The organism is Mucilaginibacter sp. NFR10 (assembly GCF_900100445.1).
GTDB lineage: Bacteria > Bacteroidota > Bacteroidia > Sphingobacteriales > Sphingobacteriaceae > Mucilaginibacter > Mucilaginibacter rubeus.
Genome location: NZ_FMTV01000005.1, coordinates 115,343 through 170,320, shown reverse-complemented (window position 1 = coordinate 170,320; position 54,978 = coordinate 115,343). Strand labels below are relative to the sequence as shown.

The window sequence follows — 54,978 nt, the reverse complement described above, 5'->3', positions numbered from 1 at the left end:
ACCTTTCACCTTTCACCTTTCACCTTTCACCTTTCACCTTTCACCTTTCACCTTTCACCTTTCACCTTTCACCTTTCACCTTTCACCTTTCACCTGTATTCCAGAATATCCCCCGGCTGGCAGTCAAGCGCCTTACATATGGCTTCGAGTGTTTCAAAACGGATGGCTTTCGCCTTGCCTGTTTTTAGGATAGAAAGGTTTGATATGGTGATCCCTACCCTGTCGCTCAGTTCATTTAATGACATTTTTCGTTTTGCCATCATCACATCAAGATTTACTATTATCGGCATGACTTAAATAGTTAAAGCTTGCTCCTCTTTAAGCCTCGCCCCTTGCTTAAATGCTTCGGCCAGGATAAATATCAAGATAGCAAATACCAGCGTGCCAAAATTAAATGCCGATGTATTGATGATTTTTAGCGGCACATGCAATTTAGCTATTAACACCTGATAGGATACCTGCTGCCCTATATAATCAGTCAATGTAAACAGCAATAACAGCATCCCTGTGCTTTTGATCAGCCTAATACATCGCTGCTCAAATAAAGTACCCTCTACAATATTTACAATAACCTTATTAATAAGATAGGCTATTCTTATTACTATCAGAGTTGTAATAAGTATCAGCCCAGTTTCAATCGCGTTTAATGGCCAGCTTACAGATATATTATCATTATTAACTACTATATCACTGTTTATAATTATATTCTTTAAAGTATAGTTTTCACCTATCTTCATTTCGCCCCCATTTTTTTGCGAAATGAAGCTTCCGTCAATAGTGGCTTGCAATGTTGGCCCGTATCTTTTAGCGCCATCTATTGTACCCATTCCATCATTGTATCCATCCTTAAACCCCTGCCAGAAATCGGCAGCCATATTCTGAAAAACAAACAAACCAAACACTATATAAACAAGTATTTGCAGGGCACGTACCTTTTTCATTACACTACAATATTAATTCAATTCAAATAAAAACAATATTTATTAAATAACAAAATAAATTCATTGTTTTACAATAAATTTTATGCGATATACATAAATTTAAAATTTTGAATATAAAATTTTACACTGGTATTGCTATTTCTGATTTATATGTTTTATTTTAGAAACAAAATATTAGCTTTGCACGTTCTATTCAGAATATAACGAATAGAGAGGTTTATTAAATAGATGAGACAACTCAAAATAACGCAATCCATTACCAATCGCGAGTCGCAATCGCTTGATAAATATCTGCACGAGATTGGTAAGGTAGACCTAATAACCGCCGAAGAAGAAGTAATTTTAGCGCAAAAGATCCGCGAGGGCGACCAGGCGGCATTGGAGCGTTTAACCAAAACTAACCTTCGCTTTGTTGTATCTGTTGCTAAACAATACCAAAACCAGGGCCTCACACTGGGCGATTTAATTAACGAGGGCAACCTCGGCCTGATTAAAGCCGCCAAGCGTTTTGATGAAACCAAAGGCTTTAAATTTATATCATATGCTGTATGGTGGATCCGCCAGTCGATATTGCAGGCTATTGCCGAGCAATCGCGTATTGTGCGTTTACCACTTAACCAGGTAGGTTCATTAAGTAAGATCAGCAAGGCTTTTTCAAAGCTCGAACAGGAGTACGAGCGCGAACCATCGCCCGAAGAACTTGCTGATATATTGGAGACCACCGTTGATAAGATCTCCGACACACTGAGTAACTCGGGCCGCCACGTATCAATGGATGCACCGTTTGTACAAGGTGAAGAGAATACATTGCTTGATGTACTGGAAAACCAGGAACCAAACACCGATTCGATCCTGATCAATGAGTCATTATCTGAAGAGATCAAACGTTCATTATCAACCTTAACTGAGCGCGAGCGCGAGATCATTGTATTGTTCTTTGGTTTAGGAACTAACCACCCTCTTTCATTAGAGGAAATTGGCGAGAAATTTAACCTAACCCGCGAGCGCGTGCGTCAGATCAAAGACAAAGCCTTGCAACGCTTGCGCCATACTTCAAGGAGCAAGATCCTTAAATCATATTTAGGTTAATCACAAGCTAAAAAGACATATTAAAAGCCATTGGTTATATAACCGGTGGCTTTTTTCTTTGGCATGGTTAGCCGCGATGTAATGACTGCCCCTCAACGACTAATGACGATTTATCAAAATGACTTAATGGCTAAATAAGCCGCCTGTCAAAACTAAAAGGTTCTTTTTTTAAAAGTTTCACTCCAAAAGAATCGGGATGCAAGGGGTTAAGCAGGTAGTTATATTCGGCAGTGACAATTGACGATGGTACTTTCATTAATAAATATTCCTGTTTTTTAAGAAAGGCATCGCCAAGTTGGCGCAAAATTACCGGACCGGATATATCACGCCAATCTTCAGGTAATTGCGCAGCCTCCACAGTGATTATTTTACTATCCGGCACTTCTATTTCAGTAAGGCAATAATTACCTGGAATTACCAGCGGATCCAAATGCACCAACACCTCAAGCACCGCTAATGATCTGGAGGAAGCAAGGTAAAGCATCGGTTTACCTTCGCTATTCCAGCGACCGCCATATAATCGTGCTCCGGTGCCGCTCAGGTCGGTAGCGTAATTGCATTTGGTAATACGGAAAAGTATCATCAGGCAAAAATACCGTGTTCAATGCGGCCAAGCTCTTTAAAAACCATGTCGAAACCGGCAGATGTATCCAGAATAGTAACAGGTGCCTCACCTCTGAAAACTACCGACGGCGTTTTGATCCAGATCTTGAATTTATCCATCGATTCAAAAACCTCCTCGCCACGGGTATAAAGCCGTGCAAGTTCAATAGCCTTTTCGGCATACTCGGTTTTGATGATAACATCATCCTCGTAGCGCTGTAAGGTGCGCTCGGAGATATGCAGTATATTGGCAAGCTCCTGGATATTAAGGGAGATTTTTTTTGCCAGGGAAAGTAAGGCACTTTTAGGGAAGCCCTTACGCGCCAGGCTGATGATATCAAAATCAGAGGATGCTTTTAACTGTTTTGAGCCGTTCAATAAACTATAAAACGAAGGCATAGCTCCCTGAACAACATACGCTGCCATGGGCTCATTAACCTCATTTTTAGTATCTGGTTTTGATTTATACGACATATATACAAATATAATTACCATTTGTCGTATTTACAAATATTAAGCCAACAAAAAAAGCGATAGGTTTTAACCTGTCGCTTTTCTATATCGTTTGGTCATTTTGTCATTAAGTCATTGACCTTACCAACGATTTAATGAGACAAGAGTCCAATGACTTAATGACGATTCATCGAATGACTCACTGACCTAACTTATTCTGCTATTATCAAAAAATAGTTCTTCTTACCTTTTTGAGCCACGATGAATTTATCGCCAATCAAAGCATTTGCATTATAAACATCATCGGCAGTACCTATTTTAACTTTATTGATAGCAACACCACCGCCTTGTATCATCTTTTTAGCTTCACCTTTTGATGCAAAAACAGCCGTTTTCGCCGCTAAAAGATCGGCAGCGTTAATTCCCTGCTCTAATTCGCTTAACGCTATGGTATAGTTAGGCACACCGGCAAACAAACCCAAAACCTCAGCTTCATTCAGTTCGCTCAAAAATTCGATGCCTATATTACCAAACAAAAACTCCGAAGATTTTATTGCTTTTTCGTATTCAGCTTCGCCATGTACGCGAATCGTAATATCTTTAGCCAATGCTTTTTGCAATACACGTGTATGTGGTGCGGCATCATGCTCAATTTCCATCGCTTCAATAACATCACGACCAAGCAGAGTAAAAATGCGGATATATGATTTGGCGTCAACATCGGTAGTATTTAACCAAAACTGGTAAAACTGGTATGGCGAGGTACGCTCGGCATCAAGCCAAACAGCACCGCTTTCGGTTTTTCCAAATTTTGTACCATCTGCTTTTTTGATCAGGTTGGTAGTTAAGGCAAAAGCCTCACCGCTGTCTTTACGACGGATAAGCTCAGTACCGGTAACGATATTTCCCCATTGATCGCTGCCACCCATTTGCAATGAGCAGTTATGATACTTCCACAGGTAGTAAAAATCGTAGCCCTGTACCAACTGATATGTAAATTCGGTGAATGACATACCGGTATCGCCCTCCAAACGTTTCTTCACCGAATCTTTGGCCATCATATAATTAACCGTAATGTGTTTGCCTACATCGCGGATAAAATCAAGAAAAGTAAAGTTTTTGAACCAATCGTAATTGTTCACCATTTCGGCGCTGTTGGCACCGGTGTTAAAATCAAGGAAACGGGTAAGCTGTTTTTTTACAGCTTCCAGGTTATGCTGTAGCACATCCTCTGATAATAAATTACGCTCGGCAGATTTGCCCGACGGATCGCCTACCATGCCGGTAGCCCCACCAACCAAAGCATATGGTTTATGACCTGAACGCTGAAAGTGGATCAGGGTCATGATCTGGGTAAGGTGACCAACATGCAATGAATCGGCAGTTGGATCAAACCCGATATACCCCGAAGCCATACCTTTATTTAACATATCCTCGGTTCCGGGCATTTCGGTATGCAGCATGCCGCGCCAGCGTAATTCTTCAACAAAGTTCATATCAAGTTCTGTTTCAAAAAGGTGCAAATATAAATGAAATTGATACACTAATTTTCACTAATTGCAGATACCCCCTTTGAAAAATTCGTGTAATTCGATTTAATTATCTATTCGTGAAAAAATCCGTGCTTATATAGGTTAACTACAGGTAAAATCTGTTTCAAATAATTACTTATATTTTGTATCTTGAGCAAAACCGGGTATTTTGCAAGGCAAGGCTTATGAATTTTTTATCGCATTTTTATTTCGACAGGGATACGACCAACTGTTACCACGTGCTGGGAACGGTGCTGCCCGACCTGCTGAAAAACGCCGATAAAAACATCATCCTTCATCCCGAAAAACTGCACCACACTGATAACAAGGTTAATTCGATCATAGCAGGATGGAACAAACACCTTGATGTCGACCGGTATTTTCACTCATCTGCTTTTTTCACCACCCGTTCGCATGAGCTTAAAAAGTTGTTAGCCCCGGCCTTAATAAACTCGCCGGTAAAACCATTTTTTTTAGGGCACATCGCACTTGAGTTAATTATTGATAACCTGCTGCTGACCACTGGCAAAATAAGTGTCACTGAATTTTACGACCATTTAGAAGGTTGTCAGGACGATAAAATAAAAAGCTTTTTAACCTTTGCCGGGCTTGAGGATACTGCCGTTTTCTTTAAATTTTATGAAGGTTTTAAAAAAAGCCAGTATCTGCATACTTATGCCGAAACGCACCAGATTGCCTATGCATTAAAACGGATCTGTATGCGCGTTTGGAAAAACCCTTTCACACCAGAGCAGGAGGTGATCATGGATGAAATATTGAGCAGTTACCGCGAGGAAATGCTGAATGATTTTATGCAGATTTTTCAAGAGATAGAAAATAAACTCAACGCAAATTAAAGTTTGTCTTTATATTTACTGGTTAAAAAACCTTATCTCAATGAAAAAAACAATCTGCATACTGTTATCGGTATATTCAATTTTAACCTACTCCTGTAAAAAAGACAAGAAGGAGACCGCATCGATAATAGGAAAATGGTATTGGGTTGAGCAAACCTATGATGATTACACTAATGATAAATTGACTGATCATCGTGATTATACCACTACGCTTGACCCGCTTAGTTATTTTGAATTTAAAGTCGATGGCACATTCATTGAAAACCCCCAAGATCGTAATGGGCTTTTTGAATATGGCAAATATCAAATTGCTGGCGATAGCTTATTTGTAAAAAGGGATATTGACCAAAAGGCCACTCGGTATGCTATAAAAAAAATTACAAGCTCAAGCCTGGTCATACATTTTTCTGGCAGTTCCTCTATATACCGGGGAGAAGTAGAATACACTATGAAAAGGCAATAATTATTTGTTAACTGGCCTTAATATTAAGACTTACAAGAGTGGCAATTAGTATCAAAAGTTATTCTAACTCGTTTCTGACCTAAAATTGCCTGAATATAAGCAATTAACATTAAAAAATTTCTTTTTTCAATAAAATATATCCGTACCTTTGCAGTCCCAATTAACAAATTGGGAAAAGGAGAAAAATTATTTAATGGCAAAAAAACAAGAAGCAGAAAAAGAATTAAAAGCGAAAGAAGCTGAACTGGGTACAGTTAAAGCGGCTGGCGAAAAAGAAACTATTGAATCAGAAGCTGATTCAATATCAATTGAAGAGATCAAATCAAAAATCGCGGCTACACCAAGCGAAGATTTCGACTGGGATGCTGACGACAAAAAATTTGGTAACTACAGCGATGACGACCGTGAGAAATTTGAGAAATTGTATGATGGAACTTTCAGCTCTATCACCAAAGGCGAAATCATCACCGGTACTGTTGTTAACGTTAACAACAAAGATGTTGTACTTAACGTAGGTTTCAAATCAGACGGTTTAGTATCAGTATCAGAATTCCGTGACACACCTGATCTGAAGATCGGTGACAAAGTTGACGTTTTTGTTGAATCGCAGGAAGATGCTAACGGTCAGTTAGTACTTTCACGCAAACGTGCAAAAACTCAAAAATCATGGGAGCGCATTAATTCAGCCCTTGATAACGATGAAATCATCACCGGTTTTGTTAAGAGCCGTACTAAAGGTGGTTTAATTGTTGACATTATGGGCGTTGAAGCCTTCTTACCTGGCTCACAGATCGATATCAAACCTATCAGGGATTACGATGTGTATGTAGGTAAAACTATGGAATTCAAAGTTGTTAAAATCAACCACGAATTCAAGAACGTTGTGGTATCGCACAAAGTGCTTATCGAAGACGATCTGGAAAACCAAAAAACTGAAATTGTTGCTCGCCTTGAAAAAGGTCAGGTATTGGAAGGTACCGTTAAAAACATTACCGACTTTGGTGTATTCATTGACCTTGGTGGTGTTGACGGCTTACTGCACATTACAGATATTTCATGGGGCCGTATTGAGCATCCACGCGAAATTTTATCATTGGATCAAAAAATCAACGTTGTTGTGCTTGACTTTGATGACGAGAAAAAACGTATCGCTCTTGGCTTGAAACAATTAACCCCTCACCCTTGGCAAAGCCTTTCTGAAGACATTCAGGTTGGTTCAAAAGTGAAAGGTAAAATCGTTACCGTTGCTGATTACGGTGCATTCCTTGAAATCATCCCTGGTGTTGAAGGTTTGATCCACGTATCAGAAATGTCATGGTCACAAAACCTGCGCAACCCTCAGGAATTCCTGAAAGTTGGTGACGAGATCGAAGCTCAGGTATTGACTTTAGACCGCGAAGAGCGCAAAATGTCATTAGGTGTTAAACAATTAACTCCTGATCCATGGCAAAACGCTGCTGAAAGGTACGCAGTTGGTACTCAGCACGTAGCTACAGTTAAAAACATGACCAACTTTGGTGTATTTGTTGAACTGGAAGACGGCATCGACGGCTTAATCCACATCTCTGACCTTTCTTGGTCTAAAAAAGTTAACCACCCTAACGAATTCACTAAAGTTGGTGAAAAACTGAATGTGGTTGTACTTGAACTTGATGTTGAAAACCGCAAATTGAGCTTAGGCCACAAACAGCTTGAAGAAAACCCTTGGGATACTTTTGAAACCATCTTCACTATCGACTCGATCCATGAAGGTACTGTTATCAAAGTAACTGACAAAGGTGCTATCGTAGCTTTACCTTACGGTGTTGAAGGCTTTGCGCCAACCAAACACCTGGTTAAAGAAGACGGTAAGAGCTTAAAAGCTGAAGAAGCTGCTGAATTCAAAATCATTGAATTTAACAAAGAAAACAAACGTATCGTTATTTCACACTCACGTATTTGGGAAGAAGCCCGCGCTGATGCCCGCGTACAGGAATTTGAAAATCGCAAAAAAGAAGCAAAAGCTGCTACTAACGCGGTGAAAAAAGTGAAAGATTCTGTTGAAAAATCAACTTTAGGCGATCTTAGCGTATTAGCTCAGTTAAAAGAGCAAATGGAAGGTGCTGAAAACAAAGCCCGCAAGGCTGCACCTGCTGCTAACAGCTCTGAAGAAGAAGCATAATTTTAGCTTAAGCAATTATATAAGCCCCTCCGGTTTCCGAAGGGGCTTTTTCATTTCGCTTCATTTATTGCACTCGTTTTTAGCCACAAATGTTCGGAAGATGAAAGTTGCCTTGAAAAAACAACCAAAAACTGTCATTGAAGCGTAGCGTGGCAATCGCACGGAAGCATGACCGCTCTGTATAGCATGCGGTTGCCACGCTACGCTTCAATGATATATTTAGAATTGTCTTTCGTATTATCTTTGCCACATGACAACCGGCGAAACCAACCTCAACACACTGCTAAAAAACATGACGCCTGTACTTAATGACGGTGATTATGTTTATTGCACAACATCATCATTAAGTAACATTAACACTGACGCTATCATAGCTTTTTTTAAAGAACAGGAAGCCGTAACCCTCATTCTAAAAAAAGAAACAGCCGATAGGCTAAATCTTGAATACAGCTATATTGCCGCCTGGATCACTTTAACCATCCATTCATCACTGGAAGCGCCTGGTTTAACCGCTGCATTTGCAACTGCGCTGGCCAATGAAAATATCAGCTGCAACGTAGTAGCTGCTTATTATCATGATCATATTTTTGTGGCGAAAAAAGATGCAGAAAGGGCGATGTTGACTTTAAGAAAACTTGCCGAATAACTGAATTGTAAAAAGTCTCCCCTATCGGGGGAGATTTAGAGGGGGCTTTTGAAAACAAATTATTACTTTTGCCCAAATCCACCCATACGATGCAAAATCTAACACTGCTCGACGGACAAAAGTTTCAAATTACCATACAACGTTTATGTCGCCAGTTAATTGAAAATCATAACGACTTTTCAAATACAGTATTAATTGGTATTCAGCCGCGTGGCATTTATTTAGCCAAACGCGTTGCAGAAGAACTTAGAAAAATCCTTCCCGATAAAAACATACTGCAAGGCGATCTTGATATCACCTTTTACCGCGACGATTTCCGCCGCCGCGAATCACAACTGGTACCTAATCAAACCAAAATAGATTTTATTATTGAAGGTAAAAAAGTGATCATGATGGATGATGTGCTGTGGACAGGCCGTACTATTCGCGCCGCTATGGATGCCATGCAGGCATTCGGCAGGCCTGAAAAAATAGAGCTACTGGCTTTGGTTGATCGCCGTTACTCGCGCCACATCCCGGTATCTGCCGATTATGTGGGTATCGAGGTCGATTCTATCGCATCGCAAAAAGTAGTAGTAAGCTGGAAGGACACTGATGGTGAGGACAAGATCGTTCTTGTTTCAGAGGTACAGGAATAAAATATAATATACACAAAGCGTCATTGCGAGGTACGAAGCAATCCCAAATTGTACAGAGCTATCATGCAAGAAGTCTCTGCTAATCGGGGATTGCTTCGTACCTCGCAATGACGGAATAAAAATAAAAATTCAGAAATCGAACATCCGAAATCCGAAATCAAAATAACATGGCAGGACTGAGCACACGACACTTATTGGGTATAAAAGATTTGAACCAAGCAGATATTGAGCTGATATTTGAAACTGCGGATACCTTTAAATCTGTTTTAAACCGACCGATCAAGAAAGTGCCGTCGTTAAGGGATGTTACCATCGCTAATATTTTCTTTGAAAACTCAACCCGTACCCGTTTATCATTTGAACTGGCCGAAAAAAGGCTTTCGGCTGATGTGATCAACTTCGCGGCCTCATCATCCTCTGTAAGCAAAGGCGAAACGCTGATCGATACAGTAAACAACATCCTGGCTATGAAGGTTGATATGGTAGTAATGCGTCATCCGTACGCAGGCGCCGGGATCTTCCTGTCAAAACATGTTAAAGCACAAATCGTAAACGCAGGAGACGGTGCACATGAGCACCCTACCCAGGCCTTGCTTGATGCTTTCTCTATCCGTGAAAAATACGGCGATGTAGCTGGAAAAAAAGTGGTGATTGTGGGCGATATCCTGCACTCACGCGTGGCACTTTCCAACATCCTTTGCCTTAAACAACTGGGGGCCGAAGTAATGGTTTGCGGCCCAACCACGCTTATTCCAAAATACATAGGCTCGTTAGGTGTAAAGGTTGAACACAACCTTATTAAAGCCCTTAATTGGTGCGATGTTGCCAATATGCTCCGCATTCAGCTGGAACGTCAGGATATTAAATATTTCCCTTCACTAAGGGAATACACCATGCTTTTCGGGCTTAACAAAACCATTCTGGATTCGCTGGATAAAGAAATCACTGTGATGCACCCCGGCCCTATTAACCGTGGTGTGGAGATCACCAGCGATGTGGCCGACAGCAAACAGTCTATCATCCTCGACCAGGTAGAAAATGGTGTTGCCGTACGCATGGCTGTACTTTACCTGCTGGCCGGACAAACACCAACCATATAAGCGCATGTTTCAGATATGAAATTCAATTTTAAAACATATCTGAAACATACTTACAAAACCGAACTGGTTTATCTTGCCGTTATTGTTGCACTGTATTTTTACGACCACAACAATATCATCTTTCTTTTATTTTTCCCGTTCTCGTTTGTACAGGGTTACTATCGTTATCAGTATAAATTAACCCAGGCCGAAAAACTTAAGGCCAAAGGCCTCACCGAAGAGGACATCGACAACATTAGCTTTGTAAAAAAGTGGGAGCACTCGCGCCAACGCGGTATGTGGAACTATTGTATCATCGACGGCGGGTTTATTTTCGGATTGGCAATATCCCTTATCACAAGTGTAGCCTGGCTAATTTTCAAAGGCAAAGACATGCACACATTACTTGCCGAACCCGGCGATATGTTTGCTTTTATCGGTTTTAATTATATCATCGGAGCCGGTATTGCCGTTATCATATTCCGTATGAAATGGAAATACAATGAGAAACGTTTTGTGCGCCTAACCGATCCTTTGGCCGATAATTACTTTGCCAAAGATTACCAGGATATTTAAGTCAGTAGTCGTAAGTCAACTTTTCCCTTCAGGATAAAGACTAAACGACATTAATTAAACACGAATTATTTCATGAAACTCAGGTTCTGCTTTATCTTACTTTTGTTTATCCCGGGCATAGCCTTCGCCCAAAGTCATCAGCAATTTAAAACCGATTCGGTATTTGTACTGGTGAAAAAATTCTTCAACGCCAAGCAGGCCGACTCCATTTATGCTTTAACCGGGCCGAACTTCAGGCATGCCGTAAGCGCGGGCCAGTTCCGTAGTCTTACCGAGCAACAATTGTTCCCCTTAAATGAAATTAAAGGTTCAACAGTAATCAGCTTTGTTAACAATAAAGTAAGTACCTACAAACTGGTATTTCAGTCGGCAACATTGCAACTGCTTATGAGCCTCGATGCAGGTAATAAAATTGAACTTTTTCTGTTTCAGCCATTTAAAGATGTCACAGCCGATAAAACCACACAGGTACCTACCTCCAACAAACTGCTCAACCCAATGGATAAACAGGTTGATGAAATTGCCCGCCCGTATATTCAAAAAGTAAATACAGTAGGTTTGAGCATAGGCATATTAAAAGACGGACAGATCAGCACTTATAATTACGGAGAAACCGCCCGCGGCAATAACCAGCTACCAACGGGCAATACAATCTTCGAAATTGGTTCTATTACCAAAACATTTACCGCTACTTTACTGGCTTATTACGCCAACGAGGGCAAAGTAAAGTTAACTGATCCCATAACCCAATACCTGCCCGATTCAGTAAAAACCAATGTCGCACTGAATGATATAACTTTGCAAACGCTAAGCAATCATACTTCGGGGTTGGCAAGGATCCCGGAAAACCTTCAGTTTGATTCTGCCAGTGCAGCAAATCCCTATAAAAGTTATAATAAAAGGCTACTGTTTAGTTATCTAAAAACCTGCAAACTCAACAGTGAGCCAGGAGAACAATACGCATACTCCAATTTGGGAGTTGGTTTATTAGGAATGATACTATCACAGGTAAGCGGCAAAACATTTGATCAGATGGTGCAGGAAGTGATCTGCAGTCCCTTGGGGATGAAAAATACAGTACAGCATTTAAGCGCTTTACAACTGCCCCATTTTACCAAAGTATACAGTCAATACGGTAATGCAACAGTAGCCTGGGATTTTAACGCCCTTGCCGCCTGCGGGGCCCTCCATTCAACGGTAAATGATTTGCTGATATATGCAAAGGCAAACATGGCAAATGGTACAGACAAGCTATCAAAGGCTTTTGAGCTAACCCACCAAATCACCTACAGCAAAGATGCCAAAATAGCCCTCGGCTGGCACATTATTTTGGTTGATGGTGTAGAATACATTTTCCATAACGGTGGCACTTACGGCAGCAGTAGCTTCCTGGCTTTTAATGCTGATAAGAAACTGGCAGTGGTTATACTATCCAATGCTGCTGAAAGTACGGATGCTGTGGGGACGGGGATTATTAAGAAGTTGCAGGCGGAGGGGAAATAGAACAAAAGAAACAGGGATTATGCGATTTCCCTCTCGAGAGTAATGGCCCATGAATTGACAGTTCCCTCCCTTGGGAGGGGTGCGTTAGGATTCTGTGTTGGCAGGGAGGGGTTTCTACGCCTTGATAACGATTAGGTATCTCGCTTAAACCCCTCCCTACACCCTCCCAGGGGAGGGAATCGCTCAATCCCCGCCCTTAAATTTCTCTAATTGTCTAATGCTGGTCTATTACTCTCAAGGGGGGAATTTAATCACTCGCATAAAAAGAGCCCGAAAACTTTTCAGTTTTCGGGCTCTTTTCTCTTCGCACTATCCAAAAGGCTGAATCTAATCGAACTTCAATTTATTAATATTTCAAGGTCGATCCGTTCCTGATCTCGTCTGAAGCTACTTTTACCAGCTTGTCATCAGGTTTCAGGTCGCCACCGAAGATCTCGATACTATCGCCATTACTCAGGCCTTTTTTAACATCAACCCAAACGGCCTTATGATCAACAACTTTTATCACAAACACCTTTTCGGTCGAAGTTGCTACGGCTGTTTTAGGTACAACATAAGTACTGTCGCCGGCAGGCAATGGTACACTTACTTCGGCAAACATGTGCGGGATCAGCTTTTTGTCTTTATTGTAAACGTCCATTTCTAAACGTTCGGCACGTAATTTTTCATCAAGCGCACCTGCTATACGTTTTACCTGGGCGGTAAATTTTTGGCTTGGCAAGGCTCTTACGGTAAAATTAACTTCACTTTTGTTGCTCAATGCGCCTGTGTAAATTTCAGGCACTGATACCACTAAACGTAAACGGCCCTGATCCTGAACTGTAAACAATGGATCGGTACTTTTTCCTCCTGGACCAACATAGGCACCCAAGTTAACGTTACGACTGGTGATCACGCCATCAAAAGGGGCGCGGATCTCCAGGTAAGCCAAATTAGCTGATACTTCTTTTAAGCCGGATTTAGCGGCATCAATATTGGCCTGATCGGCGTTCTTTTTAGCTTCGGCTTGCTCCAGGTCGTTTTGTGAAACAGTACCCGGCGTTTTGCTGGTGCTTACCAACCTGTCATAGGTGGCTTTGCTGGCAAAGTAAACCGCTTCAAATTGTTTAATGCGAGATTGCGCCGCAGCCAATTGCGAGTTAATTTCCGGCGCTTCAAGCACAGCCAATAACTGGCCCTGCTTAACTTCTGAACCGATATCAACCAAAAGCTTTTTAACATAGCTGTTGGTTTTGGCATACAGGTCAACTTGTTGGTAAGGGATCAGCTCACCAGGTATGGTGATGTTGCTGCTTAACCTGCCTTTGGTTACCGGCACAATTTGTACAGTGGGCGTTTCAACAACTTCCTGTTGCTCCTGCTCTTCCTGTTGTTCTTTCTTTTCTTTATCATCCGAGTGGCAGGCACTCAATGAGCCTATTGCCATTGCTAAAACGGCAAGCAGCAGTATTGATTTATTTTTTAGCTTATTCATGGTGGTGCAAAGGGACATAAAATTTACTTTCTTTATCTTCCGGGTCTAATGAAACAGATTGAGTTGTGGCATTACCTTGTACCCAGGCAAAAACCAATGGTAATATCAGGAGCGCTGCAAAAGTTGAAGCGATAAGTCCGCCAATAACGGCGCGACCTAATGGTGATGTTTGATCACCACCTTCACCTAAGCCGGAAGCCATCGGGATCATACCTACAATCATGGCCAAACTGGTCATCAGGATAGGACGAAGACGTAACGCTACAGCTTCACGGGCCGACTTCAGTGCATCGCCGTTGTGTTTGCGCAACTCTTCGGCATTGGTGATCAGTAGCACTGCGTTGGAAATAGATACACCCACCGACATGATCATACCCATGTATGATTGAAGGTTAAGCGTAGCGCCGGTGATTTTTACCAGCAGCAATGAACCAAACAAAACAGCCGGCACAGTTGATAATACCACCATCGACATTTTGAACGACTGGAAGTTTGCAGCCAGCATCAAAAAGATCACCAATACGGCTACCAATAAGCCCGATTGTAAGCTATTAAGCGTATCGGTAAGGGTTTGGCTCATGCCATGCATCTCAACTGTTAAACCGCGCGGTGGTTTGCCTAATTCGTCAATGGCTTTCTGCACATCATTGGTTGCAGTACCCAAATCCTTTTTGTTGATGTTTGCCGTTACTGATAATGTTGGCACAGCGCCTACGTTATCGTTTTCGCCAAAGGTGGTACCTGTTTTAACATCAGCTACATCACCCAAAACCGGGCGGGCCTGGTTTGCCAGTACAGGGATCTCCTTAACATCATTCAAACTGGCCATCTGGTATTCTGGTACCTGTACCTGCACAAGGTAGCTTAAGTTTGATTTTTCATCAATCCAGTTATTCTTTTCGGTAAATCTTGATGATGAGGTTGAAGCTACCAATGAACGTGATATATCATTTAAACCTACCCCAAGCTGTGCGGCCCGTTGCCTGTCGATATTAATATCGATAGTTGGATAATTAAATGATTGACCTATCTGCACATCGCGCAGGTATTTGATATCTTTAAGTTTATTGATAACCTTAAAGGCATACTCAATATTTTGCTTTTTGTTTTTACCGGTAATAGCTACTTCAATAGGCGTTGGCGAACCCTGGCTCAGGATCTTATCAGTCAACTCAATCGGCTCAAATGATAGTTTAACGTTGGGTAACTGTTTTGCCATCTCGTGCCTGAATTTTTCCTTCAGGTCATCAAGATTAACCTTATAATCCTCCGTTAAACTCACCTGCATCACAGACTCCTGCGGACCAGCCATAAACAGATAGATAGGGTTGGTTGAGAATGATGAAGGGTGCGAGCCAACAAATGTCGAAGTTATAGCTATGTGGTTTTTACCCACAATATCGCCCAATATATGTTGCGCCTTAACAGCTATTAATTCCGTACGCTCTAAACGCGTACCATCAGCAGCCCGCAAACGTACCTGGAAGGTACCTGAGTTTACCTTAGGCAACACGTCACGGCCTATGATATTGAATAACAGGAAAGCAAGGCCAAAGGCAACGATTACATAAATCGTTACCAGTATCTTGCGGTTAGGCAACATGCGGTCCATCAGGCGCATGAAGCTATCCCTGAATTTGTCAAAGCGGGTTACCTCGCCGCCTGTATGTTCAAGTGCAGCCTTCATGGCTTTTTCTTTTTGTTCCCATGGCTCACCTTCATCCTCCGTTGCAAAACCATCTTTATGGCTGTGGTCTTCATGTTTGTTTACCATGATCCAGTTGGCCATGATTGGTACAAAGGTTTGCGCCAGGAAGTAAGATACGATCATCGAGAAACCGATAGCGAGCGCCAGCGGCAGGAACAATGCTCCCGGAATCCCGTTCATGGTAAATGCAGGTGCAAACACCGCCAGGATACAGAACAGGATCAACAATTTAGGGAACGCGATCTCCTTACAGGCATCCCAGATAGCCAAAGCTTTCGGCTTGCCCATATCAAAATGCTGGTGAATATTCTCAATTGTCACCGTCGACTCATCCACCAAAATACCTATCGCCAGCGAAAGCCCGCTAAGCGTCATGATATTGATGGTTTGGTGTGCCAGCGACAGGAAGAAAATAGCCGAGATAATACAGGTGGGGATAGTAAGGATCACGATAAGCGCCCCGCGTTTATCACCTAAAAACAACAATACCATAAGCCCGGTAAGTACCGCCCCTATCGCGCCCTCTTCGGCCAAACTTTTTACCGCGTTAATTACATAAACCGACTGGTCAAACACGAACGACAGCTTCACATCATCGGGTAGTAAGGCCTGGAATTTTGGCAATGCTTTTTTCAGGTTTTGCACTACTTCCCAGGTTGAGGCCGTGGCCGATTTGGTGATTGGCAGGTAAACCGAACGCTTACCATTAATAAGTGCATAGCCGTTGGTGATATCGGCGCCATCTTCTATAGTGGCAACATCCTTCATAAATACGGTTTGGATCCCATTTTTATAAAGCGGGATATCTCCAAAATCCGGGATTTTCTTTATCGTGGTGTTTGAAGGTGCAAGGTAGTTGTAATCGCCTATACGCACGTTACCTGCCGGGGTATTCTGGTTATTCTCGCGCAGGGCGGCCACGATCTGGTCGGGTGTTAAATTGTGCGAGCGTAACAGGTTTGGATCGACCTTAATCAGGATAGTACGCTGGTTACCACCAAAAGGAGCCGGCGCAACAAGGCCGGGGATTGAGGTAAATGACGAACGTACGTAAACCAAAGCATAATCGAGCAATTCGTTATTGCTTCGGGTAGCGCTGCTCAACACCAGCTGACCAACCGGCAGCGTTGAGGCATCAAAGCGCAAAATGAAGGGTGGCTGCGAGCCCTGCGGGAATGCGGCCTGCGCCCGGTTGGTGTAACTCGTGACCTCCGCCGCGGCCTGAGCCATGTTTGTGCCCTCGTAAAAAGTAACTTTTATTAACGTTAAGCCTTGTATGTTTTTTGTTTCGATGCTTTTTACGCCCGATACGAAAAGCAACAGGTTAACATATTGCTTACCAAAGTAAGCTTCCATTTGGTTTGGGGTGAAACCGCCGTATGGGTGCGATACATATATAACCGGCAGGTTCAGATCGGGAAATATATCGATCTTGATAGTCCGTACCGCATTTATACCGAAGAAGAACAGCCCGGCTACTATAACCAATATGGTAATTGGTTTTTGCAGCGCCCCTTTTATCATTCCCATTGTATATGTGTGTAACTGTTAAAAATTATTGATAAAAATCCCGAAATCGCCGGTAGCTGCTGATTTGAACAGCAGCGCCTGCCATACATTGTTCAGAGCTATGTATTTGTCAACCTCGGCCCGGTTAAGGGTATAAAGCGCCTGTGTAAAATCAACTATATTTGATAGTCCGTTTTTGTACAGTGTATATTTTTGAATGTAAGCGTTGTTAGCGGCCGAAACTTCAACCGGTACCTCGTTTACGTTTTTAAGGGCATTGCTTATGCGTGTTTCGGCCAGGGTGCGCTGCGCTTCCAGTTGCTTATCAACCAGTTCGTAGTCGTTTTTCAATTGCTCCGAAGTGAACTTTTGCGATTGAACCTGGTAGTGGGTCCTGAAAACGCTTGTAAAGTTCCAAATCATGCCAATACCAAACAGATAGTTATAACGGGTTGGATCAACACCTGCACCATAGCTGCCGGTATAGCTTGATTGATCAACGCCATAATCCGACTTAAAGCCCGATCCCCTGCCTTGGTAAACACCAAACAAGCTAAAGGTTGGCAAGGCGAAAGTGCGGAGATATTTAGCCTGCTGATCGCTCACGTTTACCCTTTTTTGATAGAATTTCAAAGTTGGGTGATCGGTCGCGGCAACAGCACTTAACGCCTCCAGGTTATTGGGCTGCCTGGTAATGAAAGCGCTATCCAATTGAAATTCCTGCGCGGGTATCCCTAAATAAATAGATAGCTGATTACTTTGGTCCTGCACGGCTTGCTGTGAGTTGGTAAGCGCTATTTTGGCATTAGATACCTCGGCATTGGCCAATGATGAATCCACGCCCGGATTTAAACCGTTCTTTACGCGGGCAACTACTACCTTTTGCAGTTCCATCGCACGGTTGAGGTTATCCTGCTGTGCTTTGGCAAGTTGCTGAGCCGCAAGGAGGTTTAAGTAAGTAGCAGCAACACGTACCTGGTGCTGAAATTGCTCCTGTGCAAGATCTGTTTCATCGCGCGATACGATGGTTTTCTGTACGCCGATCCTTTGCTTTGATCTGCCGAAGGCGAAAAAGTCCCAGCTAACGTTGGTTAAATAGAGGGCCCCAAAAGCGGCATTCCAGTTCTGTTTGGCCAAAGCTGGCCCCGATGAGGATACCGACAAGCCACGGTAACCATACGATGGTCCGTTTTGGCCATTCACTGTTCCGTAGTCCTGCTGCGCGGAGAAATTTACATCCGGCAGATACTCCGTTTTTGTTTCTTTGAGGTATGCCTTAGAGGCGTTAAGCTGGTTTGCCTTCGACTTGATGGAAGCATAGTTAGCAAGGGCCATTTGTTCAGCATCCTTAATGGAAAGGACTTTTTGCTGAGCTTGTACGTGTAAGACATATGAAACACTCAAAAAAAACAGGAGTAATTTTTTTGAATTTGTGTTTAACATGAGGTGTATTTTATACACGGCAAATGTATATCTATATGATTCATGAAAAAAATGAATTAATTTTGTGTAAATCATTAGCAAAACTAATAATGAATATTGCACTACATCATTTCAGGTTAGTTGATACTATTTCAAAAGAGGGTTCGCTGACCAAAGCAGCAAGCGCTTTACACCTAACTCAATCGGCCCTGAGCCACCAGTTAAAAGAGCTGGAAAAGGAACTGGATATAGAGGTGTTCCATCGCCAGGGAAAGAAGCTTCAGCTTACCGAAGTGGGTTATCGTTTTCTACGAAGTTCGGAAAAAATATTGGCCGAAATACGCACCCTTGAAGAAGATATTAACAACTATAAAAATGGCAAAACAGGCAAGCTCAATATCAGTATGCAGTGCTATACAGCGTACCACTGGCTGCCTGGTGTAATTAAGGATTTCAAGAGCCAATGGCCTGATATTAACATAAATATAGTTTCGGATGCCAGCCGCCGACCGCTCGAATACCTCATGCGTGGCGACCTTGACCTGGGTATTGTGCGCACCCAAATGGTGAACACACAAATCGTTTATGAACCCATTTTTGAAGACCGCCTGATATGCATTTTACCGGCCGATCATCCGCTTGCAAAAAAGGCCGTTATTGACATCTGCGACTTCCAGGATCAGGAGTTAATTCTGGCCCTTTATGACCCCTCTTACCAGGAGACTCCGGTCATCGAAACGCTGATCCAGGAGCAGCATGTAAAGCCCAAAACACTTAACCGGATCCACTATACTGATGCCACTATTGAGATGGTAAATGCAGGCCTCGGAATAAGCGTTATGGCCGACTGGATAGTGAAACCATACCTCCCCGGTAAACACATTGTTACAAAACCATTACATCACAGTATAGCAAAACGCACGTGGTATGCCGCTACTTGTAAGGATACACCGGTAATTCAAAACTTTTTGAGCTGTCTTAAGAACCATTTCTGCAAAACTGAGTTATTGTGCAATGATGTTGAAAAGGTTGCTGCTTACCCCGAATTGCGTGCGATATAGCCTGCTGTTATTTATAATATTTATTGTAAACGGCCTTCATGCACAAGTTGTATTAAGGCCGTTTCCGCAACATTGTAAGTATACTTCCGGTACAATCAAGCCCAATCACCTCAATCAGCAACAGTTGGATAGGCAGGTAACCAGTTTTTACGATCAATGGAAACACAGGTATATAAAACCGGGCTGCGATAAAGAACAGTTTTATGTTTGGTTTGAAAAGCCCGGGAAAGAGTGCGTATCCGAAGGGCAGGGTTACGGTATGGTGATTACCGCGCTAATGGCCGGGTATGATAAACAGGCAAAAACCGTTTACGACGGCTTGTATAATTATTACAAAGCTCATCCGGCCAAAGCATCCCCTTATTTAATGGCCTGGGCCCAGCTAAAGAACTGTAAAAACCACGACCGGGATGCCGCCACCGATGGTGATATAGATATCGCATATTCCCTTCTGTTAGCTGATAAGCAATGGGGAAGCAAAGGCCATATCAACTACCTGCAGGAAGCCAGGATCGCGATGGCGGCAATTATGCACTATGAAATCAATCCTAAAACGTTTTCTGTTTTATTAAGCGATGGCAGCGACGGAGATAGCGAAGATTATTATGATATGCGCGCTTCTGATTTTATGCCTGCCAATTTCAAAGCATTTGAAAGTGCCTCAAAAACCGGTAAATGGCAGAAAGTCATTGATAACAACTACCTCTTATTCAGCTATCTGCAAAAAAACTACAGCCCGGATGCAGGCCTGGTGCCCGATTTTATCAGAGGAATAAAGGCTAAAGCCCGGCCTGCTCAGCCCAACTACATGGAGTCAAAGTATGATGGTTATTATAATTACAATGCATGTCGTGTTCCATGGCGCATAACAACTGATTATTTATTATATGGCGATAAGCGCGCAAAAGCTTTTGTAAACCCGATAAACCGATGGATCAAAGAAACTACCAACGGCGACCCTGATAATATTTCGGCAGGGTATACGCTTGAAGGAAATGATATTAAAGGGCGATACTTTGAAGCATTGAGTTTTATTGCTCCCTTTACGGTATCTGCCATGGTCGACAAAAGTAATCAGCAGTGGCTTAACAAGGTATGGGACTATCTCGTGGCTTTTAAACTGAAGGATTATGATTATTACGATAATACTATCAAAATGTTGGATATGATTATTGTGAGTGGGAATTATTGGAAGGTGGAATAGCGCCTCCAACTGTTCATGTCATTGCGAGCGTAGTGTGGCAATCGCACGGAGGCAAGGCCGCTCTGTATAGTATACGATTGCCACACTACGCTCGCAATGACATGGTTTTAATTACTCATAATCCAACAACATTTCCGCCGCCCTTAAACCACTGGTAAGCGCAGCCTCAACGGTCCCCATAGCTATACCCTCATATAAATATTCGCCTGCAAAAAACAAGGTATCGCCTATTGGATGACTCAAAATCTTCCTTGCTTCAGCCGTTTCTGTGGTATCGTAGCTGTATGATCCGCGCGAAAATGGATCGGCTGTCCAGTTGATTACATTCCAGGTAAGGAGTTTTTCTTTCAGCTTCGCGATATCTATCTTAAAGATATTCGAGATAGAACCAAGGGCTTCTATCAGCATATCTTCATCGCTTGTATTTATACGGGCTGCAGCGGGTGGCCCGCCAAGCCAACCGGTAAGCAGCGGGCGATGTACAGGCATCTGGGTCCACCAAACGGGTATGACCTCGTTTGAAAACAGAAAGCCCATATCTTCGAGATCGGCACCGGTCATTTTCCGGGTTTCATCGCTGTACCAAAACGCTTCGTCAAATTCAAGCAAAACTTTGATCACCGCACCAAAGCCGAGCGATTTCAACGCATTAATATAATAATCAACCGGGGGATCAAAACTCAGGGTGCCTTTCAGTCCCGCTTCGGCCTGTAAAATTCCAAGCGGTACAGCAATCAGCAATTGTCGGGCCTGATAGGTTATCCCTATGTCTGTGCTTACCGTAACATGATGTTGGCCCCAGTCAATGTCTTTTGCAACGGCATTTAGGTAGATATGCCCACCTCCCTGTTTAAATTCATCTGCCAGGTGGCTGATCAACCGGCAATAACCACCTTCCACACGGTATTGCGCATCTTCGTGCTCATTTTGCCATTCTTTACGGATAGAAAAGGCGCTGGCTTTTTTTGGATCGGCGTTGTCATAGCCAGATACATATCCTCTCACTGATTCACGGAGACCTGCATACTTTTCGCCCGAAAATTCCTGTTGCAGGAACGCTTCAATACTCATGTCATGCTTCAGCTGCATAATGCTTTCCAGAAATTCGTCCCAATGTTCAATAACGTGCCCTTCGGCTATAAACTTCCCATCTTCATATTTCCACATAGAGGCCGAGGCCGGATTATATTTAATGCCGGCTTCATTAAGCAAGCTTTGGGTTATGGGTAAATCACCATGAATAAATTCGGCGCCCAGCTCTGCAGGTTCTAAAGATGTACCATGTTCCAGCGTATGGATCCGACCTCCAAGTCGGTTACGCCCTTCAAGCAATACAATATTCTTCCCAGCTTTGGCAAGCGTACGGGCGGCCATCAAGCCGGCTGCTCCTCCTCCAATGATAATTACATCTGTATTTTCCATATGTAAAATGCGTTGAGCAAGATAAGCAGATTTTTAAAGCTCCGCCTGTATGACAAGTCATTCTTAAACAAAATTTAACTTTGAAAACAGAACGCGGCACAAGTCCCCCCCAACCACTATCCAAACACACAAGACTTGCGCCAAAGACAAAAAGCAAAGGCTCAAAGCCGCTAAGAAAAAATCTTTGCGTCTTCGCGCCTTTGCGAGAATATTAAGTTTAAAAAGTTTTACGGTAGCGTTATCACCTGCTTATCCAAATTCCAGCCTTCAAGTAATATCGTTGGTTTTACCATGCCCAATTTGGCTACAGGAGCGCTAACGGATACCGTGATGCTTTCACGCGGCGCCAAGCTAAAGTAATTGCCTGTCCAGTAGCTTGGCATTACCTCCTCACCGTTTTTCATCAATTGCGGGCGGACAAAAAATGCCAGTTGATTGGAGTTATTGGTGAACTGCATAGTCCATTTATTTTCACTTACTCCTTTTTCAGCTTTGATCACTTTGCCTTGTACCTGCGCATGTTTCATATCATTCAATGATGTAAAGTCATCAGTGGCCGATAACCAGTAAACATTATGTGATACAGTTTTGCCTGTGGCATTAGTTAAGTTTAATACAACAAAGCTTACACCTTTGGTATTGGCAAGTGCATCTTTGAGCTGGATCACTTCCTTAACTCCGGTTTGTGCTAATCCTACATTGCCAACCTTTTCTGATTTTATCAGTTTACTGTTGATATCATAAATATCGGCCGTTGCAGTTAAGCTGCCTGTTGCATGGTGCGTACGGTTGATGACAGCTATCGATGAATTATCATAATTATATTGAATGTGAACAGGTTCGCAAGCATTTTGCATTGTATAGTAGCCTGCGTTAGGTTCAAGGTACCAATCGTAGATCTGCCATATTACACTTGGCAAGGCCGCATTTAACTTCCAGAGCATTACGCCGCCGGTTTCGTTCAGTTTATGACCATCGGCTTCAAAAATACCCTGGTAGCCTACGGCGTTCATGAGCTGCATCTTGTCCGAAAAATTAACGATGCTACTTGGTTTGCCATACCTTTTGGTCATTTCTTCATAATACTTATCATATTTACCGGCTCCGGTTGCCGCGTCATGGTAGCCCCATGAATTATTAAGCGGGAATGGCAAATTTGTATCCCAAACCAAATTAGGGATGATCTTTGGCAGGGTAGTATAAGGCGGCTGCGACGGTAAGCCTGTTTCATCCTTAAATACCCAATCCTTAGCATCATCGGCCAGCTTATAATAGTCTTTAGGATCCTTCCACTCGTACGGGCCACCGCTGTAAACACCCGATGGCATCTCATCAGGCCACGAGCCCTTCCAGCCGGCAGGCAGTTTGGCAAAACCCGATGAACTTGGAATGAACGGACGCGTACCATCTAAAGTGATGATATCATTACGCATTACATCATATAGCTCTTTACGGGCATGGCCTTCGTTCCCTCCTGTCCATACCAATAAACTCGGATGGTTACGGATGCGATAGATGGTACTTTCTACGTTTTTGATGAATACGTTACCTGCCAGCGGCCAATCAGGCGAACCTTTAAATTCGCCCTGGGTATCGCCGGTGATCCAAAAATCCGACCATACCATCTGCCCGTATTTATCGGCAGCATTCCAGAAAGCGTCCGGCTCAGTAACGCCACCGCCCCAAATACGTACCAGGTTAACATTAGCATTGCGGCACAGGTGCATCTCATAATCATAACGGGCCGAATCGCGGTTCACCATCATATCCGGTACCCAGGCGCCACCTACCAAATGCACTTCCTTCCCATTAACATAAAACTTACGGCGTACAAAACCATTGGCTGTAGTTTCGGCTTTTGAGGCCACCTTGCGGATGCCAAATACAAAAGTGGTATCGTCACTTACAGTATTCCCTTCAGCGTACTGCATACGGATCCGGTATAAGTTTGCTTTACCATAACCGTTAGGCCACCATAATTTAGGCTGATGGATTATCAGCTGGCTAATCTTATCGGCATTTAAGTCGACCGCTTTTTCGGCACCGGCTGGTACAACCACAGACTGGCTAAACTGAACCGGTACGCCTGCAAAATTTTCGGGCTTTATACTGATGGTGAGTTTACCACCACGCGTTGCAGTTGTATTGTTTGTTAATGTCAGGTTTAATGAAAGCTTTGCTATGCCGGTATCGGGCAGGTTTGGCAGATCAGTAACCAGTTTTGGCCTGCTAATAGTCACGGCACCGCTTGTACGCAGAAAAACCGGCTGCCAGATCCCCATATTACGGTCGCGCACGGGCGGGATCCAATCCCATCCTGATGAGCAAAGCATAGTTACGTTTTTGCCGATATCACCCGTTGGCCCCCCATTTTCATAAAACGGACCGAGGGCTTTCAACTGCTCCTTTGCAGGATATCCCGGATAATCAAGCGGATAAATTTTTACGGCAAGGGCATTTTCAGCACCAGCTTTAACTATATTGCTTACATCAAGGTTATGTTCAGCAAACATACCAGCCATCTGGGTACTGTCGGCAATTTGCTTGCCGTTAAGCCATACAGCTGCCCGGTAGTTGATACCTTTAAAGATCAATTGGAAACGACGGCCTTTATCTGCGGCAGGCACTTTAAAAGTAGTGCGGTACCAGTATGGTTTTTTCCAGGGATTAGGGTCATTGGGTAAATGACTGTATTGTTCCAGGTTATATTCTTTATTAAACTGATCGGAGGCATCAGGGATCAGCATATTATTAAGGCCCTGGTATGGGTCTGGATAAATGTGATTGGCCACCAGTCCGGTGAGTACTGTAGATGGTACTTTTACAGGAAACCAGTATACCGGCGAGTGGTATTGTGTATTGGAAAGTTCAGTGCCTGGTGCACTTACCAAAGCCGATGATTGCAGATCGAAATTGCTTAATTTAACTTGTTTTACAACTCCTGATTGTGCCGAAACAATGGCAGGCAAAACACAGGCTGCCATAACACTTAAAGCAGAGCGGATACTTTTGTTCATTTAGTATATCAATAAATAAGTATGGCAAAACTACTTAACATACAACCAGATACAGCGGTACTTATTTATCAATTTATTGTACAAATGATACGTTTTGGGGCTTTAGTAATCAATTTACCAGTTTCTTATCAAGACAACCTCTGTCCTTGTTAAAACGGTTAATGAAACCCTACTTCTTGATTGTTTTATTCTGCAGTACAATAATTGGCTCGTACATATCCCAATTAGGTTTATAATCCTTTTGGTTCATGAGGCCCTGCGCTCCTACCGAAAAATTGCCCAAAACCAGATCGGTATCGCCATCGCCATCAATATCACCGGCTTCCATCGAAATCCAACGGCCTAATAAATTAACGGGAACCTCGTGTACTTTAAACTTGCCCGGGCTAACCTGCTCGTGATAGGTAAAACCTTCGGTAGGATGATATTTATAATCAGGAAAGAAAGCTATTACAGCAAGATCAAGATCTCCGTCCTTATCAAAATCGGCGGCTATGGCTTTGGAGCAGCCGTTGATATGGTAAAAGTAGGTTTGTATAAATTTCCAGTTGCCCTGATTGGTAAATATATAAACTCCATGATAGGGCTTAAATATAGGCGAGTAATCATTGTTATCGCCGCAGGTATATACAATATCGAGTTTGCCGTCATTGTTAACATCCACCAACTGGAAGCTACTTGACCCATATACAGATGGAAAACGTATGATATTTTGGGTAGTAAATCCTCCCTTTTTATCGTTCAGAAACAGCCAGATCCCTTCATCGGCCTGGGCAAACAGGCAGGCAATATCAGGCCAGCCATCGCTGTTAAAATCGCCGGTATAAACTATTTCAGGACCAGGAACTGCACGGATGATCTTTCTTTTGAATGTATGATTAGTTTGTTGCTGTAATAGGAACAAACCACCCCGGTCGCGGCCAAAACCGCAACTAACATAATCCATCAGGCCATCTTTGTTAAAGTCGGCCGCCGCACTTTTAACCGGGCGTGGCAGACTATCGGCCATTAGGGTGGTATCTTTTGATTTCTTGTCGAGATTAATATGTGTTAAGGTTCCTTTGAGTTGATCATTAGGCGGAAGTATCCCGATGCAGGTAACTACGACGCTGTTAGGTTCGGTTGCCGACTGATAAAAGGTAGCATCGGTTATTGGCGAATGGAATTTTTTTATCAGGGTAGCTGTAAGGTCACTATTCCAGCGGTAAAGCTTATTGCCGGCATCTCCTGTATAAAAGTGCTTATCAACATCATTAAACTTAACCATGGTGGTCATGGCCTCCCCTGATTTTGTGTCAACATTAACAGGTCTTTTCACCGAAAATATAGCCGAATCGAGTAAAGCATCCGGTTTGGGAATTTTTAGTTTTTTGGGTGAGGCGTACTTATAGTACACAACAATCTTTGTCCAGTCAGCAAGAGACAGCGTGGCCCCCGGACCTGCTATATACTGGTCCATAAAGGAGCGCATGCCAAGTTTTGCTCCCATGGCCGGTAATATGTGCTTGTCCCAGGTGGCACTATCCAGTAAAGAAGCATCGGGTGGTTCATGGCAGCTGCCGCAATGTTGGAACGCCGTTTTTTTAGCGTCGGCCAAAAGTTCTTCGTCGCTCGGTTCATTATCGCCGCAACTATTCAATGCGGCAATAACAACAGCTGCGAATATTATAGTCAGCAACAATACGTTTCGTTTTATTATGCTCACCCCTCCTGCTTTCCTCATACAGTTCGGTATCGCTTTACTTTTTGGCGTGATTTTCAAGCATTATCAGTGGCAGGTGCTGATCCCAATTAGGTTTAAAACCATCCTGGAACATAAAACCATCTGCATAATTACCTAATACAATGTCGGGTTTGCCGTCCTTGTTCAGGTCGGTCATTTCCATACACATCCAATGACCAAGGTTGCTAATCGGCAAAGCATGAGGTTTAAAATCTAAAGGTTTAGCCTGTTCAAAGTAAACAAACTCTTCGGCAGGCGTATTTTTCATATCGGCAAAGAAAGCTATCGTAGCAATATCGATATCGCCATCACCATCAAAATCAGTGGCAATGGCTTTGGTACAACCGTTTATAGGGTAAAACCAGCGTTGTTTAAAGTTCCAGTCGCCCGTATTGGTAAAAATGTATAAGCCGTGGTAAGGTTTCAGAATCCTCGAATCACGGTAGTTGTAGCCGCAGGTTAGTACCAGGTCAAGTTTGCCGTCATGATCCATATCAACCAATTGAAAACTGCTTGAACCATAAACCGGCGGAAAATATAGCAGGTTCCGGGTTGTAAATCCTCCTTTTTGATCATTCAACAACAACCAAAGGCCTTCATCGCCGCTTCCGGTTAACAGCATTACATCTGTCCAGCCATCGTTGTTAAAATCGCCGGCTAAAGCTTGTGCAGCGCCCGGCTTGTCATAAATGGTTTGTTGCTCATACGTATGATCCTTATTTTGCTTAAGCAGGTAAACGCCTCCTTTAAATTTGCCCTGACCGCAAACTACAACATCCTGCAAACCGTCCTTATTAAAATCGCCTGTTATTGTGCCAACAGGCCGGGGCAAATCAGATGCAATGTAAGTTTGCTCGTTATTAACATGCTGCGCATCAAGGTTCACTTTAACTACTTTACCATTCGGAAAATCAACCGGTGCCATACGCCCAATACAGGCGAAAAAGCCTATATTATTCCCGGCACTATCCTTGTCAAAACTAACCCCAACTGCGGCTGATGGAAATTTGGCGAGGGAGTCCATTTTTAAATTACTGTCCCAGGTATACAATTTTTCATCCACAGCGTCGGCACTATACATACGCCCTGTAGCTGCATTGGCAGCAAGCATAGTAGTAAAAGCGGTATAACCTACCCGTGCAGGCTTTTTAAGTGTAAAACCAGCCCAATCATTTATTAATGGGATTGGCTTTTTAGCCGGCAGCAAGGTGTCGGGTGCAGCTTTTTTATAATAATCTAAAATGGCTGTCCATTCGGCAATAGTGGCGCCGGTAGTATCAAGCGGATTATCCTTATAGTATGACGAACCGCCATAAGTTGAAATATGCAGCAGCGGGGCCATATTAACCAGCGTGTGGTTAAGCCAAACATCCTTAGGTAATGCATCAACAGGCACTAACGAGTGGCAGCGGGTACACTTTAATTGTACCAGGTTTTTACCATCAACTATCACATCGCCGGTAAATTTATAAGGTTGATATGCCGGTTTCCGCTTGCAGCTATTGATGAGCGTTAAACCGGCTAATATTGCAGAAAATGAAAAAAGGTATGATATGGTTAATAAGCTTTTTTTTAAATTCATAAAATAGCTCAGCCCTTAATTTTTAAGTTTTAATTTTTTCCAGATATATTCGCCTACCTGTTTGCCCTGTACAGCGCCCTGATTAACGCTGTTCCGGAAGTGGATGCCGCCGTAAAACCTGCTTATTGAAGTTTCGTCGGCAGCTTTCAAAAATGAGTCGAAATGGCGCTGCATGCCTATGTAACGCAGATCGCTGGTATCCTGATAGGCAAAGTTATCGCCAAATAAATGCGTAAGCACCACAGCCGAGGCCCCACTGATATCGCTGTGGCCGCTCGGATACTCGGGGAATGGTGGTGTTTGCAGCATTGGCAACCAGTCGTGGTCAATTTTATCATTGATAATGGTTACCGGTCTTATATAATTAGTTTCATACTTAACCTGCCAGCCGCAAATAAAAGCATCAAACAAAGCTATTGAGGTAAGCGCATAAGCCTGCGCAGTTTTTACAACATCAGCATGGGTTTGCTTGCAGGCAATTGCGGTTATGCCGATCCAGTGACCGCCCGGGGTGATTTTCTTGTTGGCAAACATCATGTGGCCATTATGCTCAATAACAAAAGGATTATCATCCCAAAACTTTGCAATAGTTTTTTGCTCGGGCGTAATGTTTTTGCTTTGGTTATACACCTCCATTGTTTGTCTAAAATACTCGCTGTTTTTATCCTCGCTAAAAGCAGGTGGCGGAGGCAAAGGGAACATGGTTGAGGTGTCAACGGCGAAAGTATGCATAGTACCCCAGCAAAACTCAACACCATCCAGGTAATCGGGAGGAGTAGGATGCCAGTTACCCGGATTATCGTTGCCCAAAAACCTTGGCTTGCCACGGGTTTGGGGATAATTATCAACTGCTGCTCTTTTTAAGATGTACTTGCCAATTTTTTCGCCAAATGCCATTGAGCGGGCATAGGTTGAATCATCCATGTTGTCTTTATACATGGCGTAAACCTTGGCCTCATATTTTTTGAGCGAATCGATAGAGAAGGTAACCTTATGAGCTACTGCAAAAAACGCTGATGTAGCCGCAAGCGTATAATTATACTTTACCCCTGCCTTTGGTTCGGGAGGTTTACCAAAGCCCCGCAGCTGAGCTGTAATTGAATTGTATCCGGGATTAGAATAACGTATTGCCTCATAAGCAGCCAGCGAGGTATATCCATAAATACGGCTTGCTACGGGAGGGCTGAACACATCATAAATAATAACCTGCGTAAGCTGATCAATGTTGTTATGTATAACATCAGCATCTTTCATCATCGGTGTTTTTTTAGGCTTACTACCGCAACCTAAAACAAGGGCACAACCCGCAACGGCTATAAATATTTTAAAGCATCTCATTTATAATAGTTTATTTAATTGGTACATTACGTTGATGGCCATAACTATCGGTTACAGTTATCGATGCCATGTTATCATCAATATTAATGAATCTGCCCGATTGCGACAAGAAAGAATTACCATTATAAAACTCCTGTTTAGCAGTTTTACCATTTTTGTATTTTATGGTTGCAAATGCATCAAGCGGCTGCAGATTATAGGTTTTAACTGGCCGTTTCAGTTCAAACAATTTCATACTGTCACGATTTTGAGTAGCTGCCAACAGGTAGTTACCACGGGCTCCTTTAAGCTTCACCAGGGCCTTGCCATTGCCAGGAATATAAATACCGCTTTGCATAATGCTGAGCGGTTTAAAGCCACCTTTGCCATCTCCCTTTAGCAATAAACCATTAAAAGCATCATAACGGCCAGTTGCAACTTCAGTGCCGTAGTCATTGCCGTTCAGTGCAACATCAAGGTTGCCATCTCCATCAAAATCATCAACAGTAATGCCGCATAGTTCAGACATTTGCGCTTCAACCGGGAGTGGAATAGCCGTAAACTTCCCTCCCCCGTCATTGCGTAAGTATACCGATTGCAGGTAGTTCACTTTTAAACGCAATGCCCCCTCACGCATTTTTGGGGTTATCACCGAATCCATTGTCGCTGTTGCAAATGACCTATAATTCTGGAATCTGATACGCATGCTGATCATTTGCTTCACAATATCGTCGCGCCCGAAAGCCGGAAATTCCTGCAATTGGCCCTGCTGATCTTTCAGGAAAACAGAGGGGAACGCATCGTAGCTGCCATTCTTATCAAAATCCTTAGCAGTAATATAAATCGGGTATTGATCGGTTGCTTTATAAAAAGTATTGAGGCCGGTATTGCCTATAATGTAATCAGTATCTCCGTCGTGGTCAAAATCGCCGGAGGCAATTGTATTCCACCAACCAAGCTTATTTTCAACGCCGGTGCTTTGCGTTACATTTTTGTATATGCCATGATCGTTTTTAAGGAATGTGATCGGCATCCATTCGCCGGTAAGAATCAGGTCGGGCCACCCGTCATTATTAAAATCGGTAAATGTGGCATCGCAAACCAAACCTATATTATTCAATTCTTTTGCCGCTGATGCGGATACGTCGGTAAATTTGATAACGCCGTTCTTGCTATCGTTACGCAAAATAAAACTTGAAACCGGCTTAGGATAGTTCCAGGGATCCACACGGCCGGAGATAAACAGATCCATTTTGCCGTCGCGGTTTATATCTGCTGCTTTTACACACAGTTTGCTGGTAAAGTTTTTAGGCAGGGCATCGGGTTGCAGTTTGAAGTTGCCTTTACCATCGTTAACATAAAGCCTGTCCTGGTAATTTGATGAACCAGGCTCGCTTTCATAACCGCCGCTGGCAACGTACAGATCAAGGTCGCCATCGCCGTCGGCATCAAAAAGCAACATACCTTCGTCTTTCACTCTTACAGGCGATATCATATGTGCCATATCGTTGGGATTTCCAACCGGGATGATAGTTTTAGGTTGAGGCACTAAATCGCGCTGAATAAATTTTCCGCTGGCTTGCTGCAATAATAACTGAGCCGGATATTTTGTAGTGCCGCCTACCACCATATCATCAATGCCGTTACCATCTACATCGCCAACCGCTACGGCCGGCGTATATTCCGACAGTTTATGCGGAAGCAGTTTCTGAACATTAAAATCGATATAATCCTGATCATTATGTTTATAGGTTATTCCTGCCGATTGAGTGACATCTTTAAACAACGCAGTGTTATCAACAGAGGGCTGTTTATTGGTATAATTAAGCTTCGCATCGCCAATTTTAACCTGGAGTGTTTGATTCGTTTTAACATGGGTAAGCACCTGTTTTTTACCGTTATCCCAGCGGATCACTACCGAATCGAGTTGAGATATGTTACCCAGGCCAAAGTGGGCGATATCCTGTATGGTTGATAAATAACCACGGTAAGGTGTATTTTCATAATATTGATGTTTGCCGTGATCGTAATAAATATCGGCAAAAGCACCAAGACCGTTCAGGTTTTTAGTACCGCCGTGAAACTGTATATGTAAGTAGTTACTACTGTTTGTTGCTTTATTACGGGAGGTGTTTCTGTACACCATGGCTTCATCATTAATATTGTTGATCACCATATCCATTGCGCCGTCATTATCCAGATCGGCATAGGCACATCCGTTTGAAAACGAGGGAGCATCAAGCCCCCAGCTTTGGGTTACATCTTCAAACTGCACACCATTGGTATTGCGGAAAGCATAGTTGGGTATTTTCACAATCGGGATTTGGTCAAGCACCTGTTGGGTTGACGCTACCGAATAGGCCATTTGCCTGAAAGTTATAAAATCATGATCGGTTACATCGCGCGGATAGCCATTGGTTATTACAATATCGCGATACCCGTCATTATCAAAATCGGTTATCATGGGTCCCCAGCTCCAGTCTGTTTGTCCAACACCACTTAAAAAAGCCACATCGCTAAATGAGGGGTCGCCAATAGAATCATTACCGCCAATTCGCGGGCCGTTGTTTAATTGTAAAGTATTACGGGTGTATTGATATTGATATTGATACCTGTCGAAATTTTGAAATATCTGGTAATTATTAGGCGGCATGAACATCTTTTTACGGTAGTTATCCTCGGGGTTCATGTCAACCTCAAAAACATCGGCAAGACCATCGTTGTTTACATCCTCAATATCCTGCCCCATGGAGCTGAAGGCGGTGTGCTTAAAATACTCCTTCACTTTATCTCTAAAAGTGCCGTCGCCGTTATTGATGTATAAAATGTTATCGGTTAAAAAATCGTTGGTTACGTAAATGTCTTTCCAGCCATCTCGGTTAATATCTACAATGGTGGCAGCATGTCCATAGCCTTCGGTCCCAATGCCTGCCCGTTTGGATACGTTGGTATAAACCGGGTGTTTTAACGCCGGATCCCAGTCGCAGCGGTAAAGCTGCCCGGTACTCCGGTGACTTCCATTAGTTATTATCGGCCTGAAAGTACTTTGATTATCTCCGGCTACAGCCTCATTAACGGTGAGGTACATATCCAGGTCGCCATCGTTATCATAATCAAAAAACGACGCCATGGTTGAGTGAAGTTTTACATTGAGGCCATACGCTTTAGCCATTTCTTTAAAGCGCGGTACGCCGTCGTTACTTATTCCCTGGTTTACATAAAGCAGATTAGTGCGCTTAACCGAATCATCAAGCAAAGTATAGCACACATATATATCCATAAGGCCGTCGTTGTTGATATCAACAACAGCCACTCCCCTGCCCCAGCCGCCACTCCCCTTTACACCGGCTACGTCGGTAACGTCATCAAATTTCATATCGCCCTTGTTAAGGTATAGCTTATTTGATGTAGTATTGGCTACAAAGTAGATATCCTGCAGGCCATCATTATTAAAATCGCCTATGCCCACGCCACCGCCATTATACAGGTTAAGTTTGGTAAGCGGGTTTATGGTGTCATTTTCAACGATTTTATTATTGAAGGTGATACCCGAGTGCGAAGAAGGTACCTGTTCAAAAAGTGTAGCTTTTTTACAGGCACTAAATAAAACGGCAACCAGGCATATAAAGGGAAGGGTATACTTCATTATTGGTTAGTAAACTATAAAAAAAGGTGGAGATAACTATCTCCACCTAAAGTTAAATATTTAAAATCAATGGTTAATTAATAACCAGGGTTTTGTTTCAATACACCTTGTCCGGTTGATGCAGACAAATCAATTTCACTTTGCGGAATTGGATAGTATTCGTTTCTGCCTTTGGTGAAATGAGCGCCTTTTAGCTGTAGGTTGATATTGATATCATATGCAAAGAAGGCGTTGATCTCATTTGCCATGCTTCCAGTACCCTGATCCCAGCGTTGTAAGTCAAAGAAACGCTGACCTTCCATCGCCAGTTCAAGCTTACGCTCAAAATGTATGGCTGTACGCGCATAATTTTTATCAGCAAACACACCGGCAGGGTAAGGTTTGATCAGATAATTATCAGCCGGAGTAGTTTTAACTGTATACTCAGATTTTGAGGGATCATAAGCAGAGTTTTTGTAAACCCACCATGAACTGCCGGCAGCACGGTTACGGACTAGGTTCACATAATCCAAAGCTTTATTAACATCCCCAACTTCAACTTCGGCTTCAGCAGCCATTAAAAGTACATCACTCCAACGCATCAGGTTTACGTTATTTGAAGTAACCTCGTTAGCTGCCCAATAGTTTTCGGTACTTGAATTGGTACCTTTTTCGGCAGACGAGTAAACGTTTTTACGCGGGTTAAATACACCGTCTGTAGGGTCACGGATCCAGGCAGCCGGAGGATTACCCCAATCAAGATACGGAATATTTGGGCGGCCCATGGTGATATCAATACGAGGATCCACAGTACCGGTATATGGATTAGTCTTTCCACTAACTAATTGACCATCATTAAAAGTAGTAAACAACGGCAAACCACTGGCATCCGTTTTAAATGAGTTAGCCAGTGATTGAGATGGATTAAACCAGCCGCAGCAAGCGCCAGGGCCTCCGGTATAGGGAAAGTTAAGCTCATCACCGGTATTACCATTGTTACCACCCGAGTTATCATTTACCGAAGCCTGTGCTGCAAAAACTGATTCGGGGCTATTTTTTTGGGCAGCCTGCGGACTAAAGTTCCTTTGAAAGTTCACGTTTAACGCAAACTTGCTACCGTCACCTTTTATCCCGTTTGGTATTAAGTCATCAAACAGCTTCTTGGCTTCTAAAAATTTATGCTGAAACATTTTTGCTTTTGCCAAATATGCAACGGCAACCCATTTATTAGCGCGGCCTTTTTGTGCCTGGGTAACAGGAATATTGTCAATACCGGCTTGCAAATCAGCTTCAATATTTGGCCATATATCCTTGTCGTTAGGCAAGTTGTAATTGGTGGCAGTTTCGTCAACATAAGGAATCATGTTATACATTTTTTTAAGCTCCATATAATAATACGCTCTTAAAAATTTAGCTTCACCAGTTATCCTTTTAACATCATCAGCGCCTATATCTTTCGCAAGGGCAAGCGTACGCAAAACGTCATTTGCACGGGCCACACCATCAAAGCATAATGTATACTTTGAAGTGATATACGGATTTGAGGTTGCTAATGTAAAATTACCCACCGGCAACGCGTCGTTACCGCCGTCTGATGGTTCAGAGCCTTTATAGGCATCTCCGGCAGCCACGCTGCCAAATAACCAGTTAGAACCGGCCGCGTTAATACCGCCGCCGCGACCGCCTACACCATCAAGCAATGAATAAGTGCCTATAAGCAAACTCTCAACACCTGTTTTATTAGCTACGATACTCGGGCTTAACGACCGTTGTATAGGCCTGTTCAAAATATCCTTCTGGCAGGCGTAAACCATACACACTAACAATACGGCTAATGGTATAATTACTTTTATGTTTAATTTTTTCATAACTTTTATGATAATATAACTATTAGTATTAGAATGTTGCGTTTACACCAACGTTATAAATTTTCTGATTTGCAGGATAGTTACCGAAATCAATTCCGAAGCTGGTGTTATCCTGTAAGTTTGAATTTTGAAGCTCGGGATCTAAACCTTTGTATTTTGTTATGGTAAATAAGTTATTGGCTAATAAATATACCCTTATTCTGCTGACACCTAAACTTTTAATTTTTGATTGAGGAATAGTATAGCCTAATGTCAATGATTTAAGTCTTAAGTAAGATCCATTTTCAACATAAAATGAGTTGAATACGCTCGAAGTACTTAAGTTGGCATTTCTGCTTAACTGAGGTACAGTTGCATGGCTGTTATCAGCACCTTCGCGCCAAACATTAGGACCTAAAATGTCGGCGCTTACGTTGCCGTTAAACACCTGAGGGAAATAAGTCCAGTATTTAATATAATTAACTACTTTATTACCATAAGTACCGTAGAAGAACGCATTAAAGTCGAAACCTTTGTAGCTTGCTCCTAAGGTTAAACCACCGGTAAATTTAGGGTTAGGATTGCCTATAAACGTCCTGTCCTTATCATCAATGGTGCCATTATGGTCTACATCCACATATCTGAATGCACCAGGTGCTTTACCAGGCTGGGCTGGCGCAGCATCAACTTCGGCTTGGTTTTGAAATAAGCCCGATACCTGATAACCAAAAAACTCACCTACAGGTTGGCCTGGCTGCAACCTAACAAAATTTTGCAAACGGGTTGAGCCTGAGCTGTTGTAGTCTTTATATTTCAGGCCACCGCCCAAAGCAACCATTTTATTTTTGTAATGGCTAAAATTTAATCCTATGTCATATCTCAATCCGTTACCCGCCGTACCGTGGTAACCGAAGTCAATATCAATACCTTTGTTACTGATGTTACCACCGTTTACATAAGGTGCAGATGCGCCACCTTGCGGTGCGAACAATGATGAAGGGAATAGTAAGCCAGATATATCTTTTTTATACAACTCCACAGAAAGGGTAAACTTGTTATTGATAAAAGTTGCATCAAAACCAACGTTGGTCACCTTATCAGTTTCCCAGGTTGTTGATTCATTACCAATTTGAGATTTATATAAACCGGTTAAGGTTGAGTTGCCTGTACCTGTTATATCGTAGTTAGCATTACCATTTGATTTTGCGTATAAACTATAAGCATTACTTTGGCGCTGATTAACACCCGATAACGAACCCAGGGTTCCGTAACCTCCCCTGATTTTTAAGTCATTCAGCCAGCTTACGTTTTTCAGGAAGTTTTCTTTAGAAATACGCCATGCACCAGTTATTGAACCAAACGTACCATATTGATGGCCAGGAGCAAAGAACGATGAACCATCATGACGAATAATACCACTGATATAATATTTTTCATCATAGTTATAGTTAACCTGACCGAATTGTGAATATAATGTGTTGTTGTAAAGCTGGTCGACAGCGTTTGTTGGTGTACCATCACCATTTTCTACAGTTACGTAGTTAGGATCATAGCTTAGCGCATAGGTAGTATTACCAGCTCTTATACCACGGCCATAATTTGTAATAGCCTCAGTTGCAACGAAAGCTTTAATACTGTGTTTGCCAAATTGCTGGTTGTAGCTTAATTGATTGGTCCATGTGTATGAGCTGTTATAGCCTGCAACCTCAGTGAACGAATTGTTGGTGGTATTACCTTCAGAGTTTTCATACGCGGTTGGGGTAAAGTAGTAGTAGTAGTAGTTATCTACCGTTCCACCAAACTGGGTGCGCACAGTGAAATGTTTCAGGAAGTCAACCTCAGCAAATACGTTACCGGTAATATCCCAGTTGTTGTTCCTGTCGTTTTTTGTACGTTCCTGACGGGCAACCGGATTGCTTGAGTTACCCAAAGACCCAGGCCGTGTACCCGCATAGTTGCCCATGATATCGTAAACCGGAATTATAGGTGGTTCGCGATAAATATATGATATGCCGTTGCCTTCATTTTGGTTGTTGCTTACATTGGGATTTCTTTTGTAGAAGATGTATGCGTTTTCACCTACACGAATATTTTTTCCAACATTAAAATTGGTATTAATTCTTGATGAATAACGCTTAATGTAAGTATCAATAAGCGTACCCTGTTGATTATAGTAACCTATCGAGAACAAATAAGTCGATTTTTCGCTACCACCGCTTGCAGTAATGTTATGGCTTTGTATAGGTGCAGGTTTAAACACTTCATGAAACCAATCTGTACCTACTTTATTTGCCCTGGTAATATTATTTACATCCAGCTTATCTATGCCGTTCGGACCCAAACGGTCGGGGTTCAACGGTTTCCCGGTAAGTGTGTTCAGGTTGTACCAGTCAGCGGTAGTACCAGGATCACCTACATGCGCACCTGCAGGCTGTATGAAATCAGGTATTGTCCAGGTTTTAGTGTTCTTTGGATCAAACTGGGTATTTGTAGTAAGCGCATTTGAATTTTTAAATGATTCATACACCGCTTGCATATAAGTTTGAGTGCCCGCAAGTTTAAAACCATCCGCAAGCGGCCTTTGGGTACCATACATGCCATCATAAGTTATAGTGGCAACACCAGATTTACCTTTTTTAGTAGTTACTACAACTACACCGTTTGAACCACGTACGCCATAAACCGACGCAGCACCGGCATCTTTTAATACCTGGATTGATTCGATATCGTTAGGGTTAACGTTATCAAGGTTACCTTGTGTACCGTCAATAATTACCAGCGGGGCTGTGCTGTAAATAGAACTGATACCACGAATATTAACAGATGTTCCCCCACCCGGGTTACCGGAATTGGTAACTGTTACACCGGCTGCCTGGCCCTGAAGTAAAGAGGTTGTGTTACCAGAAGGCACAGTTTTTAAACTCGCCACGTTAACAACCGCTACCGAACCTGTAATGTCCTTTTTACGTTGTGAACCGTAACCAGTAACAACCACCTCATTAAGCGTGCTGCTGCCTGATTGTAGCGTAACCCGAAGGTTTACATCGGTACCTACCTTGACTTCGGTAGTTTGATAACCGATGTAAGATACTACCAGTGTATTGCCCGGGCTTAGGGTTAAGGTGAATTCACCATTAACATCAGTTACAGTACCTGTACTTGTACCTTTGACGCGTATAGAAGCGCCAACAACAGGTAATTTATCGTCGGAGCCGATAACTTTACCTTTGTACTTTGTTTGTGCTGTAACTACCAATGAAGATACCAGGCAGCATAGCAGCAAACCCAAGTATCTTCCTTTTAGGAGTAAACTTTTAAACATGAGATTGAGATTTAGTTGATTAATATATTTGATTTAAGCTTTTAAGTCGATAATTGGTATTGCTAAGTTTTAAAATAGAAAATTGCACACTTGCGGGTAGCCTGTTTGAACTGAGCGATTGTGAGATAAGCTCTGTTAAACAGATTAATGGAAGATGAAGTGTTGGAAAGTAAAAAATGTAAAAGTTTTATCATATGAACTTCTCTCGTATAATTTTTTTTAAACTTTTTATCCGTGTAGTCACCTTTTTTATGCTACCGCAACCGAAGCAACATTAAAGTTAAAATGTTATAATAATATTAGATTTTGAACGATTTCTGCCAAAACAGAAATTTATATTGGCTATGGAACTAATGTAATTAGTGTGTACTGTATACACAAGTAAAATAGGTAGATTTACAAATTAATTATTTATAGGTCGATTTATCCACTAAAATTACAAATTGAGAATATTTCATTAATACATTGCTAACACATGGCCTACTTTTTTAAAAATATCGTATTGTAAAAGTGTTGCTATTATTCTGTAACCAGTGCAAAAAAGTTGTTGAAACAATAAATATTAACGCAACCGAGCTGTTATCTTAAATATTTTGCCCTTAGTTTAATGTGCGGGCCCTCCCTGCCATAATTTACCAAAGTGTTAAAATATCATTATACTTTGCAAATACTGTCAGGTCAACATTTATTATTAATTATACAATAATAAATGTTAAATATACATTTACCCAAGCAGTACTTTTCAAACAATAAATGTTCAGGTTACATTTATTACAATCGATTTCACGCCATTATACAACATTTTATACACTTTTTCCAAAACAAAACGGCACCGGTAAACTTTACTTACCGGTGCCGTTCAGATATTTTCGTGCATCAAAAAATACCTTTACTATTTTTAACAAAGTGCTAAAAATGTATTACACTTTAAATGGCACTATTTAGCCCACCAAACCGATGTATTATGCGTATCGGCCGAGTTGGTTCCTATTTCAACTACAAATTCGCCTGGTTCCCAGTCATACTTAAGCTGCGTGTTATAAAACTTCAATAGCTCCGGAGTAATAGTAAAGCTTACCTGTTTTGACCCACCCGGCTTAAGGCTTATTTTTTGATAACCCTTAAGCTCTTTTACCGAGCGGCTGATACTTGCTACAGGATCGCTTATATATAACTGTACCACTTCTTCCCCCGCATATTTACCCGTATTGGTTACTGTAACAGTAGCCGTTAAGGTTTCATTACCTTTTAATTTGGTTTTGCTTACGCTAACCGCGCTATAGCTAAAAGTAGTATAGCTCAAACCATACCCAAACGGATAAAGCGGATCGTTTGAAATATCAAGGTAATTTGACCTGAATTTTGAAGGACCGCCTTTGTATGGCCTGCCCGTGTTTTTGTGGTTGTAATAAATAGGTATTTGCCCTACGCTGCGCGGAAATGTAGCAGTTAATTTACCGGCCGGGTTATAGTCGCCAAATAATACATCGGCGATGGCGTTACCGGCCTCGGTGCCGGGCGCCCAAACGTCAAGTATCGCGTTAGCATGCTTATCTTCCCAGGTTAAGGTAAGCGGACGACCGTTAAACAGCACAATCACCATCGGTTTGCCCAGTTTTGAAAGTTCCTTCAGCATGTTTTTCTGGCTTTCGGGAATATCGATATCCGAGCGGCTTGACGATTCGCCCGACATGCTTTGGGATTCACCAACAACAGCCACAATCACATCCGATTTTTTAGCAGCGTCAACCGCTTCTTTCAATAATTCGTCAGCCGGCTTAGCATCTAAAGAAACCATTCCGGGACCAAAGTTCAGCCTTTTAATAAACAAACTATCTTCAGTTACATTAGCACCTTTAGCATAGTTAATGGCAACATTGTTACCCACAACATTTTTAATACCTTCCATTACGCTCACCGATTTTTGCCACTCGCCGGCAATAACCCATGTACCCAGCATATCGCGGTGATTATCGGCCAATGGGCCTACCAATGCGATGCTACCGCCTTTTTTAAGCGGAAGCGTTTGATTATCATTTTTTAATAATACGAAGGAATGTTTAGTAATCTCTCTTGCAGCTGCGCGGTTCGCAACTGATAGCTCTTCTTTAGCCTCTTTACCGGCATCCATCGATTTGTAAGGGTTATCAAACAAACCTAATTTGTACTTAGCTTCCAATACACGCTGGCAGGCCTGGTCAATTTCCTGCTGGGTGATTTTCTTTTGTGTAAGTGACTTTTTCAACGTTTTCAAGAACCCCTCTCCTACCATATCCATATCCAAGCCGGCTTTAAGGGCAAGGGCAGATACTGTTTGCAAATCGCCAAGGCCATGATCTGTCACTTCGTTTACAGCAGTATAATCAGATACCACAAAACCTTTAAAGCCCCATTGTTTCCTTAACAAGTCGGTTAACAACCACTGGTTAACTGTTGCAGGCACACCATCAACCGTATTAAATGAGCTCATGAAACTGCCTGCACCCGCATCAACTGCTGCTTTATATGGCGGCAGGTAATCCTGGTACATTTTAATGCGGCTCATATCAACTGTATTATACTCACGGCCGGCTTCTGCGCCACCGTAAAGTGCAAAGTGCTTAACGCAGGCCATCACGGCATCAGCATCTTTCATACTGCTGCCCTGGTAACCCTGCACCATAGCTTTTGCCACTTGTGAGCCATACCATGGGTCTTCACCCGAGCCTTCTGAAATACGGCCCCAGCGCGGGTCGCGGGCAATATCAACCATTGGCGAAAACACCCAGTTCAAACCTTCTCCGGTTGCTTCTTTAGCTGCGATTTGTGCCGATTGTTTGATCAAACCCATATCCCACGTTGCCGACATGCCCAGCGGAATAGGAAAAATAGTGCGGTGGCCATGGATTACATCCAAACCAAAAATAAGCGGAATATGCAGTCTTGAGTTTTTAACGGCTATATCCTGGATCTGGCGGGTTTGTGCTGTACCCCAAACACCAAACACTCCACCAATTGATCCATTTTTTATATTTTCTTCAACCCCTTTATTTACTACCGATCCTGTTGTTGCCGCTCCGATGGTTACCAGGTTTAACTGCCCAATTTTTTCATCGAGTGTCATTTTACTCATCAGGCCTTTAACATAGGCATTCATTTTTGCATCTTCGGTTTTGCTTTGGGCCAATACCTTATTATAAGGCATCAACGCCAAGCAAAGTGGCGTAATGGCTATAACAAGCCGACTTGAAAAATACTTTTTCATTTTTTAATTTATGTGGGTAGTAAATAATTGGTTAACAAATATGACTAATAATCAGAGCATTTCATTGCGCCTTTAAATATTTTTGACAATTTTAGAAACAGGATGCTACGGCATTTATCATAGTGTATTAAGTACACAATTGTAAATATTATAATTAAAAAATCAAACTTTATTTGTACAATAGCACAAATGTTAAGTAAACAGCAACTTATTGAGTACAGCGAGGATGCCCGCAAAAATTACGTAAACCACATTTCTATTGATTGTGTTGTATTTGGATTTCATGAGGGGCAAATGAAAGTGCTGCTATTAAAAACCCATGACGAAGAGAAGTGGTATTTGCCCGGCGGTTTTGTACTTAAGGAAGAACCGATAGACAATGCCGCTGTAAGGATACTACAGGAACGTACCGGTTTAGATAAAATATTTTTACAGCAGTTTCGTGTATTTGGTGATCCCGACCGTTCAAAGGTCCATAACGATATGTATGCCGATATGCTGCCAAAAGAACAAAACTGGTTTTCTGGCCGGTTTATATCTATTGGCTATTACGCGCTGGTCGACTTTTTTGGCGTTATACCCCACCCCGATCAGTTTTCGGAGCTTTGTGCCTGGCGCGACCTGGATGACATGCCCGAGATGCAGCTCGACCACGAAAATATTTATAAAAGCGCTTTGGATGCCTTGCGCCTGCAGCTTAACTATCAACCCATAGGTTACAACCTGATGCCGAGAGAATTTACCATGCCCGAGCTGCAAAAATTGTATGAAGCCATTTTAGGTAAAAAGTTGGACAGGCGTAACTTTCAACGCCGGATCTTAGCTTTTGGCATCCTTAACCGGTCTGAAGAGCCACGTAAAGGCGGTGCGCATAAGGCGCCGTACCTGTATTCGTTCGATATAGAAAATTACCAACACGCCTTAACCGAAGGGTTTAAAGGCGGTTGGTAATTGCCGATAAAAGGGTTATGGCTCACGCCGCGGCTATCGCCCGTTTTAATGTAAAATAAAATGTACTGCCCGAACCTATTTCACTATCCACGCTAATTTTACCTGCTTGCGCCTCAATAAAATCCTTGGCGATGGCAAGGCCTAAACCCGTTCCGCTTTGCTCGGATGTAGCATTAGGCACCTTAAAATAGCGCTCAAACAAACGGGGCAGATATTGCTGTTCTATTCCCTTGCCATGATCAGTTACCGAAAACTCTATCTCATCGTTCTTATGTTTTTTAACTACCAGTTCAACTGTCGATTTTTCGTGGCTATATTTTATAGCATTCGAAAGCAGGTTGATGAGCACCCAGGTTGTTTTATCCAAATCGGCATGTACTTTGGGGAGGCTTTGATCGCATTTCACCTTAATTTCTACATGCTTTTGATCGGCTATAAACTTAATGGCTTTTACGGCATAATCCACAATATTTTGAGGATGCGTACTGCCGAAGTTAAGTTGTAATTTACCTGTTTCAACCTGTGCCATATCCAGCAGCTCGCCGGTGATGAGCAACAGGCGGCGGGTATCGTCTTCTATATTACCTATCAGCTGGCGCTGCTCGGCATTTACTTCGCCTATACGTTCATCTTCCAATAATTTCAGGCTCATTTTTATGGATGAGATAGGGGTTTTTAACTCGTGCGATATGGTAGCGATGAAATTAGTTTTTGCCTCATCCAACTGTTGATACTCGGTAATATTTTTTAGGATAATCACTTTGCCTATCACTTTATCCCTGCTGCTTACCGATAATGATTCGCGCGAATAAAAACCTTCGCGCTCATCAGCAAAGATCCGAAGCTTTGCCTGGTCATTAACAAGCAGCTTGCGCATCAGGTCATTTTCGATGGCAATATCTGGCGCGTATTTACCGTTGAGCTGATCTGGCTTCATGCCGATCAGGTTGCAGGCCACCTGGTTGGCAAAAATGATAACACCTTTTTCGTCAAGACCAATAATGGCATCATGCATGGAATTGATAATAGTTTCAATCCGCTTTTTCTCAAACAGGATACTGGCCAGGTTACTGTTTTCAAACTCATCAAGCTTGCGGGTCATGTTATTGAAAGCCTGGCCCAGTTCGCCAAACTCATCGTCCGACTCAAAATGAATCTGCTGATGGTAGTTTTTGTTTGATACCTCTTTAATACGGACCGTAAGCTCCTTAATTGGGTTGGCGATGTATCCCGGGAAATTAACCGCGAAACTGAATGCCACCAAAAACAAAAACGCGCCTAAAAATGCCACCAGCAACGACCCTCGTTTTGAAGTTGTGTTAGCTATCTCATTCTTTCGCGCGATGGCATCCATGTTGAGCTTCATTATCCCATATACTTGCCTGTGCAGGCGATTGCGTAAGTCGTCTTCGGTTATTTTATTATCAGGTTCCTGCGTTAAACGTTCAAAAATAGCACGCAAAGAATCAGTAAGCTGCAGCTCGCCAACCTCGGTAATATTATGTTCCTGCAATACCAAATTGTCATTTATCGTTTTTTGTTGGTCTGCCGATAGTTTGTCGGTGCGCGAATCAATAGCGGTAAGTATATTTTGCATATACTTTACTGTTTTATAATTATCCTTTAATATAGCACCTGCATCGGCAGATAACCGATTTAGGAAATATATCGACATTCCGCAGCAAATTATTGCCAGTACAAACAGGAAACCTATCCCTGCCCGGAGTTTATTTTTTATTGTCATGGCTATGAAAGTATTACAAGGTCAATATCAGTTTTCGACATTTTATTTAGTAGCTGTGTAAACACCGCTGTTTTCATGATAAGCTGGTAAAATTTAAACCGCGGCTTGCCAATGCAAATCGTGGTGATGTCATATTTTTCGGCCGTTTCCCAAATGGTGCGAGCTACATTATCGTCTTTTACCTTCAACACTTCGCCCCCCAGTTGCGTGGCCAGCTTCATGTTGTTAATAAGGTGCCTTTGCGCGGCTAAGTTAATCTTATCACTGCTCTCCCGCGATGTTTGCACATACAACAAATACCATTTGGAGCGATAGTATGACGATAACCGCGCCGTTTTACGGATAATAACCTTGGCCGACTCATCATTAGTACTGATACAAGCCAAAAACAGCTCGGGCCTTAGCTTAATTGTTTTGGGCACCTCAATATCAATTTTCCGCTCCACCTGGTGGGCCACCTCACGCAAGGCCAGCTCCCGCAGCTGCAAGATCCGCTCCGCCTGGAAAAAGTTACTTAGCGCTGTCGGGATCTTTTTCTCATCATAAATTTTGCCTTCTTTAAGTCGTTCAATCAACTCATCGGCGGTAAGGTCGATGTTTACCACCTCGTCGGCCAGTTGCAGAACCTTATCGGGTACACGCTCGTGGATGGTTGCACCGGTTATCCGTTCCACTTCCTCATTAAGGCTTTCCATGTGCTGAATGTTCACCGCACTGATCACGTTAATGCCTGCATTCAGGATCTCCAGTACATCCTGCCATCGTTTTTCATTGTTGCTGCCCTCAATGTTGGTGTGGGCAAGCTCGTCAACTATAACCACCTCGGGGCGCAGGCTTATTACAGCTTTCAGGTCCATCTCCTCCAGCTCCTTCCCCTTGTAAAACAGTTTACGGCGGGGTATTACAGGCAAACCTTCCAGCAAGGCATGGGTTTCTTTACGGTTATGGGTTTCGATGTAGCCAATTTTCACGTCGATACCATTGCGCAGCAGGGTTTGGGCCTCCTGCAGCATCCGGTAGGTTTTGCCTACACCGGCACTCATGCCTATATATACCTTGAACTTTCCGCGGCGCGATTTTTTGATCAGCTCCAGGAAATGCTCTACAGATTGCTCTTTAGTGTCCTCATTCATAAGTCGCCTTTGAATCTTCCTTTAGTTTTTATGGTGTTCCATGCCGGTCAGGCTTTCCGCTCACTTTGCACATGCTTTAGTCACGATGCCTGGATTTGCTGTAATAGTTAAGCATTTAATTGCTGCTAAAACCCATAAACGGCTGCCAGCACAAACTGTGATGCAGACTTTGTCAGATCACCATTGCGTGCTTTAAACTGCTCTACCGATCCGTGATCCAATCTCACCTCGGGTATTAATGTTAACGGGCCTGCTTTAACGTTAGCAGTAAGCGTTGCCGCTGTAACCGATTTACCATTTACCGGCCCTGCAATTGCGGTATAAGTACCTGTTTTATGCTTAAAATATTCGCCCCTTAAACCAAGTGTAACATATTTTGAAACTGCCAGTTGCGGATACAAAGCTACGCCCGAAAAACCGCCGGTAACACCTTTGTTTGCCGAAAAGTCGGCCGCGTTCAGGCCAAGCTTAAACGCGTTTGTTATTTGATAGGCAGTTGTTAAATCAAACTCGGTGCCTACAATCCCTCCGGTAATTAGGTTTAAATAGGCGGTCCAGCCCTTAACCGGGTTTAATATCAGCTGAGCGCCAAAACTGTTTACTTGATTTGACGACCGGTAATAATTCCAATTATCATTAAACACACCGGCCATCACGTTCACTTTATCCGAAAACGAATATGCGGCTTTAAAACCCGCGTTTTGAAACGGGCCATTGGTAAACAGATAAGAGGTTGAGTAGTTAAAATTGCCAACCGGGCTCACAACTTCATAACCTATAAAGGTAGCCATATATCCAGCAGTAAGTACAAATTTATCTGTTACATCATAAGCCACATACAAGTTTTGAATATGATACGAATCGCCATCAGATCCGTTTGGTATCGACTGGCTTTGTCCTCTCGGACCAAATGATAACTCGCCTACAAAAGCGGCCCTGCCAACCTTTTTCTTTAAACCCAGATCTATCATCCCGATAGAAATTGAATTGTGATCCGTTGCAAAACTCGTCGGGATCTGCGATCCCCTGTTCGCGAAATCATACTTAAAATAGGTATCAACCGAGCCATAAACCACCAAAGGCGCATCGGATGTGGTTTTGACCGTATCCTGAGCCTTAACTATAAAAGCACAGGTTAACATCGAAAATATCAATAGCAGGAAAAATTTCATTTAAGTAGGTATTAAAATTTCCGGGTTCCTTATTGGTAACCCAAATTGTGTTTGTATCCTCGCCGTTGCTAATTATTGCTAACCCCGGCGAGGATTTGAGCTGCGCTAAAACCGCGGCAGCCTGGTTTTTACTTCTTCAATCCATCCAAAGCTACATTCAGCTTTAATACATTCACTTTAGCAGGACCAAACAAACCTAACAAAGGCTGCTCAGTATGCTCATCAACCAGTTTGTTTACGGCATCAACTGATAAACCGCGAACTTTAGCTACACGGGCAACCTGTACTTTTGCTCCGGCTGGTGAAAGATCAGGGTCCAAACCGCTGCCTGACGCTGTAACCAGTTCGGCAGGAATTTGTGAGCGTGTTACGTCAGGGTTATGTTTCAGGAAATCCTCAATCCTGCCTTCAACCTGTTTCAGGTAATCAGGATTTGACGGGCCTTTGTTTGAGCCTCCTGAACCGGCAGCATTATAATCAACTGATGACGGACGACCCCAGAAATACTCGTCTTTAGTAAACTTTTGACCAATGTTGGCGTAGCCAACTACACGGCCTTTGTATGTAATGGTTTCACCATCGCCTTTACCCGGGGTAAATTTACCTATACCGGCTATAGCTAAAGGATAGATGCCTGCTGTTAATACTATCAGTATTAGGGTAAGCTTGATGGATGGCAACAAATATGTTTTCATTTTATTTAATTTTTAAAGATGAGTTTGGGAACGTGGGGTTTGTGACGGATGGTAGTTAAAGCTTATCTGTCGCCCTAAAACCATACCTCACGTCCCCGGCTCATTTAGTTTTTATATGAATAATGAAACAGCTAAATCAATTAATTTAATGCCTATAAAAGGTATAATAATACCGCCTAAGCCATAAATGAGCAGGTTACGGCGTAACAACGCACTTGCGCCTATCGGTTTATACTCAACGCCACGCAAAGCCAATGGTATCAGCAACGGAATAATAATAGCATTGAATATCACCGCCGAAAGTATCGCCGATTGCGGACTGTGCAGGTCCATAATGTTCAGCGCTTTTAAGGCGGGCATTGATACCATGAATAAAGCCGGAACAATGGCGAAATATTTAGCTACGTCGTTTGCTATACTGAAAGTTGTGAGCGTACCACGTGTCATCAGCAACTGTTTACCTATTTCCACAATCTCGATCAGCTTGGTTGGGTCGTTATCCAGATCCACCATGTTACCGGCTTCTTTGGCAGCTTGAGTACCGCTGTTCATGGCTACGCCAACATCGGCCTGGGCAAGTGCGGGGGCATCGTTTGTACCGTCGCCCATCATGGCTACAAGTTTACCGCCTTGCTGTTCTTTCTTAATGTAGTTCATTTTATCTTCGGGCTTGGCCTCGGCAATAAAATCATCCACACCGGCTTTCTCGGCAATAAACTTGGCGGTAAGTGGGTTATCGCCGGTTACCATCACCGTTTTAACACCCATTTTACGCAGGCGTTCAAAGCGTTCGGCAATACCGGTTTTAATGATATCCTGCAACTCAATCACACCCATGATCTTTTCATTTTGTGATACAACCAATGGCGTACCACCGTTTGATGAGATCTTTTTAACATTCTCCTCTACATCTGTTGGAAACGGGTTACCAGCTTTTAAAGCAATATTACGGATGGAGTCAAAAGCACCTTTGCGGATGCGTAAACCATCGGGGGTATCTAAACCGCTTGAACGGGTTTCGGCAGTGAATTTGATAAACACTGAATCGGCTGGAGCGTGGATTTTTAGTTTGTGCGGACCTTGCTCGGCCAGCTCTACAATCGACTTACCTTCGGGAGTCTCGTCGGCCAGCGAGCTTAGTACACAAGCCGTTACGAAGTCCTGCTCATTTACACCTCCGGTTGGGTAAAAGCTCGTTGCTTTACGGTTACCAATGGTTATGGTACCAGTTTTGTCCAGTAATAAAGTGTCTAAGTCGCCTGCTGTTTCAACAGCTTTACCACTTTTGGTGATCACGTTGGCGCGTAAAGCCCTGTCCATCCCGGCAATACCGATGGCCGATAAAAGGCCACCGATAGTGGTAGGGATCAAACAAACAAACAACGATATAAAAGCGGCTATAGTGATGGGCGTGTTAGAGTAATCACCGAATGGCTTCAGGGTTACGCACACGATAACGAAGATCAGCGTAAAACCAGCTAATAAAATAGTTAAAGCAATTTCGTTAGGGGTTTTCTGGCGGGAAGCACCTTCAACCAAAGCGATCATCTTATCCAAAAAGCTTTCGCCCGGCTGGGTGGTTACCAATACTTTTATCCTGTCGGATAATACTTTGGTACCACCCGTAACAGATGATTTATCACCACCGGCCTCGCGGATCACCGGGGCGGATTCACCTGTAATAGCCGATTCATCAATGGTAGCGATACCTTCAATAATTTCACCGTCGGTAGGGATATTATCCCCTGTTTCGCAAATGAAAACATCACCTTTTTTTAGTTGTGACGACATCACTTTTTCTTCCTTACCGTTAACCAGTAAGCGGGCAGGTGTCTCTTCGCGGGTTTTGCGGAGACTTTCGGCCTGGGCTTTACCACGTGCTTCCGCAATGGCCTCGGCAAAGTTGGCAAACAGCACAGTTAACAATAATATAATGAATACCGTAAAGTTGTAGGCAAAGCTACCCTGGCCTTTATTGGTCAGCGAAAATATGCTCACAATGAGCATTACAACTGTACCGATCTCCACAGTAAACATTACCGGGTTGCGGAACAGCACACGAGGGTTTAACTTGATAAAGGATTGTTTAAAAGCATCCCTCATCTGATCGCCCTGAAACAATGTATTTTGAGTTGAGTTCATGATTATTTTAATGAAAAATGTTCAGCAATTGGGCCTAAAGCCAGTGAAGGGAAAAATGACAACGCTGCAATGATCACGATCACCGCGAAGATCATCAACCCAAAGGTTGAAGTATCACTCTTCAATGTACCGGCCGATTCAGGTATATATTTTTTGTTAGCCAACAATCCGGCAATAGCCAGCGGACCAATTATTGGCAGGAACCTGCCCAATATCATCACGATGCCGGTGGTATAGTTCCAAAAGATATTACCATCGCCCAAACCTTCAAAACCCGAACCGTTGTTGGCTGCGGCTGAAGTATACTCGTACAACATTTCGGAGAAACCATGTGTACCGGGGTTATTTAACCAGGCCGAAGGTTTAACAGCCCAATCGGCACCGGCTACGTTAACCACATAATATGATGATATGGCCAAGCCTACAAGGATAATGAACGGGTGAAGCAAAGCGATCAGCGAAGCTATTTTCATCTCCCTCGCCTCTATCTTACGGCCTAAAAACTCAGGCGTACGGCCAACCATCAGTCCTGAAATAAATACTGCTACTATGATAAATATGTAGAAGTTGAGGATACCAACGCCGCAGCCACCATAAAAACAATTAACCATCATACCCAGCAGCATCATAGTACCTGATACCGGCATAGCACTGTCATGCATGGAGTTTACCGAACCTGTAGAGATAATAGTAGTCACGATGCTCCAGTAAGCCGAGTTAGCCGGACCAAATCTTACTTCCTTACCTTCCATAGCACCGGTTGGCTGGCTGATACCCATTTTTGCGATGGCAGGGTTTCCGTTCAGTTCGGCATTCATAGTCGGGATCAACAGCATGAGCATACCCAGCGTCATTACGCCGAAGATCACATAAGCGAATTTCTTTTTATTGAGATAAAAACCCAATGCAAACACCAACGCGATCGGGATAGCAACCTGTGCTACCAGCTCGACAGTATTGGTTAAATAGTTAGGGTTCTCGATAGGGTGGGCGGAGTTTGCGCCAAACCAGCCGCCGCCGTTGGTACCTAAGTGCTTAATAGCAACCAGAGGTGCAACCGGTCCGCGGGATACGTGAACAGTGTCGCCCTGCATACTGATGAAAGTATCTTTACCTGCATAGCTGGTAGTCATGCCGTTAAAAGCGAAGATCACGGCTATTACAAACGAGATAGGCAATAATATACGGGTGATTGATTTTACAAAATACTCCCAAAAGTTGCCCAGCTTATCGGTAACCTTATCTTTCATGGCCCTGAAAACAACCACCAGCGCAGCAATACCTGTAGCAGCCGATACAAAGTGTAGGAACATAAATACAAAGTGCTGTGTAAAGTAAGTAGCACCGCTTTCGCCAGAGTAATGCTGCAGGTTACAGTTTACCAAAAAGCTGATGGCAGTATTGAAAGCTGTATCAGGCGACTGCCCTGGGTTAGCATCGGGGTTAAGCGGCAAATGACCTTGTGCCATTAAACACACAAAGGCATATACCAGCCAAACGCTGTTGATGGTAAGCAGTGCCAGCAGGTGCTGTTTCCAGTTCATTTCGCGTTTGGTGTCGATACCGCTGAAACGGAAAATAAAGCGATCAAGCGGGGCGAGAAAATCGAGCCAGGTTTTTTCGCCCTTAAATACCTTAGCTATGTAGCGGCCAAGGGGAATGGCGATGGCTAAGGTGAGCAGGTAGGTGAAAATTACACCCGTTAGTTCAGTGTTCATAGTTTAATTTTAAAATTTTTCGGGTTTAAGAAGTACGTATACCATGTAAATGAACACGGCTATTGCTACGATGAATAATGCTGCCATGATTTTAGATTTTTTCGAAGTACGTTACAGATTTAAAAAAGACCCAGAATACCACTACAAATGTGGCCAGGTAAGCGATTGTGAGTAAAGCATCCATTTTTATGTGTTTTGCAAAGGGCTTTGCCAAGCGGATGCCAAGAAAATTAAAATCTGTATAAATAGATGATTACTAATTATTTATACAACAATAGCAACATTATTTTATTTATTTAAGGAGAATTGGGCTATCATTTTGATAGCTGATTATCAAAGTGGGATTGAAGAAGGTCTTAGCTGCAGGAAGTAGCGATAACGTAACCTGTGGCAGATGGGCATGATCTCGAGTGTCCATCTTTCGCCGCCGCTCGCGGCTCGAGAGTGGCAAGTATTTCCAGGCCTCCGGCCTATGTACGGCGGCCAGAGGCCGCTTGATAGTCGACACCCGGCTGGAGCCGGGCGTCAGCGCACGGATAAATTCTCCAATTCAATAAATCCGAAATCGAAATTCCGAATTCCGAAATCACTCCAAATTATATTCCTTCAGCTTTCTATACAGCGTAGCTACGCCAATATTTAGCAGATGCGCAGCTTCGGCACGGTTGCCATGAGTGTGGTTAAGCACCCTCTGAATATGTAATTTCTCTACAGAGGAAAGATCAAATGCCGAAATAGGTGCACCGCTTTTCACCTGTTGCTGCTGAACTTCATAAGGTAGCAGGCTCTCATCAAGCACATTGCTATCGGTCAGGATCACCGCACGTTCTACAATATTCTTCAACTCGCGGATGTTACCGGGCCATGGATATGCTTCCAATTTTTCTATAAACTCATCGCTTAGCGTATTTACCTGTTTTTTTACTTTAAGGGCAAAATGCTGCATAAAGTATTCGGCCAGCAGTTTGATATCCTTTTTGCGCTCACGCAGGGCCGGCAGCGTGATCTGGAATACTGAAAGGCGGTAATATAAATCCGACCGGAAATGACCGTCATTGATTTCGTTGAGCAAATTACGGTTGGTAGCTGCCAGAATCCGTACGTTAACCTGGGTGGGTTTAGTATCGCCAATTTTAATGAATTGCTGCGATTCAAGCACACGAAGTAGCTTAGCCTGCAGATCGTGATCGAGCTCACCTATTTCATCTAAAAATATAGTGCCGCCGTTGGCCTCTTCAAAAAGTCCTTTTTTATCTTTAACTGCTCCCGTGAATGAACCAGCTTTATGACCGAACAGTTCGCTTTCCAATAATTCCTTAGTGAATGCGCTGCAATTTACCGCCACAAATGATTTTGCGCTGCGGTTGCTGGCCTGATGAATAGCTTCGGCAAAAATTTCCTTTCCGGTACCGGTTTCACCCAGTAATAACACAGTAGTATCGGTAAGTGCCACCTTTTGGGCCAGCTTGATCACATCACTGATAGCAGTTGATTTACCGATGAGCCTGTCAAAACCAAACTTATCATTCAGCTTGCTTTCCAGTTCTGCAACTTTTTGTTGCAGCAGGGCTTTATCCATGGCCTTGCTTACCAGCGGGATGATCTTTTCGTTATCATCCCCTTTGGTGATATAATCAAATGCACCGGCTTTTATGGCTTTTACACCATCATTAATAGTGCCGTATGCGGTCAAAACAATGATCTCGGTATTTGGGTAGTTTTTTTTGATGGTTTCAGAAAGGGTAATACCATCAATATCAGGCAGCTTAACATCGCTTAATACCACCTGTATGCTTTCGAGTTGGAGTTTTTTAAGCCCCTCTTTGGCTGTAGCCGCAGTAATTACCTCATGGCCTTCCAGCTGTAAAATACGCGCAAGCAGGTTGCGGAGGCGTTCCTCGTCGTCAATTATTAATAGCTTACCTTTCTGCATCGTGGCAAATATGATAATTTTGAACCATGATTTTTAGGATTTGACGATTTCTTGATAGAATAGTCCTAAACAACCTCAATCAAAACATCAGGGAATCCTATAATCAAGCGAATCAAGGTTACCAACGGTAACGCCTTGTCGCCCGCATCAGTTGCCGGTGACGTTTTGCTTCATAATAATCGCTGGTTACCAGGATGGAATGGATCACGCCCGGAATCCAGAAGAAAAGTGTTAAAAATATATTCAATATAAATGCACCTATCCTGCCGGTGGTGAGGATGGCAAGCGGTGGCAGTAAAAAGCATAGAAAATATCGCATGGCAGTAGTTTTAATGTTTAAACCATTTAGACAATGCGCCGGGAAATTTGTTACTGCTTTATTTCTTCACCAAGATTAGGTGGCAACTGGTCGCCAAAAAAAAGCGCTTTCAATTCAGTAGCATCATTTGGGTTCATTTTTCCGCCTAATATTAACCTCAATTGGCGGCGGCGAAGCGCACCCTCATACAATGCGCGCTCTTTATCCGTTTCAGGTACCAACTCGGGCACGGTTGTCTTTTGGCCATCTTTATCCAAAGCAACAAAGGTATAATAGGCCTCATTACTTTTTACTTTAGTACCGGATGGAATGTTTTGCGCCCATACATCCATCCTTACCTCAACCGAAGTAGTGAACGCGCGGGTAACCTTTGCTTCAATGCTGATCACATCACCCAGCTTTATCGGCGACTGGAACGATACGTTATCTACCGACGCGGTCACCACTATTCTATTACAGTGCTTTTGTGCCGAAATAGCAGCGGCAATATCCATCCAATGCAACAGGCGACCACCCATCAGGTTGTTTAAAGTGTTGGTATCATTGGGCAATACCAGTTCGTTCATGATGGTGTATGATTCCTGCGGCGATTTTCCGGTCATATTCAATCTGCTTTTAGGGCAAAGATAGGAAAAAACCTCAGCCAACCCTCTCTTTTGGGGATTGGCTGAACGTACCTTGTAAATGTTTGCCCCTGCCGAAATCCCCTTGCCCTGAAATAAAAACATGTCATTATAAGAAGAACGACGAAGCAATCGCACGCAATACAGGGCGACTGTGCTTTCGTACGATTGCTTCGTACCTTATAATGACGTGTTTTTGTTTACTACTCCGTCTTCAAACTCTTTACCGGGTTCATCAGCGCTGCTTTCACGCTCAAAAACGAGACTGTTGAAAAGGCAACCAGCAATACCAGGAAGAATGGAATAACGAACAGGAAGAGGTTAATATCCATCCTGAAAGCATATGTTTGCAGCCATTGATGAATAGCGTACCAGCCTATTGGTGCCGAAATTACAAACGACACTACTACCAACAAGGCAAAATCTTTATACAACAATTTTAAAATACTGTTTACCGAAGCTCCCAGTACCTTGCGGATGCCAATTTCCTTGGTGCGCTGTACAATGGTGTATGATACGAGGCCAAATAA

Annotated in this window: 40 protein-coding genes (1 of these 40 running past the window's edge); 12 read left to right on the top strand and 28 right to left on the bottom strand. The window is 42.9% G+C overall.

The window, feature by feature from the left end; genetic code table 11:
* Positions 1-89: 89 nt before the first annotated feature.
* Together BLP33_RS17820 and BLP33_RS17815 are read right to left on the bottom strand one after the other, a co-directional pair.
* The gene (locus BLP33_RS17820; RefSeq protein WP_090531574.1) at positions 90-290 is read right to left on the bottom strand and encodes a helix-turn-helix domain-containing protein; all 201 of its coding nucleotides are present in this window, start codon (positions 288-290) and stop codon (positions 90-92) included.
* 3 nt (positions 291-293) lie between these two features.
* Positions 294-941 (bottom strand): DUF2975 domain-containing protein, encoded by a 648-nt coding sequence (locus tag BLP33_RS17815; RefSeq protein ID WP_090531573.1) that lies wholly within the window; start codon positions 939-941, stop codon positions 294-296.
* A 228-nt stretch (positions 942-1,169) separates the two neighbouring features.
* On the opposite strand from BLP33_RS17815, the gene BLP33_RS17810 reads away from it, so the two are divergent.
* Positions 1,170-2,030: a sigma-70 family RNA polymerase sigma factor gene (locus tag BLP33_RS17810; RefSeq protein WP_090466905.1), complete on the top strand. Its 861-nt coding sequence runs from the start codon at positions 1,170-1,172 to the stop codon at positions 2,028-2,030.
* 130 nt (positions 2,031-2,160) lie between these two features.
* Here the strand turns inward: BLP33_RS17810 and BLP33_RS17805 are convergent, their stop codons facing one another.
* The 3 genes from BLP33_RS17805 to tyrS all read right to left on the bottom strand — a co-directional run bounded on the left by BLP33_RS17805 (position 2,161) and on the right by tyrS (position 4,582).
* Positions 2,161-2,613 (bottom strand): RES family NAD+ phosphorylase, encoded by a 453-nt coding sequence (locus BLP33_RS17805; RefSeq protein WP_090531570.1) that lies wholly within the window; start codon positions 2,611-2,613, stop codon positions 2,161-2,163.
* Positions 2,613-3,107, bottom strand: a complete 495-nt coding sequence (locus tag BLP33_RS17800) for a type II RES/Xre toxin-antitoxin system antitoxin (RefSeq protein WP_090532043.1) — start codon at positions 3,105-3,107, stop codon at positions 2,613-2,615. Before BLP33_RS17800 ends, BLP33_RS17805 begins: the two co-directional genes overlap by 1 nt.
* A 191-nt stretch (positions 3,108-3,298) precedes the next feature.
* The gene (tyrS, locus tag BLP33_RS17795; RefSeq protein WP_090531569.1) at positions 3,299-4,582 is read right to left on the bottom strand and encodes a tyrosine--tRNA ligase; all 1,284 of its coding nucleotides are present in this window, start codon (positions 4,580-4,582) and stop codon (positions 3,299-3,301) included.
* A 221-nt stretch (positions 4,583-4,803) separates the two neighbouring features.
* On the opposite strand from tyrS, the gene BLP33_RS17790 reads away from it, so the two are divergent.
* The 8 genes from BLP33_RS17790 to BLP33_RS17755 all read left to right on the top strand — a co-directional run bounded on the left by BLP33_RS17790 (position 4,804) and on the right by BLP33_RS17755 (position 12,541).
* A complete protein-coding gene (locus BLP33_RS17790; protein WP_090531567.1) occupies positions 4,804-5,475 on the top strand; it encodes a hypothetical protein in 672 nt (223 codons plus the stop codon).
* A 40-nt stretch (positions 5,476-5,515) separates the two neighbouring features.
* On the top strand, positions 5,516-5,938 hold the full coding sequence (locus tag BLP33_RS17785) for a lipocalin family protein (RefSeq protein WP_090531564.1): 423 nt from the start codon (positions 5,516-5,518) through the stop codon (positions 5,936-5,938).
* Between the two features lie 193 nt (positions 5,939-6,131).
* The gene (gene rpsA / locus BLP33_RS17780) at positions 6,132-8,099 is read left to right on the top strand and encodes a 30S ribosomal protein S1 (RefSeq protein WP_090531562.1); all 1,968 of its coding nucleotides are present in this window, start codon (positions 6,132-6,134) and stop codon (positions 8,097-8,099) included.
* Between the two features lie 250 nt (positions 8,100-8,349).
* Complete coding sequence (locus tag BLP33_RS17775; protein ID WP_090531560.1) at positions 8,350-8,745, top strand: ACT domain-containing protein; 396 nt, start codon at positions 8,350-8,352, stop codon at positions 8,743-8,745.
* An 89-nt stretch (positions 8,746-8,834) separates the two neighbouring features.
* The gene (gene pyrR, locus BLP33_RS17770; RefSeq protein ID WP_090531558.1) at positions 8,835-9,383 is read left to right on the top strand and encodes a bifunctional pyr operon transcriptional regulator/uracil phosphoribosyltransferase PyrR; all 549 of its coding nucleotides are present in this window, start codon (positions 8,835-8,837) and stop codon (positions 9,381-9,383) included.
* A gap of 167 nt (positions 9,384-9,550) precedes the next feature.
* Positions 9,551-10,483 carry an aspartate carbamoyltransferase catalytic subunit gene (locus tag BLP33_RS17765; RefSeq protein WP_090531556.1) on the top strand — a complete coding sequence of 311 codons (933 nt, stop codon included), beginning with the start codon at positions 9,551-9,553 and terminating at the stop codon, positions 10,481-10,483.
* A gap of 15 nt (positions 10,484-10,498) precedes the next feature.
* Positions 10,499-11,038: a hypothetical protein gene (locus BLP33_RS17760; protein WP_090531554.1), complete on the top strand. Its 540-nt coding sequence runs from the start codon at positions 10,499-10,501 to the stop codon at positions 11,036-11,038.
* Between the two features lie 72 nt (positions 11,039-11,110).
* The gene (locus BLP33_RS17755; protein WP_090531551.1) at positions 11,111-12,541 is read left to right on the top strand and encodes a serine hydrolase domain-containing protein; all 1,431 of its coding nucleotides are present in this window, start codon (positions 11,111-11,113) and stop codon (positions 12,539-12,541) included.
* 346 nt (positions 12,542-12,887) lie between these two features.
* Here BLP33_RS17755 and BLP33_RS17750 read toward each other — a convergent pair whose 3' ends face one another.
* The 3 genes from BLP33_RS17750 to BLP33_RS17740 are packed head-to-tail and all read right to left on the bottom strand — an operon-like array spanning position 12,888 to position 18,675.
* The gene (locus BLP33_RS17750; RefSeq protein ID WP_090531549.1) at positions 12,888-14,015 is read right to left on the bottom strand and encodes an efflux RND transporter periplasmic adaptor subunit; all 1,128 of its coding nucleotides are present in this window, start codon (positions 14,013-14,015) and stop codon (positions 12,888-12,890) included.
* Positions 14,008-17,253, bottom strand: coding sequence for an efflux RND transporter permease subunit (locus tag BLP33_RS17745; RefSeq protein WP_090531547.1), 3,246 nt, complete (start codon positions 17,251-17,253; stop codon positions 14,008-14,010). The genes BLP33_RS17750 and BLP33_RS17745 overlap by 8 nt, the downstream gene beginning before the upstream one ends.
* Before the next feature lie 18 nt (positions 17,254-17,271).
* Positions 17,272-18,675, bottom strand: a complete 1,404-nt coding sequence (locus tag BLP33_RS17740; protein ID WP_090532041.1) for a TolC family protein — start codon at positions 18,673-18,675, stop codon at positions 17,272-17,274.
* Positions 18,676-18,764: 89 nt separating this feature from the next.
* On the opposite strand from BLP33_RS17740, the gene BLP33_RS17735 reads away from it, so the two are divergent.
* Both BLP33_RS17735 and BLP33_RS17730 read left to right on the top strand, forming a co-directional pair.
* The gene (locus tag BLP33_RS17735) at positions 18,765-19,715 is read left to right on the top strand and encodes a LysR family transcriptional regulator (RefSeq protein ID WP_175490051.1); all 951 of its coding nucleotides are present in this window, start codon (positions 18,765-18,767) and stop codon (positions 19,713-19,715) included.
* Positions 19,669-20,919 (top strand): glycosyl hydrolase family 8, encoded by a 1,251-nt coding sequence (locus BLP33_RS17730; protein ID WP_090531543.1) that lies wholly within the window; start codon positions 19,669-19,671, stop codon positions 20,917-20,919. Before BLP33_RS17735 ends, BLP33_RS17730 begins: the two co-directional genes overlap by 47 nt.
* A 111-nt stretch (positions 20,920-21,030) precedes the next feature.
* On the opposite strand, the gene BLP33_RS17725 is transcribed toward BLP33_RS17730, so the two are convergent.
* The 9 genes from BLP33_RS17725 to bglX form a co-directional block, all read right to left on the bottom strand.
* The gene (locus BLP33_RS17725; protein ID WP_354437284.1) at positions 21,031-22,350 is read right to left on the bottom strand and encodes a flavin monoamine oxidase family protein; all 1,320 of its coding nucleotides are present in this window, start codon (positions 22,348-22,350) and stop codon (positions 21,031-21,033) included.
* A gap of 218 nt (positions 22,351-22,568) precedes the next feature.
* Positions 22,569-25,358, bottom strand: a complete 2,790-nt coding sequence (locus tag BLP33_RS17720) for a glycoside hydrolase family 2 protein (RefSeq protein WP_090531539.1) — start codon at positions 25,356-25,358, stop codon at positions 22,569-22,571.
* A 169-nt stretch (positions 25,359-25,527) separates the two neighbouring features.
* On the bottom strand, positions 25,528-27,081 hold the full coding sequence (locus BLP33_RS17715; protein ID WP_090532039.1) for an FG-GAP repeat domain-containing protein: 1,554 nt from the start codon (positions 27,079-27,081) through the stop codon (positions 25,528-25,530).
* 16 nt (positions 27,082-27,097) lie between these two features.
* Complete coding sequence (locus BLP33_RS17710) at positions 27,098-28,663, bottom strand: FG-GAP repeat domain-containing protein (protein ID WP_090531537.1); 1,566 nt, start codon at positions 28,661-28,663, stop codon at positions 27,098-27,100.
* Between the two features lie 15 nt (positions 28,664-28,678).
* On the bottom strand, positions 28,679-30,001 hold the full coding sequence (locus BLP33_RS17705; RefSeq protein WP_090531535.1) for a vanadium-dependent haloperoxidase: 1,323 nt from the start codon (positions 29,999-30,001) through the stop codon (positions 28,679-28,681).
* A gap of 10 nt (positions 30,002-30,011) precedes the next feature.
* Positions 30,012-33,626 (bottom strand): VCBS repeat-containing protein, encoded by a 3,615-nt coding sequence (locus tag BLP33_RS17700; protein WP_090531533.1) that lies wholly within the window; start codon positions 33,624-33,626, stop codon positions 30,012-30,014.
* Between the two features lie 77 nt (positions 33,627-33,703).
* Positions 33,704-35,473, bottom strand: coding sequence for a RagB/SusD family nutrient uptake outer membrane protein (locus BLP33_RS17695; protein WP_090531531.1), 1,770 nt, complete (start codon positions 35,471-35,473; stop codon positions 33,704-33,706).
* Positions 35,474-35,501: 28 nt separating this feature from the next.
* On the bottom strand, positions 35,502-38,774 hold the full coding sequence (locus BLP33_RS17690; protein WP_090531529.1) for a SusC/RagA family TonB-linked outer membrane protein: 3,273 nt from the start codon (positions 38,772-38,774) through the stop codon (positions 35,502-35,504).
* 937 nt (positions 38,775-39,711) lie between these two features.
* Complete coding sequence (gene bglX / locus BLP33_RS17680) at positions 39,712-42,018, bottom strand: beta-glucosidase BglX (RefSeq protein ID WP_090531525.1); 2,307 nt, start codon at positions 42,016-42,018, stop codon at positions 39,712-39,714.
* A gap of 189 nt (positions 42,019-42,207) precedes the next feature.
* Here bglX and BLP33_RS17675 point away from each other — a divergent pair, with 189 nt between their 5' ends.
* Positions 42,208-42,969: an NUDIX hydrolase gene (locus BLP33_RS17675; protein ID WP_090531523.1), complete on the top strand. Its 762-nt coding sequence runs from the start codon at positions 42,208-42,210 to the stop codon at positions 42,967-42,969.
* A 22-nt stretch (positions 42,970-42,991) separates the two neighbouring features.
* On the opposite strand, the gene BLP33_RS17670 is transcribed toward BLP33_RS17675, so the two are convergent.
* The 11 genes from BLP33_RS17670 to BLP33_RS17620 all read right to left on the bottom strand — a co-directional run.
* Positions 42,992-44,713 (bottom strand): HAMP domain-containing sensor histidine kinase, encoded by a 1,722-nt coding sequence (locus tag BLP33_RS17670; protein ID WP_090531521.1) that lies wholly within the window; start codon positions 44,711-44,713, stop codon positions 42,992-42,994.
* A 2-nt stretch (positions 44,714-44,715) separates the two neighbouring features.
* Entirely contained in the window at positions 44,716-45,846 is a 1,131-nt protein-coding gene (locus BLP33_RS17665) for a histidine kinase (RefSeq protein WP_090531519.1), read from the bottom strand.
* A 125-nt stretch (positions 45,847-45,971) separates the two neighbouring features.
* Positions 45,972-47,018: an outer membrane beta-barrel protein gene (locus BLP33_RS17660; protein ID WP_090531517.1), complete on the bottom strand. Its 1,047-nt coding sequence runs from the start codon at positions 47,016-47,018 to the stop codon at positions 45,972-45,974.
* Between the two features lie 128 nt (positions 47,019-47,146).
* Positions 47,147-47,713 carry a K(+)-transporting ATPase subunit C gene (locus tag BLP33_RS17655; protein ID WP_090531515.1) on the bottom strand — a complete coding sequence of 189 codons (567 nt, stop codon included), beginning with the start codon at positions 47,711-47,713 and terminating at the stop codon, positions 47,147-47,149.
* A gap of 111 nt (positions 47,714-47,824) precedes the next feature.
* Entirely contained in the window at positions 47,825-49,855 is a 2,031-nt protein-coding gene (gene kdpB, locus BLP33_RS17650; RefSeq protein WP_090531513.1) for a potassium-transporting ATPase subunit KdpB, read from the bottom strand.
* A 2-nt stretch (positions 49,856-49,857) separates the two neighbouring features.
* Positions 49,858-51,573 (bottom strand): potassium-transporting ATPase subunit KdpA, encoded by a 1,716-nt coding sequence (gene kdpA, locus BLP33_RS17645; RefSeq protein ID WP_090531511.1) that lies wholly within the window; start codon positions 51,571-51,573, stop codon positions 49,858-49,860.
* A 9-nt stretch (positions 51,574-51,582) separates the two neighbouring features.
* The gene (gene kdpF, locus BLP33_RS27885) at positions 51,583-51,660 is read right to left on the bottom strand and encodes a K(+)-transporting ATPase subunit F (RefSeq protein WP_083879072.1); all 78 of its coding nucleotides are present in this window, start codon (positions 51,658-51,660) and stop codon (positions 51,583-51,585) included.
* 499 nt (positions 51,661-52,159) lie between these two features.
* Positions 52,160-53,506, bottom strand: coding sequence for a sigma-54-dependent transcriptional regulator (locus BLP33_RS17635; protein WP_090531509.1), 1,347 nt, complete (start codon positions 53,504-53,506; stop codon positions 52,160-52,162).
* Positions 53,507-53,624: 118 nt separating this feature from the next.
* The gene (locus tag BLP33_RS17630) at positions 53,625-53,825 is read right to left on the bottom strand and encodes a YqaE/Pmp3 family membrane protein (protein WP_090531506.1); all 201 of its coding nucleotides are present in this window, start codon (positions 53,823-53,825) and stop codon (positions 53,625-53,627) included.
* A 50-nt stretch (positions 53,826-53,875) separates the two neighbouring features.
* Complete coding sequence (locus BLP33_RS17625; protein ID WP_090532037.1) at positions 53,876-54,427, bottom strand: acyl-CoA thioesterase; 552 nt, start codon at positions 54,425-54,427, stop codon at positions 53,876-53,878.
* Between the two features lie 224 nt (positions 54,428-54,651).
* Positions 54,652-54,978, bottom strand: the final stretch of a protein-coding gene (locus BLP33_RS17620; RefSeq protein WP_090531504.1) for an ABC transporter permease. Its footprint extends 2,091 nt past the window's final position; the window shows 327 of its 2,418 coding nt (coding positions 2,092-2,418); its start codon lies beyond the right edge, outside the window — the gene reads right to left on this strand; its stop codon occupies positions 54,652-54,654.

Bases quoted from the DNA above. Each gene is read 5' to 3' on its own strand.
- BLP33_RS17820 (WP_090531574.1), bottom strand. From the start codon at position 290: ATGCCGATAATAGTAAATCTTGATGTGATGATGGCAAAACGAAAAATG.
- BLP33_RS17815 (WP_090531573.1), bottom strand. From the start codon at position 941: ATGAAAAAGGTACGTGCCCTGCAAATACTTGTTTATATAGTGTTTGGT.
- BLP33_RS17810 (WP_090466905.1), top strand. From the start codon at position 1,170: ATGAGACAACTCAAAATAACGCAATCCATTACCAATCGCGAGTCGCAA.
- BLP33_RS17805 (WP_090531570.1), bottom strand. From the start codon at position 2,613: ATGATACTTTTCCGTATTACCAAATGCAATTACGCTACCGACCTGAGC.
- BLP33_RS17800 (WP_090532043.1), bottom strand. From the start codon at position 3,107: ATGTCGTATAAATCAAAACCAGATACTAAAAATGAGGTTAATGAGCCC.
- tyrS (WP_090531569.1), bottom strand. From the start codon at position 4,582: ATGAACTTTGTTGAAGAATTACGCTGGCGCGGCATGCTGCATACCGAA.
- BLP33_RS17790 (WP_090531567.1), top strand. From the start codon at position 4,804: ATGAATTTTTTATCGCATTTTTATTTCGACAGGGATACGACCAACTGT.
- BLP33_RS17785 (WP_090531564.1), top strand. From the start codon at position 5,516: ATGAAAAAAACAATCTGCATACTGTTATCGGTATATTCAATTTTAACC.
- rpsA (WP_090531562.1), top strand. From the start codon at position 6,132: ATGGCAAAAAAACAAGAAGCAGAAAAAGAATTAAAAGCGAAAGAAGCT.
- BLP33_RS17775 (WP_090531560.1), top strand. From the start codon at position 8,350: ATGACAACCGGCGAAACCAACCTCAACACACTGCTAAAAAACATGACG.
- pyrR (WP_090531558.1), top strand. From the start codon at position 8,835: ATGCAAAATCTAACACTGCTCGACGGACAAAAGTTTCAAATTACCATA.
- BLP33_RS17765 (WP_090531556.1), top strand. From the start codon at position 9,551: ATGGCAGGACTGAGCACACGACACTTATTGGGTATAAAAGATTTGAAC.
- BLP33_RS17760 (WP_090531554.1), top strand. From the start codon at position 10,499: ATGAAATTCAATTTTAAAACATATCTGAAACATACTTACAAAACCGAA.
- BLP33_RS17755 (WP_090531551.1), top strand. From the start codon at position 11,111: ATGAAACTCAGGTTCTGCTTTATCTTACTTTTGTTTATCCCGGGCATA.
- BLP33_RS17750 (WP_090531549.1), bottom strand. From the start codon at position 14,015: ATGAATAAGCTAAAAAATAAATCAATACTGCTGCTTGCCGTTTTAGCA.
- BLP33_RS17745 (WP_090531547.1), bottom strand. From the start codon at position 17,253: ATGGGAATGATAAAAGGGGCGCTGCAAAAACCAATTACCATATTGGTT.
- BLP33_RS17740 (WP_090532041.1), bottom strand. From the start codon at position 18,675: ATGTTAAACACAAATTCAAAAAAATTACTCCTGTTTTTTTTGAGTGTT.
- BLP33_RS17735 (WP_175490051.1), top strand. From the start codon at position 18,765: ATGAATATTGCACTACATCATTTCAGGTTAGTTGATACTATTTCAAAA.
- BLP33_RS17730 (WP_090531543.1), top strand. From the start codon at position 19,669: ATGATGTTGAAAAGGTTGCTGCTTACCCCGAATTGCGTGCGATATAGC.
- BLP33_RS17720 (WP_090531539.1), bottom strand. From the start codon at position 25,358: ATGAACAAAAGTATCCGCTCTGCTTTAAGTGTTATGGCAGCCTGTGTT.
- BLP33_RS17715 (WP_090532039.1), bottom strand. From the start codon at position 27,081: ATGAGGAAAGCAGGAGGGGTGAGCATAATAAAACGAAACGTATTGTTG.
- BLP33_RS17710 (WP_090531537.1), bottom strand. From the start codon at position 28,663: ATGAATTTAAAAAAAAGCTTATTAACCATATCATACCTTTTTTCATTT.
- BLP33_RS17705 (WP_090531535.1), bottom strand. From the start codon at position 30,001: ATGAGATGCTTTAAAATATTTATAGCCGTTGCGGGTTGTGCCCTTGTT.
- BLP33_RS17700 (WP_090531533.1), bottom strand. From the start codon at position 33,626: ATGAAGTATACCCTTCCCTTTATATGCCTGGTTGCCGTTTTATTTAGT.
- BLP33_RS17695 (WP_090531531.1), bottom strand. From the start codon at position 35,473: ATGAAAAAATTAAACATAAAAGTAATTATACCATTAGCCGTATTGTTA.
- BLP33_RS17690 (WP_090531529.1), bottom strand. From the start codon at position 38,774: ATGTTTAAAAGTTTACTCCTAAAAGGAAGATACTTGGGTTTGCTGCTA.
- bglX (WP_090531525.1), bottom strand. From the start codon at position 42,018: ATGAAAAAGTATTTTTCAAGTCGGCTTGTTATAGCCATTACGCCACTT.
- BLP33_RS17675 (WP_090531523.1), top strand. From the start codon at position 42,208: ATGTTAAGTAAACAGCAACTTATTGAGTACAGCGAGGATGCCCGCAAA.
- BLP33_RS17670 (WP_090531521.1), bottom strand. From the start codon at position 44,713: ATGACAATAAAAAATAAACTCCGGGCAGGGATAGGTTTCCTGTTTGTA.
- BLP33_RS17665 (WP_090531519.1), bottom strand. From the start codon at position 45,846: ATGAATGAGGACACTAAAGAGCAATCTGTAGAGCATTTCCTGGAGCTG.
- BLP33_RS17660 (WP_090531517.1), bottom strand. From the start codon at position 47,018: ATGAAATTTTTCCTGCTATTGATATTTTCGATGTTAACCTGTGCTTTT.
- BLP33_RS17655 (WP_090531515.1), bottom strand. From the start codon at position 47,713: ATGAAAACATATTTGTTGCCATCCATCAAGCTTACCCTAATACTGATA.
- kdpB (WP_090531513.1), bottom strand. From the start codon at position 49,855: ATGAACTCAACTCAAAATACATTGTTTCAGGGCGATCAGATGAGGGAT.
- kdpA (WP_090531511.1), bottom strand. From the start codon at position 51,573: ATGAACACTGAACTAACGGGTGTAATTTTCACCTACCTGCTCACCTTA.
- kdpF (WP_083879072.1), bottom strand. From the start codon at position 51,660: ATGGCAGCATTATTCATCGTAGCAATAGCCGTGTTCATTTACATGGTA.
- BLP33_RS17635 (WP_090531509.1), bottom strand. From the start codon at position 53,506: ATGCAGAAAGGTAAGCTATTAATAATTGACGACGAGGAACGCCTCCGC.
- BLP33_RS17630 (WP_090531506.1), bottom strand. From the start codon at position 53,825: ATGCGATATTTTCTATGCTTTTTACTGCCACCGCTTGCCATCCTCACC.
- BLP33_RS17625 (WP_090532037.1), bottom strand. From the start codon at position 54,427: ATGACCGGAAAATCGCCGCAGGAATCATACACCATCATGAACGAACTG.